This is a genomic window from Hallella multisaccharivorax DSM 17128, assembly GCF_000218235.1.
Taxonomy (GTDB): Bacteria; Bacteroidota; Bacteroidia; order Bacteroidales; family Bacteroidaceae; genus Prevotella; species Prevotella multisaccharivorax.
This window is the reverse complement of record NZ_GL945017.1, coordinates 1303598-1361268: the sequence shown is the minus strand read 5'-3', so window position 1 is coordinate 1361268 and position 57671 is coordinate 1303598. Positions and strand designations below refer to the sequence as shown.

At 45.4% G+C, this 57671-nt stretch carries 38 protein-coding genes, 2 tRNA genes and 2 pseudogenes (1 of these 42 cut by a window edge); 25 read left to right on the top strand and 17 right to left on the bottom strand.

All coding sequences use genetic code 11. The features are described from left to right. Together PREMU_RS14950 and PREMU_RS14945 are read left to right on the top strand one after the other, a co-directional pair. Positions 1 to 41: the 3' end of a DUF4230 domain-containing protein gene (locus tag PREMU_RS14950; RefSeq protein ID WP_007573859.1), read on the top strand. 634 nt of this gene lie to the left of the window's left edge; 41 of the gene's 675 nt are visible here — the last part of the coding sequence; its start codon lies off the left edge, out of view; its stop codon occupies positions 39 to 41. 6 nt (positions 42 to 47) lie between these two features. After that, positions 48 to 629, top strand: coding sequence for a DUF4230 domain-containing protein (locus PREMU_RS14945; protein WP_007573857.1), 582 nt, complete (start codon positions 48 to 50; stop codon positions 627 to 629). A gap of 338 nt (positions 630 to 967) precedes the next feature. Here PREMU_RS14945 and PREMU_RS05855 read toward each other — a convergent pair whose 3' ends face one another. The 3 genes from PREMU_RS05855 to uvrA all read right to left on the bottom strand — a co-directional run bounded on the left by PREMU_RS05855 (position 968) and on the right by uvrA (position 5861). Next, positions 968 to 2050, bottom strand: a complete 1083-nt coding sequence (locus PREMU_RS05855) for a lactonase family protein (protein ID WP_007573856.1) — start codon at positions 2048 to 2050, stop codon at positions 968 to 970. A 62-nt stretch (positions 2051 to 2112) separates the two neighbouring features. Continuing rightward, positions 2113 to 2925, bottom strand: coding sequence for an MBL fold metallo-hydrolase (locus tag PREMU_RS05850; protein ID WP_007573855.1), 813 nt, complete (start codon positions 2923 to 2925; stop codon positions 2113 to 2115). An 86-nt stretch (positions 2926 to 3011) separates the two neighbouring features. Then, positions 3012 to 5861, bottom strand: coding sequence for an excinuclease ABC subunit UvrA (uvrA, locus tag PREMU_RS05845; protein WP_007573854.1), 2850 nt, complete (start codon positions 5859 to 5861; stop codon positions 3012 to 3014). Positions 5862 to 5994: 133 nt separating this feature from the next. On the opposite strand from uvrA, the gene PREMU_RS05840 reads away from it, so the two are divergent. From PREMU_RS05840 to PREMU_RS05830, 3 genes are all read left to right on the top strand, one after another. Next, complete coding sequence (locus PREMU_RS05840; protein ID WP_007573853.1) at positions 5995 to 6687, top strand: glycoside hydrolase family 25 protein; 693 nt, start codon at positions 5995 to 5997, stop codon at positions 6685 to 6687. A gap of 86 nt (positions 6688 to 6773) precedes the next feature. Continuing rightward, complete coding sequence (locus tag PREMU_RS05835) at positions 6774 to 8015, top strand: zinc ribbon domain-containing protein (RefSeq protein ID WP_007573852.1); 1242 nt, start codon at positions 6774 to 6776, stop codon at positions 8013 to 8015. Between the two features lie 46 nt (positions 8016 to 8061). Next, entirely contained in the window at positions 8062 to 8511 is a 450-nt protein-coding gene (locus PREMU_RS05830) for an RpiB/LacA/LacB family sugar-phosphate isomerase (protein ID WP_007573851.1), read from the top strand. 3 nt (positions 8512 to 8514) lie between these two features. Here the strand turns inward: PREMU_RS05830 and PREMU_RS05825 are convergent, their stop codons facing one another. Next, entirely contained in the window at positions 8515 to 9156 is a 642-nt protein-coding gene (locus PREMU_RS05825) for an HAD family hydrolase (RefSeq protein WP_007573849.1), read from the bottom strand. Between the two features lie 139 nt (positions 9157 to 9295). Here PREMU_RS05825 and mltG point away from each other — a divergent pair, with 139 nt between their 5' ends. From mltG to PREMU_RS05800, 5 genes are all read left to right on the top strand, one after another. Beyond that, positions 9296 to 10342, top strand: coding sequence for an endolytic transglycosylase MltG (gene mltG, locus PREMU_RS05820; protein WP_007573847.1), 1047 nt, complete (start codon positions 9296 to 9298; stop codon positions 10340 to 10342). A gap of 502 nt (positions 10343 to 10844) precedes the next feature. Next, the gene (locus PREMU_RS05815; RefSeq protein ID WP_007573845.1) at positions 10845 to 12569 is read left to right on the top strand and encodes a glutamine--tRNA ligase/YqeY domain fusion protein; all 1725 of its coding nucleotides are present in this window, start codon (positions 10845 to 10847) and stop codon (positions 12567 to 12569) included. A gap of 6 nt (positions 12570 to 12575) precedes the next feature. Then, entirely contained in the window at positions 12576 to 14030 is a 1455-nt protein-coding gene (locus tag PREMU_RS05810; RefSeq protein ID WP_007573844.1) for a tetratricopeptide repeat protein, read from the top strand. 35 nt (positions 14031 to 14065) lie between these two features. Then, positions 14066 to 14707 (top strand): DedA family protein, encoded by a 642-nt coding sequence (locus PREMU_RS05805; protein ID WP_007573843.1) that lies wholly within the window; start codon positions 14066 to 14068, stop codon positions 14705 to 14707. Between the two features lie 172 nt (positions 14708 to 14879). Then, complete coding sequence (locus tag PREMU_RS05800) at positions 14880 to 16781, top strand: ComEA family DNA-binding protein (RefSeq protein WP_156803971.1); 1902 nt, start codon at positions 14880 to 14882, stop codon at positions 16779 to 16781. Here PREMU_RS05800 and PREMU_RS05795 read toward each other — a convergent pair. Beyond that, entirely contained in the window at positions 16778 to 17860 is a 1083-nt protein-coding gene (locus tag PREMU_RS05795; protein WP_007573841.1) for an ATP-grasp domain-containing protein, read from the bottom strand. The two genes, PREMU_RS05800 and PREMU_RS05795, sit on opposite strands and share 4 nt — an antisense overlap. Positions 17861 to 18088: 228 nt before the next feature. On the opposite strand from PREMU_RS05795, the gene PREMU_RS05790 reads away from it, so the two are divergent. From PREMU_RS05790 to PREMU_RS05775, 4 genes are all read left to right on the top strand, one after another. Beyond that, complete coding sequence (locus tag PREMU_RS05790) at positions 18089 to 19276, top strand: AAA family ATPase (protein ID WP_040558680.1); 1188 nt, start codon at positions 18089 to 18091, stop codon at positions 19274 to 19276. A 68-nt stretch (positions 19277 to 19344) separates the two neighbouring features. Then, positions 19345 to 22932: a pyruvate:ferredoxin (flavodoxin) oxidoreductase gene (gene nifJ, locus PREMU_RS05785; protein ID WP_007573839.1), complete on the top strand. Its 3588-nt coding sequence runs from the start codon at positions 19345 to 19347 to the stop codon at positions 22930 to 22932. A gap of 125 nt (positions 22933 to 23057) precedes the next feature. Then, positions 23058 to 23128, top strand: a tRNA-Cys gene (locus tag PREMU_RS14940). A gap of 773 nt (positions 23129 to 23901) precedes the next feature. After that, positions 23902 to 24903 carry a 2-hydroxyacid dehydrogenase gene (locus tag PREMU_RS05775; protein WP_007573836.1) on the top strand — a complete coding sequence of 334 codons (1002 nt, stop codon included), beginning with the start codon at positions 23902 to 23904 and terminating at the stop codon, positions 24901 to 24903. A 138-nt stretch (positions 24904 to 25041) separates the two neighbouring features. Here PREMU_RS05775 and PREMU_RS05770 read toward each other — a convergent pair. Then, positions 25042 to 25683, bottom strand: a pseudogene (locus PREMU_RS05770) (IS1595 family transposase); the annotation flags it as partial. 60 nt (positions 25684 to 25743) lie between these two features. Here PREMU_RS05770 and PREMU_RS16060 point away from each other — a divergent pair. Then, a complete protein-coding gene (locus PREMU_RS16060) occupies positions 25744 to 26238 on the top strand; it encodes a hypothetical protein (RefSeq protein ID WP_040558051.1) in 495 nt (164 codons plus the stop codon). A 315-nt stretch (positions 26239 to 26553) separates the two neighbouring features. Here PREMU_RS16060 and PREMU_RS05760 read toward each other — a convergent pair whose 3' ends face one another. The 3 genes from PREMU_RS05760 to mazG are packed head-to-tail and all read right to left on the bottom strand — an operon-like array spanning position 26554 to position 28951. Further along, positions 26554 to 27471: a ribonuclease Z gene (locus PREMU_RS05760; RefSeq protein ID WP_007573834.1), complete on the bottom strand. Its 918-nt coding sequence runs from the start codon at positions 27469 to 27471 to the stop codon at positions 26554 to 26556. Positions 27472 to 27483: 12 nt separating this feature from the next. Beyond that, positions 27484 to 28059, bottom strand: a complete 576-nt coding sequence (locus PREMU_RS05755) for a lipocalin-like domain-containing protein (RefSeq protein WP_007573832.1) — start codon at positions 28057 to 28059, stop codon at positions 27484 to 27486. Between the two features lie 13 nt (positions 28060 to 28072). Next, a complete protein-coding gene (gene mazG / locus PREMU_RS05750; RefSeq protein ID WP_007573828.1) occupies positions 28073 to 28951 on the bottom strand; it encodes a nucleoside triphosphate pyrophosphohydrolase in 879 nt (292 codons plus the stop codon). Positions 28952 to 29051: 100 nt separating this feature from the next. On the opposite strand from mazG, the gene PREMU_RS05745 reads away from it, so the two are divergent. From PREMU_RS05745 to PREMU_RS05735, 4 genes are all read left to right on the top strand, one after another. Further along, entirely contained in the window at positions 29052 to 31760 is a 2709-nt protein-coding gene (locus PREMU_RS05745) for a valine--tRNA ligase (RefSeq protein WP_007573826.1), read from the top strand. Between the two features lie 32 nt (positions 31761 to 31792). Continuing rightward, the gene (locus PREMU_RS05740; protein WP_007573824.1) at positions 31793 to 33025 is read left to right on the top strand and encodes a clostripain-related cysteine peptidase; all 1233 of its coding nucleotides are present in this window, start codon (positions 31793 to 31795) and stop codon (positions 33023 to 33025) included. 435 nt (positions 33026 to 33460) lie between these two features. Further along, positions 33461 to 33549, top strand: a tRNA-Ser gene (locus PREMU_RS14930). Positions 33550 to 33945: 396 nt separating this feature from the next. Next, positions 33946 to 38292 carry an acyl-CoA dehydratase activase-related protein gene (locus PREMU_RS05735; RefSeq protein WP_007573822.1) on the top strand — a complete coding sequence of 1449 codons (4347 nt, stop codon included), beginning with the start codon at positions 33946 to 33948 and terminating at the stop codon, positions 38290 to 38292. A gap of 62 nt (positions 38293 to 38354) precedes the next feature. Here the strand turns inward: PREMU_RS05735 and ltrA are convergent, their stop codons facing one another. The 4 genes from ltrA to dnaE all read right to left on the bottom strand — a co-directional run bounded on the left by ltrA (position 38355) and on the right by dnaE (position 44876). Further along, entirely contained in the window at positions 38355 to 39800 is a 1446-nt protein-coding gene (ltrA, locus tag PREMU_RS05730; protein WP_007573820.1) for a group II intron reverse transcriptase/maturase, read from the bottom strand. Positions 39801 to 40295: 495 nt separating this feature from the next. Beyond that, positions 40296 to 40616 carry a thioredoxin gene (gene trxA / locus PREMU_RS05725; protein ID WP_007573819.1) on the bottom strand — a complete coding sequence of 107 codons (321 nt, stop codon included), beginning with the start codon at positions 40614 to 40616 and terminating at the stop codon, positions 40296 to 40298. Between the two features lie 97 nt (positions 40617 to 40713). Continuing rightward, positions 40714 to 41124: a tRNA (adenosine(37)-N6)-threonylcarbamoyltransferase complex ATPase subunit type 1 TsaE gene (tsaE, locus tag PREMU_RS05720; RefSeq protein WP_007573818.1), complete on the bottom strand. Its 411-nt coding sequence runs from the start codon at positions 41122 to 41124 to the stop codon at positions 40714 to 40716. A 32-nt stretch (positions 41125 to 41156) separates the two neighbouring features. Then, positions 41157 to 44876, bottom strand: a complete 3720-nt coding sequence (gene dnaE, locus PREMU_RS05715; protein WP_007573817.1) for a DNA polymerase III subunit alpha — start codon at positions 44874 to 44876, stop codon at positions 41157 to 41159. Positions 44877 to 45030: 154 nt separating this feature from the next. On the opposite strand from dnaE, the gene PREMU_RS05710 reads away from it, so the two are divergent. Both PREMU_RS05710 and PREMU_RS05705 read left to right on the top strand, forming a co-directional pair. Beyond that, positions 45031 to 45726 (top strand): phosphatidylserine decarboxylase family protein, encoded by a 696-nt coding sequence (locus tag PREMU_RS05710; protein ID WP_007573816.1) that lies wholly within the window; start codon positions 45031 to 45033, stop codon positions 45724 to 45726. Next, entirely contained in the window at positions 45723 to 46475 is a 753-nt protein-coding gene (locus PREMU_RS05705) for a CDP-alcohol phosphatidyltransferase family protein (RefSeq protein ID WP_007573815.1), read from the top strand. The genes PREMU_RS05710 and PREMU_RS05705 overlap by 4 nt, the downstream gene beginning before the upstream one ends. On the opposite strand, the gene PREMU_RS05700 is transcribed toward PREMU_RS05705, so the two are convergent. From PREMU_RS05700 to PREMU_RS05690, 3 genes are read right to left on the bottom strand one after another with little or no spacing between them, the layout of a single operon-like run. After that, on the bottom strand, positions 46462 to 47625 hold the full coding sequence (locus PREMU_RS05700) for a DUF6057 family protein (RefSeq protein WP_223918564.1): 1164 nt from the start codon (positions 47623 to 47625) through the stop codon (positions 46462 to 46464). The genes PREMU_RS05705 and PREMU_RS05700 overlap by 14 nt on opposite strands. Positions 47626 to 47632: 7 nt before the next feature. Then, positions 47633 to 49651 (bottom strand): alpha amylase C-terminal domain-containing protein, encoded by a 2019-nt coding sequence (locus tag PREMU_RS05695; protein ID WP_007573813.1) that lies wholly within the window; start codon positions 49649 to 49651, stop codon positions 47633 to 47635. A 46-nt stretch (positions 49652 to 49697) separates the two neighbouring features. Beyond that, positions 49698 to 50822 (bottom strand): MORN repeat-containing protein, encoded by a 1125-nt coding sequence (locus PREMU_RS05690; protein WP_040558046.1) that lies wholly within the window; start codon positions 50820 to 50822, stop codon positions 49698 to 49700. Positions 50823 to 50988: 166 nt separating this feature from the next. On the opposite strand from PREMU_RS05690, the gene kdsB reads away from it, so the two are divergent. The 4 genes and pseudogenes from kdsB to PREMU_RS14480 form a co-directional block, all read left to right on the top strand. After that, positions 50989 to 51738, top strand: coding sequence for a 3-deoxy-manno-octulosonate cytidylyltransferase (kdsB, locus tag PREMU_RS05685; RefSeq protein ID WP_007573809.1), 750 nt, complete (start codon positions 50989 to 50991; stop codon positions 51736 to 51738). Between the two features lie 930 nt (positions 51739 to 52668). Further along, positions 52669 to 53955, top strand: a complete 1287-nt coding sequence (locus PREMU_RS05680) for a radical SAM/SPASM domain-containing protein (protein ID WP_007573807.1) — start codon at positions 52669 to 52671, stop codon at positions 53953 to 53955. 5 nt (positions 53956 to 53960) lie between these two features. After that, positions 53961 to 56303 carry an outer membrane beta-barrel family protein gene (locus tag PREMU_RS05675; protein WP_040558043.1) on the top strand — a complete coding sequence of 781 codons (2343 nt, stop codon included), beginning with the start codon at positions 53961 to 53963 and terminating at the stop codon, positions 56301 to 56303. A 46-nt stretch (positions 56304 to 56349) separates the two neighbouring features. Then, positions 56350 to 56769 (top strand): annotated as a pseudogene (locus PREMU_RS14480) (cysteine peptidase family C39 domain-containing protein); the annotation flags it as partial. A gap of 24 nt (positions 56770 to 56793) precedes the next feature. Here PREMU_RS14480 and PREMU_RS05670 read toward each other — a convergent pair. Further along, positions 56794 to 57671 (bottom strand): IS1595 family transposase (locus PREMU_RS05670; protein WP_040558041.1); only part of this gene is annotated, 878 nt, incomplete at its 5' end.

Genomic DNA, 57671 nt, shown 5'->3' with positions numbered 1-57671 from the left:
CCCAACAAGACTACAACTCGCTTATCCGACAACTCAATTAATAAAGCATGAGGAAAAAAAGTATCGTGGCGACAACCGCCATCGTTTCTGCCGTCTTAGTCCTCGTGTTGATCCTTGCGTTCTTTCTTCACAGGAAACCATTGATCAGCATAGGCAACAGCGGGCAGATCAGTCCTACTCCCGTTGAGATTGTACACATCAAAGATATTGGTCAATGGGAGTTCTTGACCATCAGTGACGAGGAGATTGTCGATACTGTCCGCCATGGACTGTTCGGAGACTATGAACTCTCACGCATCTATTACGGCACTCTCCGACTCGGCGCTGACCTAAGCAGAGCCAAGAAGGACTTCATCACGACAGACCACGACACCATCATCGTCAAGCTTCCACCCATTCAGCTCCTTGATGAGCGTTTTATCGACGAAGCGCGCACACGATCCTTTATTGAGGACGGCTCATGGACAGAGGCCGACAGAGCCGCACTCACAAGAAAGGCTATCAGACGCATGAGACAACGCTGTCTAACAACAGACAATATCAGGAAGGCAGAGACAAACGCGCAGCAACAGGTGTCAACACTTCTTCATACGATGGGCTATCAGCACGTGAAGGTCATCGTCAAATAAGGTTGTAGTGTATTCACCCGGAGAGTAAAGTGTAACCGCATTGCCTTTACAGTGTAATCGCATTGCCTTTACGGTGTAATCGCATTGCCTTTATGGTGTAATCGCATTGCCTTTATGGTGTAGACGCATTGAATGAAAGGAGAAATGAGAATAACTTCCTATTACCAACTACTAACTCAGAAAGCTGAGTGCAAAAGCCAGTATAGCAAGTACTCCCTGTATGAAGAGAATGGACAGATTGCTGGTAAAGACTCCATCAAGAGCTGCGAGGATCACGGAGCCCGACTGTGTGCGTATCCATAAGACATCCTGACAGGCAACACAGCCTGACTTCAGTCTCAAATAAACTTCACACAGACAGGCTTGCCCAAGTGTATATCTTTATGCATATCCGTAAGTAAGCCCGTGTTGGAGTCTATTGCGAACACTTGAATGAGATTACTGTCACGGCACGCCACGAGCAAGAACCGCCCGTTTGGAGTGATATTAAAGTTTCGGGGATGGATACCTGTTGGCTGATAACCTGTCCGTGTCAATGTCCCGTCCTTAGAATTCACCTTAAAGATTGTGATACCATCAGCCTTTAATCGGTTACTGGAATAGAGGTAACGGCCATCAGGTGACAGGTGGATATCGGCAGCTCCACGCGCGCCCACTGTATCAGAAGCTATCACCTGCCGCTTCGTCAGCTTTCCCTTCCGACAATGGAAAACAGTGACATTGCCAGACAGCTCGCTGATGAGATAAACAAAGCGTCCATCATGAGAGAACTCTAAATGACGTGAACCCGAATCACGGTCGGCTTTACCAATCACGCCCAAAGGGATGAGCTTAGTCCCAATACGTTTGAAACCCAATATTTGATCAGCGCTGAAGTCTGTTACGAAAACATTGTCTTTGCCAAAGAATCTGATACAATGGACATGAGCCGTTGCCTGTCTGTTTTTGTCAGGGCCGCCTACATGACCACGGAAAAGCTGTGTGCGGGCTCCAAGTCGCCCATTGGCAAGAATCGGGAACACACTCATGCTCCCACCTGAATAGTTAGCTGTCAATGCCAATTGTCCATTGACATCTACATAGCAAGGATCCTCGCCGCCGGTGAGTTGTGAATTGAGCAGAGTCATTCCACCAGTAGCCTTATCGAACTGAATAGCACTCAGTGCCGCCGTATTGTCATTATTTTCAGAGACAACATAAATGAACCGGCCATCTCTGGAAGGTGTGAGATATGAAGGATTGGTAAGTGCCAAGGAATCGAGCGGTACGGCGTCTCCGGTGGATTGGTTAAAAGAATAGGAATAGATACCCTTGCTCCCACTGCCTGTATAAGTGCCGACAACGAGACGAATCTCATCAGAAGCAGACGCGTGGATTCCAATGAGCATCATAAAAAAGAGAAACAATAGGTGTTTGTCCATGTTATAAAGATGATTTGATAATATGTGGGATCAGTTATATATTAGTAACAGGAGCGCAGTGATTACAATATATAGACTTCGCTGGGCGTCTTTCGTTTCAACACGTCAAGAGCGAAATCGGCCCCCGAATCATCACCGGCGACAATGCCATGCCCCCGCAAGATTTGCTTTACCGATTTCTCGGCAAGGTCCGGATGGTTGTTCTCATCGCTCAGATGACACAACCACACATGCCTCAATGAAGGAGTCGCGCACTCCACCAACGCCTCAGCACATTCTGTATTGCTCTGATGGCCGTAAGGACCGGCAATCCTTTCTTTCAGATGTTGAGGATAAGGACCCGCCTCAAGCATTTGCTGCTCGTAGTCAGCCTCAATAACAAGGTAGTTGGCGTGCGAGATATATTTCTTCATCTCATCAGTTAGATGCCCAATATCAGTCATCATCACAAACGAGATGTCATTATAATGGATTTCATACCCTACACAGTCAGTACTGTCATGGGGCACCCCGAACGCAGTAATAAGGAAGCCACCCATCCGAAAAGGCTGGTCTTTCATGATAACGCGCTTTAAATCGGGAGAGATCTTCTTCCTTACACTCCAGTTTCTACCTATACCTTCATGTACCCTCAATGTGGCAAAAACAGGTAAATTAAAATCCTGACTCAGGCAACCCACCGACCTCACATGATCGGCATGATCATGGGTAATGATGATGCCAACTGCACTAAACAAAGAGAGGCCATAACTCTTGAGATACTTTTTAAGCGTCCTTACCCCTACTCCAGCATCTATCACCACTGCTTCTGTATCAGTGAATAGCATACTGCAATTACCGCTGCTTCCACTGCCAAAAGATACGAAATGTAGCATTACTTGTTATTATTTTACTACAAAGTTAGCCAAAACATCTCGAAACTTTTCATATTGATAGTACAAAAAAAATTAAGAACGCAGCCTCAAAGCTTATCTTTCAAGTATCGGCCAGTGATGCTTTCCCCTTTCTTTACGATGTCTTCCGGGGTACCTTCTGCCACGATCCTGCCACCGGCGTTACCTCCATCGGGGCCTAAATCAATGACCCAGTCAGCATTCTTGATCACTTCAAGATTGTGTTCTATCACCAAGACCGTGTGTCCACGTTCGATAAGCTGATTGAAAGCATTAAGGAGCTTCTCAATATCATGGAAATGCAGGCCTGTTGTCGGCTCATCAAAAATAAATAAGGTAGGTTCCTGCTTCTCCTGACCGATGAAATAGGCAAGCTTAACACGCTGGTTCTCACCCCCGGAGAGTGTTGAGGAGCTCTGTCCAAGTTGAATATAACCTATTCCCACCCGCTGCAAAGGAAGCAAACGACTTACAACCGTTTTCTCTTTGTATTTTGAAAAGAATTCAATAGCCTCGTCTACGGTCATGTTCAACACATCATCAATATTCTTTCCATGATACAACACGTCAAGTATTTCTTTCTTGAACCGCTTGCCATGACATGCCTCACAGGTTAACGTGAGGTCGGCCATGAACTGCATCTCAACCGTTATGACACCGGCACCTTTACACTCTTCGCATCTCCCACCTTCCGCATTAAATGAGAAATACTGTGGAGTGAATCCCATCTGCTTGGCAAGTGGCTGATCTGCAAAGACCTGACGGATAGCGTCATAAGCCTTTAAATAAGTTGCCGGATTAGACCTTGTGCTCTTGCCTATAGGGTTTTGGTCTACAAACTCCACATGCCTCACGGCATTCCAATCGCCTTCCATTGTAGAATACTCGCCTGGCTGATCAGCCACTTCATTAAGCCTACGTTTCAAAGCTGGATAGAGAATACCCTTCACCAAACTTGACTTTCCTGAGCCCGATACACCAGTGACAGCTGTGAGCACATTGAGCGGGAAGCTGGCATCCACTCCTTTAAGGTTGTTCATACGACAGCCTTTTAACAGAATGCTTTGATTCCAACGCCGACGAGATGAGGGAACAGCAATTTGCTCTTCCCCTGCAAGATACTTTACTGTATAGCTTTTGGGAAATTCCCGTACAGCATTATCCCAGAAGCTCTTTTCCGAAGAAGCTGATTCGGCTTGCGGATGTGGAATCATACTACATACGATTTCACCGCCATTTCTGCCCGCATCAGGTCCAATGTCAATGAGCCAGTCGGCCGAACGCATCACTTCCTCGTCATGTTCTACTACAATCACGGTGTTTCCTTCTTGCTGTAACTCCCGAAGTACATGAATCAATCTGTCAGTATCTCGGCTGTGGAGGCCGATGCTTGGCTCATCTAAAATATAAAGGGAACCCACAAGTGGAGAGCCAAGCGATGTAGTTAGACGTGCTCTCTGGCTTTCACCACCCGAAAGGGTACTCGCTCTACGCCCAAGAGTAAGATAGCCCAACCCCACTTCGACGAGGAATGTCAATCGCGACCGTATCTCTGCCATCAGGCGTTTTGATACTTGCTGTTCGTGCTCTGTAAGAGTAAGCTGATCAAACCACTCCTTCAGCCTATTGATTGGCATTTCTACGAGATCGGTAATGGCCTTTCCATTGATTTTCACCCACGTAGCCTCCTTTCTCAATCGTGTACCATGACAAACAGGGCACACGGTTTTTCCACGATAGCGGCTCATCAGCACACGATACTGAATCTTATATTGATTTTCTTTCACCATTTGAAAGAAAGCATCGATGCACACGGCACTTGCCTTCAGACTGCCGTTAGCATTCACATCTCCTGGCAGGCCATGCCACAGCATGTCTTTTTGCTTTCGAGAGAGCTCATAGTATGGTGTAAATATGGGGAAATCAACTGCTTTTGCCCGCCGACAGAACTCTTCTTGCCATTCTTTCATCTTTTCTCCATGCCAGCATTGCACGCAACCATCGTATACAGAGAGGGATGAATTAGGGATAACAAGTCGTTCATCAATACCAATGACACTGCCAAATCCCTCACACATAGAACAAGCGCCTGCCGGTGAATTGAATGAGAACATATTGTCGTTTGGTACCTCAAATGTGATGCCGTCCGCCTCAAATCTCGAAGAAAAATCATAACTGATATTCGACGGAACTATCACTATACGGCATGCTCCATGACCTTCATACATCGCCGTCTCCACAGAGTCCGTAAGACGTGAAACGACATCTTTAGCCGAAGAAACACCCAAACGGTCTATCACCAGATAAACATCCTCATCGGATACCGTCGACATATCATCCAGCAAATACTCGATTCGCTGAACCTCACCCTTTTCCAGGACCCGCGTATAGCCTTCCCTCTGATAGGTCTGTAACTGTTGTGTGAGCGAACGATCTGGCGTAGGTGAGATAGGAGCAACAACCATGATCTTTGTACCCTCCGACATTGTCAGCACCTTGTCAACAACATCCTGGGCCGTATCTTTCTTTACCTCTTGCCCACTAACAGGAGAGATAGTGCGTCCTATACGTGCATAAAGCAAGCGAAGGTATTCATAAATCTCCGTCGAAGTCCCCAAAGTAGATCTCGGATTGCGTGCAGCGACCTTCTGCTCAATGGCAATAGCAGGTGGCAATCCCTTGATGTAATCGCATTCCGGCTTCTTCATCCGGCCCAGAAATTGACGGGCATAAGAAGATAGACTTTCAACATACCGCCGTTGTCCCTCAGCGTAAAGTGTATCAAAGGCTAAACTTGACTTGCCAGAGCCTGACACTCCCGTCATGACGACCAACTTGTTCCGTGGAATACGCAAGCTAATGTTCTTCAGGTTATTAACCCTGGCTCCCTTTATTTCGATAAAATCTTCTTTGATCATTTCATCCATCCTTTTATTTTTCCATGCAAAGGTAATAAAAGATTCGAGAAACAAGCTGGAACTCCACTCTTATATTCAAAAAAACAGAGAAAGATATTCGCTCTATTCGAAATAGTTTTCGTATCTTTGCAATATGAAACGCATCATTCTGACAGTTATATGCATGGCTCTCTATACGGTCACCTTCGCACAAGACGCACGTGTAGAGTGTGAGGACACTTGCAGACATATACACGGCATTGACCTGAGCCATTATCAGGGCAATGTGTTTTGGGAAACGATTGGCAAGAGTAAGATGGCCTATGTCTATCTCAAAGCTACAGAAGGGGGGACGAAAATAGACGGAAAATACAAACAAAATATTGATCTCGCACACAGCTATGGCCTGAAAGTAGGCTCTTACCACTTCTATCGCCCAAATAATTCACAGGAAGAACAGTTACGCAACTTTATGGCACAGTGCCGGCCAGGTGACCAGGATCTTTTGCCCATGATAGACGTAGAGGCTCGCAGCGGGCTTTCAAGGGAAGCCTTTCGTGATTCGTTGTCCCGTTTTCTCACGCTTGTTGAAAAGGCTTACCGACAGCGTCCGCTTGTTTATACAGGCACCAATTTTTACAATGCCAACTTGCAAGGCTTGCTTGATGACTACAAACTGATGATAGCTCAATACTCCTCACAACCGCCAATATTAACAGATGGGAAAGACTATCTGCTATGGCAATATACTGGAAAAGGACATCTCGACGGAATCAACGGATATGTTGACAAGAGCCGTTTCATGGGAAAACACAAGCTAAGAGAGATTCGCTTCAGGCACCGATGAGACCTTCTTGTCATCATTGACTGTCTTAACCCCAGGCAGCAGAAAAATCAAGAATAAATAAATTCATACAAGCATTTCATAACGTTATGGCAATAATCAAATGCCCCGAATGTGGGCGGCAGATAAGCGACAAGGCTCCTTTTTGTCCGAATTGTGGTGTAGCAATAGCCGGAAAAATCATCAGATGTCCCCAATGTGGTGAATTCTACTTTAAAGATCAAGAGATGTGTCCCAATTGCCATCACCTCACAAGGCTTTCTGAACGTACAGACAACACATTAGCAGCTCAGGGTACTTCCACCATCCCGACCTCAGATGTCTTCTCAGAACAAACAGCACAACAGGCTCAACCGGATTCTCCCCAAATAGGGCAGAATCCGCCTCATAGACAGAATCCACCCTCTGGAAACGGTTCTCATAACAACTCCCAAACGCCGCCCCCCATTCCAACGAAGAAGAAGAACAATCATGGTGCGCTTATCGCTGCCTGCATTCTCGTCGTGATTCTGTGCGCAGTCTGCTTCTATTTTTACAACAATGCTAAGACCTCGAAAGAAGAGGATGCTTACGAATATGCCATGAAGAGTGATGATCCACTCGTCTTGCAGACCTATCTCGACAACTATAAGGACGCCCCCGAGGAGCATATCGATTCCATTCAGGCACATCTGCAGGCTTTAAAACAGAATGATACAGACTGGACCAATGCTGTGGTGAACGGATCCAAGCAGGCCCTGCTTGACTACTTGAACAGGCATCCTGATTCAGAGCATAAAGCTGAGGCACAGCATAAGATTGACTCTATCGACTGGGCTTTCGCTTCCAAGAGCAATACGCTTGACGAGCTGCAAGCCTATCTTGACGAGCACGCCAACGGTGAACACGTGGACGATGCCAATGCAGCTATCCGGAAACTTAAGGCAAGCACTGTTCAACCTGATGAGAAAGTGATGGTCACGGCTGCACTGAGGCACTTCTTCCAGGCAGTAAACGCCAACGACGATGCCTCGCTGCAGGCCTCTGTCGCCCCTGTCATGTCCAACTTCCTTGGCAAAGCCGATGCCACAAAGGCTGATGCCACCGTCTTCCTACAAAAAATATACAAAGACGACATCACCGGGATGACCTGGCGCTTGGGCAACGATATGAAAGTTGACAAGCGAGAGGTTGGGCAGGAGGAATACGAATACACTGTTTCCATCTCAGTCACACAGGACATTCAGCGCACGGACCCCACAAAAGAGAAACACGCCACCTACAAAATCAAGGCTACCGTCAACCCCGACGGCCTCATCTCATCCCTGGCTATGACGAAAATTATACAATGATAGTAGGCAAAACATACATATAACTATTATTAAACCTCTGATTGAAATGGAAATAAAGACCATTGGGCTCGCTTCCGACCACGCCGGTTTCAAGCTCAAGCAATTTGTCAAGCAATATCTTGACGCGAGACACATCGCTTACAAAGACTATGGTACCTATAGCGAGCAGAGCTGCAACTACGCTGACTATGGCCACGCCTTGGCTCGAGGCATTGAGCAGGGCGAGGTCTACCCTGGCATTGGCATCTGCGGCTCAGGAGAAGGCATGGCCATGACCCTCAACAAGCACCAGACTATCCGCGCCGGACTTGCCTGGATTCCAGAGATCGCGCATCTTATCCGGCAACATAACGATGCCAATGTTCTTGTCATGCCTGGAAGATTTATTGATAACGGTATGGCAACGAAGATCCTGGACGAATTTCTCTCCACCGACTTTGAAGGCGGCCGCCATCTCGACCGTATACGGAAGATGCCCCTTGCAGAAAAGGAGTAAAAACTAAATATCCAATATTTGGGCTGGGGTCTCTACAAGGGTCGTAGCTCCATGGGCCAACAGAAAGTCACGGTCGCGGAAGCCCCAGAGCACACTGATACACGGCATGCCACTGTTGCGTGCCGTTTCTACATCTACATCGCTATCGCCAATATAGACAGCAGAAGAGCGGGGCATGTCCATTTGGCGCAGGGCCTCGTTCACTGTATCTGGAGCCGGTTTCTTGTGAATATCAGGGCGTTCCCCTATGGCCACCTTTATTTCCTCCCCAAAGAAATGACGCACCAGGACCTGCGTGGCCTCATAAAACTTATTACTTACAACCGCAATCCGCTTGCCTTGGGCGTTAAGTGCTGCTATCATCTCCATGATACCCGGATAAGGTGCGGTAGTATCGAGATTGTGATGAAGATAATGCTGCCGGAAACACGCATAGCATTCCTCAAACCTGGAATAGCTTTCACCGCCGGGGATAGCGCGCGTCATCAGAAGGCGCACACCATTGCCCACGAAGCGCCGCACATCATCAATGCTGTGCTCAGGCAACCCGAAAGTGCGTAAGGCATAGTTGCAGCTTCCAGCAAGGTCATCAAGCGTATTGAGAAGGGTGCCATCCAAATCGAAAATATAACTGTCGTATCTCATTTCTACTAAGATTTTGCACTGCAAAGTTACACATTATATTATAGTTCCTCATGCAAGAAAAGAAAAAACACAATTATTTTGCCATATCCTTGATTTGAAGTAACTTTGCACATGAAAAAGATTCAACAAGCAAAAGACAATGACACATCAGTTAGGCAAGAGGCATCTTATCCTTGCAACAGTGTGTGTACTGGCCCTGATCGGCCTGACATACTTTTATTTTTTCACTTCATTTACCGGCAAGAGCGCTACAGAATATGTCTATGTGGACAAAGACGACAACTTTGATTCACTGTCCGCAAAGCTCAAGCCCATTTCTGAAACGCATTGCTTTCAGGCATTCAACATTCTCGCACGCCATAGCAACCTCATTCACCATGTGCGAACCGGCCGCTATGCGCTGAAACCGTCAATGGGTGCCTTCGTGGTTTTCCGCCACCTTAAAAATGGTATGCAGGACCCTCTCAACCTCGTTGTACCAAGCGTGCGCACTATGCAGGATATGGCAGGGGCACTGGGCAAAAAGCTCATGATCGACAGCATCCAGATCGAAAAGGCGCTGACCGATGAGGCTGAATGCCAGAAATACGGCTACGACACAGCGACCATCGCGGCAATGTTCGTACCCAATACCTATGACATCTATTGGGATACTACCACCGACGGGCTGCTTCAACGCATCAAAAAAGAATGCGACAAATTCTGGGATGAGGAAAGGCTGAAGAAAGCAAAGAGCCTGAATCTCAATCCCTTGCAGGTCTGCACGCTGGCAAGTATCGTCGACGAAGAGACCGCCAATGACGCGGAGAAGCCCATGATTGCCGGCATGTACTATAACCGCCTCATGTTGCGTGATAAGAAATATCCACAAGGCATGCCCCTGCAAGCAGACCCAACCATCAAATTCGCACTGAAAGATTTTGCCTTAAAGCGCATCTATCAGAATATGCTTTTCATCAAGAGTCCCTACAACACTTACACCAATCCGGGCCTGCCTCCAGGGCCTATCCGAGTGGCATCAATCGCGGGAATAGATGCCGTCCTCAACATGGTACACCATCATTATCTTTATATGTGCGCAAAGCCAGACTTTAGTGGCACCCACGATTTTGCAGTAACCTATGAAGAGCACATGGCAAACGCGAAAAGGTATGCAGTAGCCCTTAATCAAAGAGGCATAAAATAAAATACGAGAAAAACACGATCAATGCCGCGGTCAACCAATGTCCGCGGCATTTCTTATTAGTGCTGTCTTGCGTCTACACCGTAAAGGCAACGCGATTACACTGTAAAGGCAACGCGATTACACTGTAAAGGCAATGCGATTACACCGTAAAGGCAATGCGTATACGCCGTAGACGCAGTACCATTCCATCGTGGGGGAATGGCAATGTGATACAGGAAATCAGAAAATTCATTTTGAGGGAAAATTCATCAGGCATCGGAGGAGACTTCAAGATGCCAGAAAAATGAAATGGCGGCTGCTTCACAGCAGGCGCCATTTCCTTCAATAGGTATTAGTCTTCTTAAGGTAAAAAGATTGTATTCAGGATAACATTGGCAAAGTTAACATATTCTTCCGAAATGTGCAATAGTTTAAGCCAATATTTTTTAAGATTTCTTCTACATCGATTAATAATGTAGGGGAAAATGACTAACTTTGCAGCATAGATAAAGTAAACAAGACAATGGTGATAATAAAAGAAGAGAACGAGAAAGAAGAGAAGCGCAGCATGAGTTTCGTTGAAGAGCTTATCAACAAAGATCTTCAGGAAGGCAAGAACCACGGACACATACAGACACGTTTCCCACCCGAGCCCAACGGTTATCTTCATATCGGTCACGCCAAGGCCATCTGTATGGACTTTGGGGCTGCAGAGGAGTTCGGCGGAGTATGCAACTTGCGATTTGACGATACCAATCCTTCCAAGGAGAATACCGAATATGTTGAAAACATCCTCAACGACATACAGTGGTTAGGATTCAAGTGGGGACACATCTATTATGCTTCCGACTATTTCCAGAAACTTTGGGACTTTGCCATTTGGATGATCCAGCAAGGCCATGCCTACGTTGACGAGCAGACCTCAGAACAGATTGCCGCGCAGAAGGGCACACCCACCACTCCCGGCACACCCAGTCCTTACAGGGACCGTCCCGTAGAGGAAAGCCTCCGGCTTTTCAATCACATGAACACTGCCAAAGCCGTGGAAGGCTCCATGGTGCTCCGCGCTAAGCTCGACATGGCCAATCCCAACATGCACCTCCGCGACCCCGTGATCTACCGCATTATCCAGACACCTCATCACCGCACAGGAACCCAGTGGCACTGCTACCCCATGTATGACTTTGCGCACGGACAGAGCGACTACTTCGAAGGCGTGACCCACTCCATCTGCACGCTGGAATTTGTGCCGCACCGCCCGCTTTACAATAAGTTCATTGACTACCTGAAAGAGTATGACGGCACGGCCGCAGAGGCTCTTGACGACAACCGTCCAAGACAGATCGAGTTCAATCGTCTTAACCTTACCTACACGGTAATGTCGAAACGAAAGCTGCACACGCTTGTCGACGAGCATCTTGTCAACGGCTGGGACGATCCCCGCATGCCTACCCTTTGCGGTATGCGCCGCCGGGGCTATTCGCCAGAATCCATCAAGGCCTTCATCCAGTCCATTGGCTATACCAAGTTTGACGCACTCAACGATATGGCTCTCTTAGAGGCCGCCGTGCGTGAGGATCTCAATAAGAGAGCTACGCGTGTCTCAGCTGTCATCGATCCCATCAAACTCATTTTGACCAACTATCCCGAAGGGCGGACCGAAGAGATGGTGGCCATCAATAACCCCGAAGATGAGACTGCGGGAAGCCATACCATTTCTTTCTCACGCAACCTATGGATTGAGCGAGCTGACTTCATGGAAGATGCACCGAAGAAGTTCTTCCGCATGACACCCGGAAAGGAAGTACGCCTGAAAAATGCCTATATCGTGAGATGTGCAGGCTGTACGAAAGCTGCTGATGGCAACATCATTGAGATCCAGGCCGAGTATGATCCTGACAGCAAGAGTGGCATGCCGGGAGCCAACCGGAAGGTCAAAGGCACGCTGCACTGGGTGAATGCCGATGACTGCGTCAAGGCAGAGGTGAGAGAATACGACAGGCTCTTCAACGTGGAAAACCCGTCAGCCGACGACCGTGACTTCCGCGAATTGCTCAATCCCAACTCGCTGCATGTATATAAAGACTGCTATGTGGAGCGCTTTGCAGCTACCATGAAACCAGGACAGTATCTTCAGTTCCAACGGACTGGTTATTTCATGGCAGACCCAGACACCACAGATGACGCACCGGTGTTCAACAAGACCGTGGGCTTAAAAGACATCTGGGCAAAACAAATCAAAAAATAATATAGTTTGAGCGACAACATCTTTTTCACAAAAGAGTTTAAAGACAATCTCCGCAAATACGAGGAGGCACGTGAAGCACACACTTCCGTGTATCTTGAGCCAGAGGATTTCACCGACATAGCAGAGTATTACCATCTGCACGGCGACCTCCCCGGGGCTTTGGAAGCCATTAAAGCAGCCCTCTGCATCTTTCCGGGGGCCACGGAGCCGCTTGCCTTTAAAGCCAGAGTATCGATACTCATCTATCACGATGTCAACGAGGCGATGCGCTATGCCGAGATGATTGACGATAAAAATGACCTCGAATACTTCTACATCATTGCCGAGATAATGATCGCTGACAATCGTTTAGACGATGCGGAGGCTTATCTCACGGCAAGAGAAAAGATCCTTGATGAGGATGACACCGAGGACTACTGTCTTGATGTTGCTACGCTCTTTGCCGATTACGAGGCATATGACCTCGCCGCAGAGTGGCTTAGGAAATGCGAGGATACCGATTGCAACGACTACATTGAGCTCAAAGGCAGAATCTCTATGAACAATGGCAAGCTGCAGGAAAGCCTGCGGATCTTCAATGAGCTCATCGACAGAGTGCCTTTCAACAATGGCTATTGGAACCTTCTTGCCTCAGCCCAATATCTCTCCAATGACCTTAGTGGCAGCCTCGAGAGCAGCGACTATGCCCTTGCCATCGATCCTGACGACGCTGATGCTATCCTCAACAAAGCCAACTGCCTGATGATGTTAGGCAACAGCAAAGACGCTGAGAAATGTTATGAGCACTATCAACGCCTGCAACCGCAAAGTGAGATAGCTGACATGGGCATTGCTGCCGTCAATATGAACGAAAATCAGCTGGAAGTAGCACTCTCACATTGGAAGAGGGCTGCTCGCCTGTGCTCGACCCAATCGGCCAACAAACTGGAAATATACAGAAACATGTGCCTCGTATTCGCATCACTCTCACAGTATAAAAAATCGTTTCAGATAGTCGATGAACTGGAGAAAATCACCGGCGGGGCAACAGTAGACTCACTCATCCTCAAAGGATATATATACCTTCTTACCCAAGATACGCAAACAGCAAGTTCTTGTTTTGAGAAAGCTCTTGAGATGACCAGCAACAGCGAAAAGGACAATACGCTCTATTACATCGCATATTGCTTCTTCGATTGCAATGACATGCAAACAGCACACGACATTCTGCGAAAGCTCGCCGCCTCATCCAAAAGCAGGGATTTTACAGACTTCTGGGCATATCTTGTCCGCACCGACTATGAACTCGGCTTGCAGGAAGAGTTCCTTGCTGATCTCAAGAAGGCTACAGAGCGCAATCCCATAGGCATTCAGCGGGAACTATCAGATGTATTCCCAAACGGCATGCCCGTGAGAGAGTTTTATAATTATGCGGTCCATCATCCGTTTGGTAAGCGGGGGCGACTATCAGACAACAATTAAATCATCAGGACCAATCATTAGTTTAAAGATTACGTATGGATATTATATCGACATTACTTAGCAACCTGAATTATGGCACCGTTTTCATCCTCATGTTGCTGGAGAGTACCGTGATACCCGTACCGTCGGAGCTGGTGGTGGCGCCGGCAGCCTATCATGCCGCTGGCGGCAACCTTGACATCTTTCTCGTCATTCTCTTTGCGACGCTGGGTGCCGACGTCGGCGCTACGATCAACTACCTTGCCGGTTATTTCCTTGGCAGGCCCGTTATCTATCGGTTTGCCAACAGTCGTTTCGGACACCTATGTATGCTCAATCAAAAAAAAGTGGAAAACAGCGAGGCCTATTTCAACAAACACGGTATGGTGGCAACCATTACGGGGCGCCTCGTCCCCGGCATCAGGCATCTCATTTCCATTCCTGCCGGTCTTTCCAAGATGACCTATTGGAAGTTTCTGCTCTATACAACCATTGGCGCGGGATGCTGGAACCTTGTCCTCGCCACATTGGGATGGTATCTCCACTCCATTGTGCCTCAAGAACAACTCAATGACAAAATTCTTGAATATGGCGAATACATCAAGGCGGTCATCATGACATTATGTGCAATCGCACTGATCTATTTTCTTGCCAAGAGACTCACCAATAGGAAGAAAAACATAGATTCCTATCAATAAAAGCCAGATTTTGTTTGGAGGTATTGATATTTTTTTTAATTTTGCGGTATCAATAACCTCTAACAAAACAGCTAAATTGTTTAAACACCTATTCCTTACTGCCGTAGCAATACTTCTCCCTTCACTACTGCCGGCTCAGAGTCACTCGACATGGGAAAACTATCTCGAAAGAATGGCTGAGACCGAAAACATCGATGACGGGAGCCTTGAACAGATTTATGAAGAGCTCTCTGACCTGTCCGAGAACAAGCTTGACATTAACAATTGTACACGAGAGCAACTCGAACAACTCCCTTTCCTTTCCGCCCAACAGGCCATGGACCTATTAGAATACCGTGACAAGGTCAGAAGAATTGAGAGCACCATGGAACTCAATCTGATAGAATCGCTCGACCGGCAGACCATCACACTTTTGAAGCAATTCATCATTATCAATCCGTCAGCTCCTGCCGACTCCATCCCCAGCCTGAATAGAATTCTAAAATATGGCAAAAGCACTCTCTTGGCAGACTTAGCCATACCTTTCTATACCCGCAAAGGCTTTGGGGAGGGCTACCTTGGCTCCAAATACAAGCATTGGCTGAGATATACTTTCAACTATGGGTCTCACTTTAAACTTGGGCTGACCGCTTCACAAGATGCAGGTGAACCTTTCTTCAAGGGGAACAACAAATATGGCTACGATTTTTACAGCTATTATCTGCTGTTAAGAGACATCCGACGGCTAAAGGCGCTCGCTGTAGGCAGATACCGTCTTCGCTTCGGCATGGGACTCATTCTCAACAATGGCTACGGATTCGGGAAACTTGCCACCATGTCCACTCTAATGAGCTCTACAAGCCATATCTTCGCTCACAGCAGTCGAACTGAGAGTAACTACTTACAAGGAGCTGCCGCAACTTTTAAAATAGCCAAAGGACTTGATCTAACCGCTTTTGCCTCATACCGCAAAATAGACGCGACTCTAAATAAGGACTCATCATCGGTAGTGACTATTTTGAAATCGGGGTATCATCGCACAGTCAGTGAGATGAATCGGAGAAAAAATACCGCAGAAACACTCATTGGAGGTAATATCAACTGGATGGTCAATGGTTTTCACGCAGGCATCACAGGTCTGTACGCTTCATTCAATCGAAAGCTGCAGATGTGTAATGGCCAGAAATACAGACAATGGTTTCCTGAGGGCTATGACTTCTATAATGTGAGCATTGATTATGGCTATCTAAGCAATAGACTGATAATCAGTGGAGAGACAGCTATAGACAAAAACTCGCAAATAGCTACGGTCAACCTGTTAAGCTATGAATTATCTCCACGCCTGACTCTATCCACACTCCAGCGCTATTATCCTTACAAATATCAGGCACTGCACGCCAACAGTGTCAATGAAGGGGGCATCGTCAATGATGAGAGCGGCATCTTTCTTGGCGGGAAATGGCTTCCCTGGAATGGGGCCGAGTTATCTTTCTACACCGATGTTGCCTACTTTGCATGGCCAAAGTATCAAACAGCTGGTTCAACCCACAGATGGGACAACTTCTTACAGTTGGACGCCTCAAAAGGATGTTGGGAATTCCTGCTTAGATATCGGATGAAAATGAAAGAGTTGCAAAGTAAGGACGATAAATATCTGACGAGGAAGTTTGATAACCGAGCAAGAGTAAGCGTCATTTATTCTCATCGGGGACTAACGCTGAACACTCAAGTCGATATGTCCATATGCCACCAAGGCAACAAGAGCCAGGGCATGATGGCATCTGAAAGCATCAAATGGCAGCTTAAATGGCTAAGGATCACGGGAATGGCAGGCTATTTTAACACTGACGACTACAATTCGCGGATTTACATACATGAACCTGGTCTATTGTACACGCTTTCATTCCCGTCCTTCTATGGAAGAGGTCTAAGGCTTGCGCTCAATCTGAGAGCGGACATCTGCCAAGATCTGACTCTCATCTGCAAATGCAGTAGTACACACTACTTCAATCGGGCTGTCATCTCCTCTGGCTTACAAGAGATTGACAGATCTACTATGACTGATGCAGAAATACAGGTAAAATGGAAGTTTTAATACAATTCTAACTTATATTTACCGCCACTATATATCATCCGCATCAATTTCCGTTGTCTCTGCTCCACCTGAGAGAGATGCAATGCCACGTGGCCCATGGTCATCCGAAGATTGAGCTCTACACAAGGATGTAACACAATGGTGCCATCTTTGTTTACCAACATCATGTCTATGCCAAACGGACCTTCGTATTTTTGACCGAGCTCAACCGATAGCAGCTTGATGATGTCTTGCCGAACTGCTTCCAGAACAGACAAGGATATGTATTTCCTCAGTTCTTGTTCTTTAGCCGGTTCATCCTCAATCATATTGCCCGCATAGAAACCGTTGATCGTCTTAAAGACCGACAGACCACAGTATCTGACATGACCATGACCATCGCTGAAAAATTCCATACCAAAGTCAGACACCTTATTATAATATGGCTCCATCATAATACAGCCTTGCTGAGCGAGAACATTGTTAACCCATCCTTCCATCTGCTTTGTCAAGCCAAAAGAAGACACGAAGCCATTATCAAAACCATCTGACACATATCTTATCCCCCTTCCACTGCAACTCCATGGCGCTTTAAGTACCATCTGATGATGGACAGCCAGGAATCGCCTTACCTCCGCCATGGAATGTGCTGTTTCGGATAAACCAACTGAATTGACCATTTGTCTAAGAGGTCTGAGCAGATGCTCCGCAGCCCATGCCCGATGACTTGTCTGCCGTATCATATTCAGATGCGTATCGTCAGGCAGCAAAGAGGATTGCACTCCCGCTTGAATTAGATTTTTTCTTATTGCTGAATCCCAACCCCAAGGTTCAAAAACAATTAAAGAATTAGACGAAGAAATAGTATTCAACTCACTTGTAACTATAAAATTACAATTCTTTATTATACCTGTTTTTCTAAATCCATTCCAAGCTGCGTCCACATCATCTACGAGTACATAATCGTTTTCACCCGCCCACAGGGCAGGCAAAAACGACAGGTCACGACGCAGATTGCGAGCGGCATGTGGCGGTGTGAAATGGTCCAAATTGGAAGCCAAAGCAATGTCATGCTCCGGATTAAAAACAAGAATCCTCATCAATACTTTTTTCTGACAACTATAGAAGGCTGAGAAAAAAGCCTGAGGCCTTACCAGCTTTCATTTGGCAAAATTAGCAATAAACTTTTAAACCATGTAGAAAGCTTGAAATAATCGAAGAAAAAGCTTCATTAAAAAAGACTAAAAAAGGAAACTTTTGTAATGTGGACTTTGCAAACCTAAAATTACTTTGTATCTTTGCAAACACAAATCACGCATATGGAGTTGATGGAATCATTCTTTAAAACCCACGCCTACCTCGTTGAACATACTAACGCGGCGGTACGTCGTGGACTTATGGACGAGATTGACTGGAGCCATCGGCTTATCGGTATCAAAGGTACGAGAGGCGTTGGAAAGACCACTTTCCTTCTTGAATATGCCAAAGAGAAGTTTGGAAAAGATGACCGCCACTGTCTGTACGTAAACATGAACAACTTCTACTTTCAGGGAAATGGCATTGCCGATTTTGCAGGAAGATTCGTTCAGCAAGGTGGAAAGGTGTTGCTCCTTGACCAAATTTTCAAGCAACCAAATTGGAGTCAGGAGTTGCGTAAATGTTACGATCTCTATCCAGAATTAAGGATTGTGTTCACAGGCTCCAGCGTAATGCGTCTAAAAACGGATTATCCTTCCATTAAAGATATTCTGAAATTTTATTATCTCAGAGGACTCTCCTTTCGTGAATTTCTTAATCTTACAGCCGGCACGCACTTTCTCCCTTACTCTCTTGATGAAATACTTGGCAATCACGAGCGTATCGCAAAGAAAATACTTCCTGTGGTCAGTCCATTAAAATATTTCGCTGACTATTTACACCATGGGTTCTATCCGTTCTTCCTTGAGCATCGTAACTTTGGTGAGAACCTGCTCAAGACCATGAATATGATGACGGAGGTAGACATTCTGCTTATCAAGCAGATAGAGCTTAAATATCTTGCTAAAATCAAAAAGCTCTTTTATCTTCTCGCCTTGGAAGGACCCGTCACGCCTAATGTCAGCCAACTCGCTCAGCAGATCACCACAAGCCGCGCCACCGTGATGAATTATATCAAGTATCTCACTGATGCCCGATTGCTTAACATGATCTACTATCCAAATATGGACTTCCCCAAAAAGCCCGCAAAAGTGATGATGCATAATCCTAATCTTCTTTATGCCATTTACCCTATCACGGTTGTCCAGCAAGAACTGATGGAGACATTTTTTGTCAACACTATGTGGAAAGACCACATTGTCAACCAAAGCGCCAAACCACAATGCTATCTCATTGACGGGAAGAAGAAATTTAAGATATGTGATGCAAAATCAACGCTCAAGACTCGTTTCAATAAAGATACTTACTACGCACGATACAATACAGAGATTGGACACGACAATCAAGTTCCACTGTGGTTGTTCGGTTTCCTCTATTAAATACAATAAAGCTGTTAAGCGAAAACAAAAGTAATAATACAACAACATTAATTTCTATTTTAAGTAAAATGGCAAAAGAAAAGAAATTTGTGACGGTCGACGGTAATACCGCCGCCGCCCATGTGAGCTACATGTTCACTGAGGTTGCAGCCATTTACCCCATCACTCCGTCATCTCCTATGGCAGAGCATGTGGATGAGTGGGCTGCAAAGGGGCGCAAAAACCTCTTTGGCCAGACAGTTTCTGTGCAGGAGATGGAATCGGAAGGCGGTGCTGCCGGTGCCGTCCACGGTTCTCTGCAAGCCGGTGCGCTGACTTCTACCTATACTGCTTCTCAGGGTCTCCTTTTGATGATCCCGAATATGTACAAGATCGCCGGTGAGCTCCTGCCGTGTGTATTCAATGTCTCTGCACGTACACTAGCTTCGCACGCTCTCTGTATCTTCGGTGACCACCAGGATGTGATGGCATGCCGCCAGACCGGCTTCGCTATGTTCTGCTCCGGTTCAGTACAGGAGGTGATGGACCTCTCTGCAGTGCCTTATCTCTCTACACTTGAGAGTTCGGTTCCTTTCATCAATTTCTTCGACGGCTTCCGTACTTCTCACGAGTATCACAAGGTAGAGGAGATGGATATGGAGGATATCCGCCCGCTGGTGAACCCTGAGTGGATCCAGCGCTTCCGTGACCGTGCCATGAGCCCCGAACGCCCTGACACACGCGGTACCGCTGAGAACCCTGAGACATTCTTCACACACCGTGAGGCTTGCAACGCTTATTACGACAAGGTGCCTGAGATTGTGGAGAAGCACCTCGCTGAGGTCAGCAAGATTACCGGTCGCGAATATCACCTGTTCAACTACTATGGCGCTAAGGATGCTGAGAATGTCATTGTTTTGATGGGCTCGGCTACTGAAGCTGCACGTGAGGCTATCGACTACCTGACAAAGCAGGGCAAGAAAGTCGGTATGGTGGCTGTACACCTCTATCGACCATTCTCTGTCGGGGCTATCCGCAAGGCACTGCCTGAGACAGTGAAACGCATCGCTGTGCTTGACCGTACCAAGGAGCCGGGAGCTGAGGGCGAGCCTTTGTATCTCGACGTCAAGAGCGCTCTCTATGAGGATCCGCGCAAGCCGCTCATCGTGGGTGGACGTTATGGTCTCGGTTCTTCTGATACCACTCCGGCTAAGATCATCTCTGTGTTCAATAACCTCGAGCTCAACGTGCCAAAGAACCACTTCACCGTGGGTATCATCGACGACGTGACATTCACTTCCTTGCCTGAGGTTCCAGAGATTCCCATGGGCGGCGAAGGCCTCTTCGAGGCTAAGTTCTACGGCTTGGGATCTGACGGTACCGTGGGTGCCAACAAGAACTCTGTGCAGATCATTGGTAACAACACGAACAAATACTGCCAGGCTTACTTCTCTTACGATTCTAAGAAGTCGGGGGGCTTCACCTGCTCCCACCTCCGTTTCGGCGACGAGCCTATCCACTCTACTTATTCAGTAAATACTCCTAACTTTGTAGCTTGCCACGTACAGGCTTACCTACACATGTACGACATGACCCGTGGTCTGCGCGACAATGGTACTTTTCTGCTCAACACTATCTTTGATGGAGAGGAGCTCGTCAACTTCATCCCTAACAAGGTGAAGAAGTACTTTGCTAAGCACAACATTAAGGTTTACTATATCAACGCTACGAAGATCGGCCAGGAGATTGGCTTGGGTAATCGCACCAATACCATCCTGCAGTCTGCCTTCTTCCGCATCACAGAAGTCATTCCTATCGATCTCGCCGTGGAGCAGATGAAAGCCTTCATCGTGAAGTCTTATGGCAAGAAAGGTCAGGATGTCGTCGATAAGAACTATGCTGCCGTAGACCGCGGCGGTGAGTACAAGGAGCTGACTGTTGATCCCGCATGGGCTAACCTGCCGGACGACACAGCTGCCAAAGACGACGCGCCTGCATTTGTCAACGAGCTCGTACGCCCGATGAACGCACAGGCCGGTGACTTATTGAAAGTCTCTGACTTCGTGAAGAACGATACCACAGACGGTCGCTGGGAGGTAGGTACTGCTGCTTATGACAAGCGCGGCGTCGAGGCTTTCGTGCCTGACTGGAATCCAGACAACTGTATCCAATGTAACAAGTGTTCATTCGTTTGTCCTCACGCTTGTATCCGTCCGTTCGTCATGGACGACAAGGAGGCTGCTGGCTTCGACGGAAAGACCATTGACGTCCTCGCTCCGAAGCAGCTCAAGGGTATGCAATTCCGTATTGAGATTTCTGTCCTCGACTGCCTCGGCTGCGGCAACTGTGCCGATGTCTGCCCAGGTAAGAAGGGTGAAAAAGCCTTGAAGATGGTGCCATTCGATCCAGATTCAGCAGAGATGAAGAAGGAAGCTGCTAACTGGCAGTACCTCGTTAAGAGCGTGAAATCTAAGCAGGATCTCGTAGACGTCAGGCAGAATCCCAAGAACTCTCAGTTTGCTACTCCGCTCTTCGAGTTCTCCGGTGCTTGTGCAGGCTGCGGTGAGACCCCATATGTGAAGCTCATCTCTCAGCTTTTCGGTGACCGTGAGATGATCGCCAACGCTACCGGTTGCTCGTCTATCTACTCTGCTTCTGTTCCTTCTATGCCTTACTGCAAGAACGAAAAGGGGCAGGGACCGGCCTTCAACAATTCACTGTTCGAGGACTTCTGCGAGTTCGGTCTCGGTATGGCGCTTGCCAACAAGAAGATGCGCACCCGTATCGAGCTGCTGCTGAACCATAAAATTGAGAGTGAGAAGACCTCCGAGGAATTCAAGGCTGCTGCCAAGCAGTGGATTGAGAACAAGGACGACGCTGACGGCTCTAAGGCTGCTGCTGCCGTTTTGAAGCCGCTCATTGAGAAGGATGCCGAGGCCGGCTGCGAGTGCGCTAAGGAGCTGAAGACGCTCGACCACTACCTCGTAAAGCGTTCTCAATGGATCATCGGTGGTGACGGTGCTTCCTATGATATCGGCTACGGCGGTCTCGACCATGTATTGGCCCAAGGTCAGGATGTCAATATCCTTGTGCTCGATACTGAGGTCTACTCTAACACGGGTGGTCAGAGCTCTAAGGCTACACCTCTGGGTGCCATCGCTCAGTTTGCCGCCAGCGGTAAGCGCGTGAGCAAGAAGGATCTCGGTCTGATGGAGACAACCTACGGCTACGTTTACGTTGCACAGGTAGCTATGGGTGCCGACAATGCACAGACGCTGAAGGCTATCCGTGAAGCTGAGGCTTATCCAGGCCCATCACTCGTCATCGCTTATGCTCCATGTATCAACCACGGTATCAAGGGTTCTAAGGAAGATAGACGCAGCATGGGACGTTCACAGCATGAGGAAGCTCTCGCTGTTGAGTGTGGTTACTGGCATCTGTGGCGTTTCAACCCTGAACTCGCCAAGGAAGGCAAGAACCCGTTCCAGCTCGATTCCAAGGCACCAGATTGGGATAAGTTCCACGATTACCTCATGGGGGAGGTTCGCTTCTCTTCTCTGAAGAAGGTATTCATGACCCAGGCTGAGGAACTCTTCGATGAGACAAAGAAGAGCGCACAGCGCCGCTACCAGTCATACATTCGTAAGGCTGCAGAGGATTGGAGTGAAGTCATCTAAATGTCGAAACTCAACATTCTATAGAAAGAGGTTGCTCTATGGCAGCCTCTTTTTTATTAAAAATATTCGAAAACTTTTGGCGGTTGATTAAAATATCCTTACCTTTGCACTCGGAAATCAGAAACGGTGCGTTGTCCGAACGGTTAGGTACTGGTCTGCAAAACCACTCAAGGCGGTTCGACTCCGCCACGCACCTCTTAAGCGAGTAAAAATTATTAGTATTCCTCCTCCTCACCTTTTTATTGGTAGTGTCCCCAAAAGTGTGTAAGCCCATCTGTGTCTTATTCGTTTTTGTTCCATTTCTTAATCTCATCTGTGCGAACACTCCCAAATCTTCAGGCATAGGTCGTGCTTGTCTTCTCGAAGGCTACCCGATCCTAAGACAACGATTGTGACTTTGGATGAGGGCATCGAGGCCCTCATCTTCAGCATCCGCTTGTAACATCGGTTCAGACGATCTATCCAGTTCGTCGTGTAGATCATCCTGCAGTACTATGTGGGACGGAATAAATAGGTGAAGTAGGCTGTGTTACGCTCATGCCCAGAAGCTTGAGACCCGAATAGCGACTTCCCCCAAAAACGCTCGGCAGAGATAGTCAATTTCTCGTAACCCTACGCACTTGTGAAGGAAGAATTTTTCCCAAGACATTTTGCATCATTATGCTGGTATCCATGTTCTCGGAATTTGGTCACTACAAAGATACATAATACCAAATACCAACTCCTTTAATATATATCAACAAACTATCTACGCATTTAACGGAAGAACAAAAAAAACTTGCAGAAATTATCTGCCATACAAGAAATTTTGGTAACTTTGTCCCAGTGATCATAGCAACTTTTGTTTGTAATCTTTTGTAATCCAGTACTGTAAAGTTACAACAAATTTCGCTAATCACCAAATTTATAGATACTTATAATTCATCGGACTCACATTAGTCTATAACAACAGCAAAACAACAGAGGCTTATGAAGATTGCATTTTTCGATACCCATTCTTATGATCAAAAGTCGTTCAATGAATGGAATAAAGATTTTGGTTTTGACATCCATTATTATAAGGAGCGTCTGACACTGGATACTGTAGAGCTTGCCAAGGATAAGGAAGCTGTGTGCGTATTCGTCAACGATGAATTGACAGCTCCTGTCATTGAGCAGCTAGCGGCTATCGGAGTGAAAGTTATCGCTCTTCGCTGCGCCGGTTTCAATAATGTTGATCTGAATGCAGTTGTTAACAATAAGATAAAGGTTGTCAGAGTGCCGGCTTATTCTCCTCATGCAGTGGCAGAATATGCAGTAACGCTCATGCTGGCATTGAATCGGAAGGTGTATCGTTCTACACAGCGTACACGTGAGGGCAACTTTCGATTGTCGGGACTTCTTGGATTCGATATGTATGGCAAGACGGCCGGTATCATCGGCCTTGGGAGAATAGCCAAAGAACTGGTGAAGATACTTCATGGTTTCGGCATGAATGTACTGGCCTACGATAAGTACCCTGATAAGGAATTCGCCAAGAAATATGATGTGAAGCTGGTGGAACTGCAGGAACTCTACGAAAACAGTGATATCATATCACTGCATTGCCCGCTCACTCTGGAAACAAAGCACATGATCGACCGGGATTCCATCGAGATGATGAAGCCAGACGTGATGATTATCAATACAGGACGAGGAAAACTCATTCGCACAGAGGACCTTGTTGAAGGACTTCGCTCACGGAAGGTAGGTGCAGCCGGGCTGGATGTCTATGAAGAAGAAGCAAAATTCTTCTATGAGGATCACAGTGATCGCATGATTAATGACGACCAACTAGCCTTATTGCTGATGATGCCCAACGTGATCATTACTTCGCATCAAGCTTTCTTTACCAAAGAAGCTCTACATAATATTGCTGTCACTACTTTACAGAATATCAAAGATTTCTTTGAAGGCAAGGAACTTGTTAATGAGGTAAAACAGAATAAGTAGAATAACAAAAGTGACCGATGTAATGTTGTGGCGCCGAGTTCGATAATACTTGTTACCCCCATTCAAACGTAGAGAGGTAACAAATGTGAATGTGGCATGGGCTAGAATGGTTTTAATGAATATCCGCAATCATCCAAATCAGTAGATTCTATACTTGAAACTCGTTCTATAAGTGCATGCGCAAAGCTCAAGCCTGTCGAACAGGTGAAATCCGAAATATCTTCGGTTGAACTTATAGCTGAACTCGTTGAGGTAGAGCTGCAGGAAATCTGCTTTGACATCGTGATACGTGTCAAGGATACTCCTCTTTGCACATTGCTTATGGATATATGTACCCATGGAAGCACCTTGCCGACCATCATCTTATCCCTCATCTTATTATATGCTTTATGCTTAGCGACAATTTTGTTCGCTGTAAGTGCCGCGTAAGACTTCGTGGCATCTGTGGTGGCATCAGCTCCGGCATCTATAGAGAATTCTTCATTTCGTTTTTCTTTATTTTGTTTTCCTCTGTAGCCGTCTTCAAGTCCGGTATGACTTCCATCTTGATATGACCGCCCGTTTCCCAGTGCTGTACTTCTTCATTGGTGTGTTTGTAGGAACAGAACTTTCCGCCATGACAAGCACGGCCGTCTTCCGTTGGCTCCCATGTCCACGCTTGAGAGAATGCCATTTTTCACTGTCAGGCGTCTCCGTGGAGAAGAATCCTTCATCAAGTTCCACTTGGTCAAACAGCCTGTAGAGACTGCCACGCTTACCCATCACGTCACGCAGCTTATGCCTACAATTTTATACTTTATACCAAGGATTGTCCAGGCCGTATAAACTTTACTAATTTGGATGATTACGGATATTCATTTATTTTTTTATTACCTTTGTAGATGTAATGAGGACAATCTCAGATGGAGACAGGAATACACTCCACCGATACCCGGGGGAATAAGGGAGAAACTTGACCGATTTCTCTCACTCCCCCAGGAAAAGCTTCCACCCAAAGACGACCTTTATAAAGCCATTATCTGGATAGCGAATGGAAGGCTATGGAAGGCATTTTCACTCGTGGAGACACTGCCCTGGACAATAATCTCTGTGAGCAGCAGAACAGGTATGTCTCAAAGTCAAGGCGCAACTCCCTGTTTCTTTATTACTAACGAGAGTGCAGAGCGGGGAGCCATGTTCTACTCGCTAACTTTGTCATGTCTGCTAAACGGCATTGACACCTCCGAGTATTTTGCTGACGTTATTGACAGAATAGCCCAGATGAAACCGAAAACACCAATAGAACAATACAGAGAGACCTGTCGTCTGACAAATGGAAGAAGAAAAGTTAAATAGTAAGCCCATGATTAATAGTCACGGGCTTTAGTTTTTACAGCCTTACGCACACGCGGAGACGCTTACACTTATCAATGTTACGGTTAAGAGAACATACCGTATCATGCTACGAATCGATGGTTTTCTGCATGTCTGCCATGTCCATAACTATCTGTTTCACAGATACAAAGGCACGAAAAATATCTGATATAAGCAAGCCTTCTAGACGTGATATCTATCCGAAAAGGGAATGGACGGGTATTCGCTAAATAGTTACCTTTGGCCTACTTCGCTTATCGATTTCTCGATTAAAAGTTCACCCTGGAAAGATAGCTGCTATTCCACACCCACCACTTTGCCTTCCGACGCAAGGACCGAATTAGAAAAGACTGCTCTCGCCTCTTTTAGGATCGTTTCCTCATTGTCGTACCTGGCACTAAAATGCCCGAGAAGAAGCTTCCCCACATGTGCGTCTTGTGCCACCTTGGCCGCCTGTTGGGATGTAGAATGATAATATATCTTTGCCCTGTCGGCACAAGAACTATCATAAGTAGAATCATGATAAAGCAGGTTAACTCCCTCTACAAGCTGATAAAGATCCGGCATATAGCGCGTGTCGCAGCAGTAAGCATACGACCGTGGCGCATCTGCGGGCAGAGTGAGACGACTATTTGGAATCACGGTCCCGTCGGCTGTTGTCCAGTCAGCACCCATCTTAATATTGTTGATTTGCGAGACTGGAATATTAAAACAATCGATCATATCGCGACGGATGTGCGGCAACGTTGGGCGTTCACGAAAAAGATAACCAGCACACGGTACACGATGTGCGAGAGGAAGAGTCTCGACCGTGAGACTTCCGTCTTCATAGACGGCTTTATGCTTTGACGTGTCAACAGCATGGAAAACAACGTCATAGCTAAGCCTATTGCAGAAAAGCTTCAACTGATCATCAAGCAATGGCTTAAGTGCGGCAGGTGCATAAACGTGCAACGGCGCGATACGTCCTAACATGCCGAATGTAGAGATGAGACCTATCAGTCCAAAGCAGTGATCGCCATGAAGATGGGATATAAAAACAGCCTGTATCTTCATAAAGCCCACGTGGGAGCGGCGCAACTGTGTCTGTGTGCCCTCACCACAATCAATCATGAAGAACTTGCCGCGTATCTCAACGACTTGTGACGAGGCCGCATGCTTCAGAGTAGGAAGTGCACTACCACAGCCTAATATATGAATATTGAACGGCTCCACGCAATCATCAATCTATTTGGCTCTCTTATAGACAAAGATACCTGCATGGTTTTCTAAATAGAGGGAGTCGCTTCCGAGCTCATCAATGTTAAACGTATCGCGGTTGAGCAACAGTTTGCCATTGAATATCTTCCATGAAGTCCAAGGATTCTTTTCGGCCTCGATATTCGACTTTACCTCACCACCTTCAAGAATCTCGAAGTTTTTATCAAGACTTATCCATTTCCCCTGTAATGTGGTGAGATTAATGACTTTTCTCGCCGTTCTTTCTCCATCGAGAGGTCGTCCTCCCACGACGGCAAGGCGGTCACCTGCCAGCAGTCCACCAACGACAGGCTGCGAGCCATCCTCTGTGTCGGGAAGGGCATAGGTCATGGTATCGCCTGCATCAGTGATCAGCTGAAGCGTATGCATCATGGTCCCATCGCCACAAACCCCATAGACGGTTGAATCGGGTGTAGTGGTCTGCTCCTGGCGGCTTTCCATTTTAATCGGCTTCTGCTGCGGTTTGTTGCGACAGCTTACCATTAACAGTGCCAACGCAAACATCATTGACAACGATGCCGAATATACTGTACGTCTTTTCATAGCGTGAAGATGATTACTGTTCGTTTAGTTTTACCTCATTCCAATATTTATCCATTTCATTGAGACTAAGGTCTTTGATGTCTTTTCCTTGTTCCTTGGCTTTGCGCTCAATATATGTGAAACGTGAGATAAACTTACGGTTGGCATGCTCTAGAGCATTGTCCGGATTGAGACGGTATAGTCGTGCTGCATTGATGATGCTGAAGATAAAATCGCCCAATTCCTCTGTCGAATGGTCTTTATCGCCCCTGTTGAGTTCCACCTCAAGCTCACCCAACTCCTCGCGCACCTTCTCCCATACGTTCTGTGGCCTTTTCCAATCGAAGCCCACATTTCTTGCCTTATCCTGAATACGGTAGGCCTTGATAATAGATGGAAGCGCATCAGGCACACCACTGAGCACAGTCTTGTTGCCGTCACGCTCTAATTGCTTGCGCTGCTCCCATGATGTTTCCACCTGAAAAGTAGACTTTGGTGAGTCTTCTGAAGACGTGTCGGCATGCGTACTGGTGATTTTGTAATCGACATGACCATAGGTATCAACCGTCATATTCGGATTACTGACATACCATCCTCTCCAATCAATGAAGTCGTGACGAAACATCAGTTTATCGGCCTGATGATTACAGACATCGGCAATGTCAAAGTCACCGGTCTCTGAACCCATAACAGAATACAGAATGACATGCTCCATCACGTCGCCTAACTCTTTGCAGACCTCAGGACGGTCATCCTTCATCAAGGCATCGCACAACTCGAAAGTCTCCTCGATGGTGTTTGGGCGAAGGCTTTCGAAAGTCTGTGCCCTGTCCCATGGACATTCCTTGCGCAGTCGCTCCTGAACGTCTAACAAGCGTTCAAAGGCCTTGAGCTTTTCTTCTTTGGTATGCATCACTCTTTACTTTATTTTTGTGCAAAGTTAGTGGTTTTATATTGAAAATTAGTAATTTTGCACTGATATTATTAAGATAACGCAAAGAAATAACAGATACATGGAATTAGCAAGTAAATACGACCCTCATCACGTAGAGTCGAAATGGTATCAGTACTGGCTTGACAACAAGCTTTTCTCTTCTCATCCTGATGGACGCGAGCCCTACACGGTGGTTATTCCCCCGCCCAATGTAACTGGTGTGCTCCACATGGGCCATATGCTCAACAACACCATTCAAGATATCCTCGTGCGCCGTGCCCGTATGGAAGGAAAAAATGCTTGCTGGGTACCAGGTACTGACCACGCATCTATTGCTACTGAAGCAAAGGTCGTCGGCAAACTTGCTGAACAAGGTATCAAGAAAACCGATCTCACACGTGAGCAGTTTCTGGAGCATGCCTGGGACTGGACACATGAACATGGCGGAATTATCCTTAAACAGTTACGCAAGCTTGGCTGCTCATGCGACTGGGACCGTACCTCTTTTACAATGGACGAGACGCGCTCAAAAAGTGTGATCCATGTCTTCGTGGATCTCTACCGTAAGGGGCTTATCTACCGCGGCGTACGCATGGTGAACTGGGATCCTAAAGCCAAAACGGCACTTTCCGATGAGGAGGTTATTTACAAAGACGAGCACTCCAAGCTCTATTATCTGAAATACTATGTAGCTCCTGGCGAACAGACCAAGGTGGCACGAAAGGCTGAAAGCAACGTGATGCACCAAGATGCCAAAGGCTATTATGCCGTCGTGGCCACCACGCGCCCCGAGACTATCATGGGCGACTCAGCCATGTGCATCAACCCCGAGGACAAGAAAAACACATGGCTCAAAGGCCTCCATGTCATTGTGCCGTTGGTGAACCGCGAGATTCCGGTCATTGAGGACTCATATGTCGATATCCAGTTTGGTACCGGCTGTTTAAAAGTGACGCCTGCACACGATGTCAATGACCATATGCTTGGACTAAAACACCACTTGGAAACCATCGACATCTTCAACAATGACGGTACCATTTCCGAGGCCGCCGGGCTGTATGTAGGCCAGGATCGCATGGATGTGCGAAAACAGATTGCCATTGATCTGGAAAAGGCGGGACTCATGGAAAAAGTAGAGGACTATGACAATAAGGTCGGTTTCTCTGAGCGCACCAATGTGCCCATCGAGCCGAAGCTCTCTACACAGTGGTTCCTTAAGATGCAGCACTTTGCTGACCTTGCACTGCCTCCGGTGATGAATGATGAGATTGAGTTCTTCCCAAAGAAGTATAAGAACACCTATAAATATTGGCTAGAGAATATCAAGGACTGGTGCATCAGCCGTCAGCTATGGTGGGGGCACCGCATTCCAGCCTATTATTTTACCACGGAGGACGGAAAGCGTGACTTCATAGTAGCAGAATCGGCTGAGGAAGCCCTAAGGCTCGCCCAAGAGAAGAATCCGTCACTCACTGCCGCCGACCTGGAACAGGAAAGTGACTGCCTCGACACTTGGTTCTCAAGCTGGTTATGGCCTATCTCACTTTTCAACGGCATACTTGATCCTGAAAATAAAGAAATCAACTATTATTATCCCACGAGCGACCTTGTGACTGGGCCCGACATTATCTTCTTTTGGGTAGCACGCATGATTATGGCAGGCTATGAGTACAAGGGGAAGATGCCATTCCGCCACGTCTATTTCACCGGTATCGTGCGCGACAAATTTGGCCGCAAGATGTCGAAAAGCCTTGGCAACTCGCCTGACCCCATTGCGCTCATGGACAAGTACGGTGCAGACGGCGTGCGCATGGGCATGATGCTCTCGGCTCCTGCAGGCAACGATATTCTTTTCGATGAGACTCTTTGCGAGCAGGGACGCAACTTCAACAATAAGATTTGGAATGCCTTCCGCCTCGTCAAGGGCTGGGAGACAGCAGATATCACTCAGCCGGAGAACTGCCGTCTCTCGGTGGAATGGTTTGACGCAAAACTCAAAGAGGTCAATGCGGTGATGGACGAGCAGTTCAAGACCTACCGCATCTCCGAGGCTCTGATGAGCGTTTACCGCTTGTTCTGGGACGAGTTCTCTGCCTGGTATCTGGAACTTGTCAAGCCTGCCTATGTCGATGGCAAGCAACAGCCGATAGATAAGACCACGATGGCGGCGACGTTGCGCTTTTTCGAGACGTTGATGCAGATGCTACATCCTTTCATGCCTTTTATCACGGAAGAACTGTGGCAGCACGCCAGTGACCGCAAGGACGGCGATAGCATTATGGTATCTCGCCTGAACGTCGCCCCTCTCAATGATGAGGATCGCAAGATGTGTGCCGACATGGAGCTCGTGAAGCAAATCGTTGCCGGTGTGCGAGCCATCCGCAACGAGAAAAATATTGCTCCAAAAAAGGAATTGGTGCTTCAGGCCATAGGAAAGAATAACTACGCTGCTTTCGTTAGCATCATTACCAAGATGGCCAATCTCAAGAGCATAGTAGTTGTGAACGACAAGAACGCAGACGCCTCTGCCTTTATGGTAGGCACTGATGAATTTGCCGTACCTGTAGGCGATCTCATTGACGTAGGCGCCGAGATAGAGAAGCAAGAGAAAGAGCTTCAGCACTTGCAAGGCTTCTTGGCCGGCGTCAAGAAAAAACTTGCCAACGAGAACTTCGTAGTCCACGCTCCTGAGGCTGTCGTCGAAAAAGAGCGTAAGAAACAGAGCGACACTGAAGAGAAAATCGCAAGTATTGAGGAAAGCCTCAAAGCCCTCAAAGCAAAGAAGTAATTCTCATTCATAGCTTTTAAATGTAAACAATCATGAAGCGTGTTCTGTATTTGCTCGTTCTGGTGATTGCTACCGTATCGTTCTCCGCTTGCAACAGCGAGTCGGAAGCCCCTGACAACTACAACAAACAGACAACAATTGTATTCATGCCATGGTCGGGATCCGCCAACGGCTATCAAGGTCTTTACTCTTATTTCATGCAAAACCTCGATAGCATTGAGGGAGCCATCCTTAAAGCTGGGCGGATGAATGGTCGAGTGCTTGTTTTCTTCAGTACTTCTGCAGAGTCTTCGTCATTGTATGAGATAACCTTAGAAAACAAACAGATACACCATAAGACTATCAAGAGCTACACGGGTAACCTCTATACTACGGCAAACGGTATTGCAGAGATCCTCAGCGATGTGAAAAGCAATGCCTTCGCGCTCAATTATGCCATGGTCATCGGGTGCCACGGTATGGGATGGACCTTTAAAAATGACTGGACCGACTATCCATACGCTGCCAAGCAAAGAAGGGATGCCTCTTCCATTACGAAAAAGGGAAGCACCAATCTTTGGCACCCCACCCGATTCTATGGCAGCGTGGACGATCTGAATAGCTATGCAACTGATATAGAAACTCTAGATGCAGGCATCCGTGAAGCAGGATTAAAGATGCAGTATATCCTCTTTGATGACTGTTATATGGCCAATGTGGAAACAGCCTATCAACTCAAAGATGTGACCAACTTCCTTGTTGGCTCCACATCAGAAATTATGGCGGAGGGTATGCCCTATCAGTCTATGTGGACATCGCTTGCCTCTCCCACTCCTGCCTATGAGACTATCACGGCGGCTTTTCATCAGTTCTACTCCAAATTCAATCCTCCTTGCGGCACGCTGTCAGTAATTGATTGTCGTAAGTTGGATCGCTTAGCAGCACAGATGAAGCTGATTAATGAGAAGTATCAGTTTGACAGCAATGATCTGGACAGTCTTCAAACCCTTGACGGTTTTGATCAAAGCATTTTCTTTGACATGAAAGATTACGTGGAACACCTCTGCAAAGACAACGATATGCTGAACGACTTCAACGCTCTCCTTACGCAAACCGTGAAATCGACAGTGCATACTGATTCCATCTACTCTGCTATTTATCCTTTTAGAGGTGGACTGTTCATCAAAATCAACCGTTTTTCGGGAATTACAATTTCTGATCCAAGCATAAACAGAGTTGCATTGAAAGGAAAAGAAAAAACATCTTGGTGGAAAGCCTCACACTAATTTCAAAAACTGAACCGTGAGCTTAAAGAACAGACAAGTACATCACAGAGCAATCTCCTCTACGCAACAGACTGAGGTACGCGCTCAATGAAAAGGCTTTCAACAACGAATAAAACTTTTTTGGGGGGCATTATTATAGATGCAAGCTCAAGATAAGATTACCATGCAAAGAGCTCTGATTGTCTTGACTTCTCCACATGCACAAGCAGTGCCTCCAGCTTGTTGTCAAAGAAAGCAGTACGTTGTATCCCAAACTCGCATACTTCTCTATTGAACTTACACACTTCTGCCTCCTATCCCATCATAATGGCTGGACAGCATTTTCATGTGACAGGATGAGTGCTAAAGGGAAGGAAGAATGGATTAAATATTGTTAATCCATCAAGGGACATAAGTATTCCGGCATTTTTTGTGTAATTTTGTACCGCAGTTTTAGGAAGGTTGGCAGAGTGACCGAATGCGCTAGACTCGAAATCTGGTATACCCATTACGTGGTATCGGGGGTTTGAATCCCTCACCTTCCGCTTTTTGTACGCAATAGGAATCGAATAGATTCCCATTTTTTTAATTAAGAGTCAATGTATTACCACAGCTAATCATTACAAGCAGCAAAATTTGATTAGGTGAGGTGAAAGGAAAAAACAAGGCTGAGCCCCCATGTCATCATCTTCTCACTGCACCACCATTTTTCTTGCTTTAGAGAAGAATGCCATCATGTGACAATTGTCGAACGATCGTGCGGCAATTGTTTGACGATCGTGCGGCAACTGTTTGACGATCGTGCGGCAACTGTCACACGACGGCATACATGTCCGAAGGCTCAAAGTAAGGGTATTAAATAATATAAAAACAAAACACAATACATACTTTTTTTTGTAACTTTGCAAGTAATTTTATTGACTAATAGAGCTTTACCACATATGAAAAAGGCATACAGAGCGGGTCTTGATGTCGGTTCCACCACCGCCAAAATAGTTCTAATCGACCCTAAAGGCGAAATAGTCTTCTCAAGATATGAGCGTCACAACGCCAAGGTTAAAGAGCTTGTCGGCACTTATCTTAATGAAATAAGACAACGTTTCCCTGACATCGAACTGTGCCTCTGTGTCACTGGGTCGGTAGGCATGTCTACCGCCGAGAGTCTCAATGCCGAATTCGTACAAGAGGTTGTCGCAGCTACTGTGTTTGCACACAATCGTTACCCACAGGCCAAAGCTCTGATAGATATTGGTGGCGAGGACGCCAAGGTCGTCTTTTTCAATGGCAACAGCACAGAACTACGCATGAACGGCAACTGTGCGGGCGGCACTGGCGCATTCATCGACCAAATGTCGGTACTGATGGGATGCGATAACCAGCGCATGAACGACCTGGCTCTGCAATCAACCCATCTCTATCCTATGGCAGCGCGCTGTGGCGTCTTCGCCAAGACCGACATACAAAACCTCATGGCGCGTAACCTTCCCGAGACAGACATCGCGGCAAGTATCTTCCACAGCATCGCCGTGCAGACTGTTACCACGCTCAGTCACGGCTGCGACTTCTCTGCACCCATTCTCTTATGCGGAGGCCCCCTGACCTTTCTGCCGGCTCTTCGCAAAGCCTTTGCCGACTATCTGCACCTGTCCCTGTCTGACTTTATCGTTCTTAAGGAAGGCAACCTGATACCCGCCTTGGGTTGTGCGCTACGGGCTGGGAACGTCACTCCTGTCAGTATAGAAACGCTTTTGGCACATCTCAACACTCGGGCAGATGCCAATGTATTCACCAGGACCAATCAGCCAAAAGTCGACGTAGAAGAGAAACTCAACCCATTATTTCCCTCTACTGAAGCACACAACACCTGGCTGAAAAGCAAAGAAAAGTACAGCACCAGAATCTATCCCATGCGCGAAGGCGACGAACAGGTCGTCATTGGCATCGATTCCGGTTCAACGACTACTAAGATCATTGCCGTGAGGGCTCAAGGCAAGGAAGCCGGAGAGATCGTCTTCTCTGATTACTCGATGAACCTTGGTAACCCCATTAAAGCCGTCAAAGACGGCCTGACGAGGCTCCAAGACAAAGCTACAGAAAGTAAAACCCATCTACATATCGTCGGTTCCTGCTCTACAGGCTATGGGGAAGAACTGATCAAAGCAGCTTTCAACCTTGACACCAGTATCATCGAGACCATGGCACATTACCGTGCAGCAGAACACTTAATGCCTGACGTGAGCTTCATCCTTGACATTGGCGGACAAGATATGAAAGCCATCTTTGTGGACAACGGTGCCGTGACACGCATGGAGCTCAACGAAGCCTGCTCATCGGGATGCGGCACCTTCATTCAGACATTTGCCAAAGGCCTTGGCTATCAGGTGGAAGACTTCGCCGACGCAGCATGCCGCGCGTCTGATCCCTGTGACCTGGGTACGCGCTGCACGGTGTTTATGAACTCAAAAGTAAAACAAGTGATGCGCGAAGGAGCCAGCGTGGAGGACATTGCCGCCGGACTGAGCTATTCCGTGGTGCGCAACTGCTTGTTTAAAGTGCTCAAATTGCGGGGTAACGATCCTTTGGGCGACCACATCGTCGTACAGGGCGGCACCATGAAGAACGACTCTGTGGTCAGAGCATTCGAACTTCTTACCGGCAGGGAAGTGGCAAGGAGCAACATGCCGGAAATGATGGGTGCTTACGGGTGCTCCCTGCACGCCATCGCACAATTGGCTGACAAGAATGCCGAAGAAGGTCGTGAAGTAGACGATTTACTCAACATGTCGTCCTACAGTACAAAGCTTCTCAACTGCAAAGGTTGCGAAAACCATTGTTTTGTCACTATGTATCAGTTTGCCGGTGGCCGAAAATTCTATTCAGGTAACAAGTGTGAGCGGGTGTTCAACAACAAAGGGAAGCATGAAATCAAAGGCGAGAATATCTATACCTACAAATATCACCTGCTTTTCGACCGATGCTCTTCCGGCTCCAATGGCCAACGGCAGAAGGGTAAATCTGTCGTGGCAATACCTCGGATACTGAACATGTACGAGGACTTTCCTTTCTGGTATGCACTTTTCACCACGGCCGGGTTTGAGGTCATACTGAGTTCAGAGAGTAATTTCCAACGCTACGAAAGTGCACTCAGCACCGTGATGAGTGACAACATTTGTTTCCCTGCCAAGCTCGTACATTCACATGTCAAGGAGCTTGACGAACAACTTGCGCGGATGCCGCAGGAGCAACAGAAGTTCATCTTCATGCCTTATGTGATATTTGAGCAGCAGGACGACAGCCGCAACATCAACAGCTACAACTGCCCTATTGTCTCGGCCTACTCTGATGTCATCCGCTCTGCAATGAACCTGCACAACGAGGTGGTGTCACCCGTGATCAACTTCCGTGATGAGAAGCTTCTCAGCAAGCAGATAGACGATTTCTTGAAAGGCTACGGTATCGCCCCAAAGATTCGGAAAAACGCACTCAACGCCGCTACCAAAGCCCAATGCGACTATGTTCAGGCAATCCACAGCAAAGCTGAAGAGATACTGACTGAGAGCAGACACAGCCACCGGCTTACCATCCTGCTCGTAGGACGTCCTTACCACACCGACCCACTCATCCAACACAAGCTGTCAGAAATGATTGCCTCACTTGGAGTGAATGTCATCTCTGAAGATATTGTGCGCGGTAACATGCAGGCAGGTACAGGAGAGACCTATCTTGTGAGGCAATGGGCGTATATGAACCGCATCATCAAGGCGGGGCAATGGTGTGCAGAGCAAGCTGACGACGTGCATTTCATCCAGATGACATCCTTTGGATGTGGGCCCGACTCATTCATCCAAGATGAAATACGCGACATCCTGAAGCGTCATGGCAAACCTTTTACACTGCTAAAGATAGACGACGTGAGCAATGTGGGCTCACTGAAACTAAGAGTAAGGTCACTGATAGAAAGCCTGAACGGGAAATCAGATCGTAACGTCACGGCCTCCCGCGACAATGACAACAACACTCGGGAGGCTGTCACAAGATCGAGAGGTGCCAGACCACAACAGAAGAAAATCCTTGCACCGTACTTTACGGAATATCTGACTCCGCTCCTCCCGCCACTTTGCAAGCTCTTAGGCTGGGATGTGGAAATACTTCCGCCCAGCGACATCACCAGCGCAGAGCAAGGGCTCAAGTATGCCAATAATGAGGTTTGCTATCCTGCAACACTCATCGTAGGCGATTTTGTCAAGGCATTGAAATCAGGGAAGTATAATCCACAGGAAGTTTCTGCCGTCATGACCCAGACAGGAGGACAGTGCCGTGCCACCAACTACGCTGCTCTTATACGCCGCGCCATGAATGCTAATGGATTTACAGACGTGCCACTCATCACCTTGGGCGTGTCCACCAGCGCCTCTGATGACAAAGAGCAAGACGGCGAACTCAATGTGCCATGGATGAGCATGGCACCCATTATCGTCACCACCTTTCTCTATAGCGACACCATCTCGAAACTCTATCACGGCTCTGTGAGCAGATTAAAAAAAGACGCTTACATCGTCGACGGACAATTCAGTAACCAGGCAGAGCAACTAAGGCACAAATATCTCAGTGCAGCTGCCAAGCCCATTTTGGACAATGATCCCAAAACGCTGATGGAGCTGATCTCAGAGGCAGCCGAAGATTTTGATGATATTACAGAGGACAAAGAGGTGCCGGCTGTTGGCATTGTCGGGGAGATCTTCCTGAAGTTCAATCCCTTTGCACATCAATTTCTTGAGCGTCGCATCATAGCGAAAGGTTGCGAGGTAGTACCGCCCCTGCTTTCTCCATTCTTCCTTCAGGAGTTTGTCAATGCCATTGTACAAAAACATATGGGCTTGAAATGCAGCCACGTACCCGACTTCCTCGTCAAGAGTGTTTACAGCCTTATCTGGAGAAGAGAGAAGAAGATCAATACGCTTGCGTCACGCTTCCGCTTCTTCCGTCCTTTCACCAACATTTTCGAAGATGCCAAAGATGTCAACGGAGTGGTGTCACTTGCCGCCCAGTTTGGAGAGGGTTGGCTGTTGCCGAGTGATATCGTTAGTCTGGTCAAACAAGGAGTCTACAATGTGGCAAGCCTGCAGCCCTTCGGCTGCATCGCCAACCATATCGTCTCCAAAGGTATTGAAAAGAAGCTGAAAGCAATGTATCCGCAACTGAATCTCGTATCGCTCGACTTCGACAGCGGGGTGTCTGCCGTCAATGTTACCAATAGACTGCTGCTGTTCCTCGACAACATTGCATAAGACCATCAATCGAGTAGGAGGAAAACGAAGTAGTTTTCTTCCTACTTTCGTTTTCCGACCTCTCACACCACCGTACATGCGGTCCCGCATACGGCGGTTCCTATTTTGGGGTGCCATTCGAGATACGTCCCCATTAAAGTAGCATACCCTGCTGCACGTAGATTGTTGTTACTTATTGCAGTTGCTAAAATAGGACTATTAGCTATATGCCAATAACCCTTACGAGTATTACCCCATTCGTATGCTTGGTATTTATTAATACCACATCTAATGAGGTTTGCCACTTTTGTCTTGACTTTCTTCCAAGCTTTCCATATACACATGCGTATTCTACGTCTTAACCATTCGTCTGTTTCAAGCAAGAGACGCTTCATATTGGCAAGATGATAATAGCCAACCCACCCTCTTATGTATTCTTTCAGCTTTTGCTTTCTCTTGGCATATCCCCATCCATTGCTGCGACTTGTCAGTTCTTTCAACCTTGACTTCATCTTGGCTTTGGATTTTGGGTGCACAGTGAGTTGGCATTTGCCTTTCATCACATAAAAGGAGTAGCCCAGATATTTCACTCCACGTACATACGACACTACGGTCTTTTCCTTGTTGACTCTGAGATATAGAACATTTTCTATAAATCGGGTTATAGACTCCTTCACTCGCATTGCAGCCCTTTTGGACTTACAGAATATCATCCAGTCATCGGCATAGCGTACAAAGGGAAGCCCTCTGCGTTCAAGTTCTTTGTCCAATTCGTTGAGTATGATGTTACTCAACAACGGACTTAGCGGTCCTCCTTGGGGAGTTCCCTCTTCGCTCGCTTCAAACAAGCCTTTGTTCATTACACCACCTCGGAGATATTTGTGTATAAGACTGACCACTCTGCCGTCTTTTATCGTACGGCTGAGAATTTCTATGAGTTTGCTATGGCTCACGGTATCGAAGAAGCGTTCAAGGTCAAGGTCTACTACATATATGTAGCCTTCATTAATTATACTTTGCGCTCCTCGTATTGCGTCATGGCATCCTCTTCTCGGACGGAAGCCGTAGCTCGTCTTGGAAAATTGGTTCTCATAGATGGGGGTCAATACTTGGTTTATGGCTTGTTGCACCAAACGGTCTACTACTGTAGGTATTCCCAACAGGCGCATCTTGCCATTGTCTTTGGGTATTTCTACCCTTTTCACTGGGTTTGGACGGTAAGAGCCGTCCATCAAGGAACGGATGAGCAAGTCCTTATTGGTCAATAGCCATGGGAGCAACTGCTCACACGACATCTTGTCGATACCACCACAGCCTTTGTTTCTCATAACTGCCTTGTAGGCTCGGTTGAGATTTGAAGGGCTAAGGATTTGCTCGAAAAGGTGTTCCTTGTCGAATGGTACTTCCACGATGTTGTCTTCACACATCCACATGTAGGTCTGCACTCCCCCATACCATTCGGTTTCCGACCTATCTCTTTGGGGGCAGCCATTAACTTGGGATAATGTTTTCTGCATTCTTTCCTTCATGAGGTATGTTTCAATTACTATCGCTTGATTGTTAGGTTCAGCCCTTCATGCAACGTTATCGAGTATTGCACTACTATGGCGTCTGCTGACTTCTCACGGCAAGCTTTACTCCACTTCTTTCGTAAAAAAAAACTATTTGAAGTGTCCGTGAGACCTCCTCGGATAAGGGCATTGTCTTTCCATCTTATACCCACTTCATTTACACCAACCGTTCCGAATAGCTATAGGGCTTTGATTTGTTTAGCAACCTTACCCACGGTCATATGCCTTGTATGAAGTTTCTGTTCGTTAGGTCAGATGTTTGCCGCCGGCTTCTTTCAGATTCCACCTCACGATGGACACCCTTGCCTTTGGCTATGTAATTCCCGCTATTAAGGCTTACTCGGGACTTGCACCCGTTAGACAATACTCATGCCGAGCATACTAAGAACGGGAGACTTAAAAGGACAAAACCTTTTAAGTCTCCCGTTTGCTTAGAAACTGTGCTGAAAAGCCTTATGCCTCAATAAGCTTATCAAACTTTTCCTGAAGCTTGCTCTTAGCTGCGGCGCCAACAAACTTATCAACGAGCTGGCCATTCTTAAAGAAGAGAATAGTAGGAATGTTACGAACGCCATACTGCATGGGGATGTCCTCATTCTCTTCGATATCACACTTGCCAACGACAACCTTACCCTCGTATTCGTTGGAGAGCTCTTCTATGATAGGTCCTACCATGCGGCACGGACCGCACCACGTCGCCCACAAATCTACGACCAAAGGGAGGTCGCCATTTTTCAGCTTCTCGAAATTATCAGCTGTTACTTCTACTGTCATGATTTGTTCCTTTCTTTAATGTCTGTAAAGTAATGTATTTGCAAAATTAAACAATTACACTCAACTGCACAAACTTTATGTCATAAAAAACGCAGATTTAGAACTCCACTTCCCTGCTGCCGTCTTCAAGCTGTGTGATTGTGACTTTAATGGAATCTCCAGGGAGAATCTCCTCTATGAGTTCCGGCCATTCTATAAAGCACAGACTGCCGCTGTAGAAATAATCCTCGTAACCCATATCGAAGACTTCTTCCAGCTTCTTGATTCGATAGAAATCAAAATGGTAGATGTGTTGGTCATCTTCTGCGGTATAGTCATTGACAATAGCGAATGTAGGAGATGTGATCACATCATCTACGCCCAACTCTTCACACAACGCCTTAATAAAAGTCGTCTTCCCCGCACCCATCTTGCCATAGAACGCAAACACATGGCTTTCCCCCATGTTATGGACAAACTCTCGGGCAGCTTCACGGATGTTGTCAAGGGATTTGATGATAATCTTCATTTACTTCTATTTTATTACTTCTTTATCTGATTTTAATTGACATGATAGCTCATCTCCGATCTTCCATCAATGTATTGGACGAGCTCTTTCCCCACCTCTATTTGCTGTTTTTGTGAACGTAAGAGCACATTAACATGGTTTTCCTCATCAATAATGTTGAAAAACAATTCCGTATGTCCAGGGCTGTCAGTAACTATGGACATCACGTCATTGACCGTAGTCTCATCAATGGCTTTACTGGGCACATTGATCGTGAACCGTTCGATACGCTCATCCTTCACCGTTTGAAGGTACTCAATATTCTGGATCGCCAACGAATAAGATTGACTGGTGGGAAAGAGCTTGACATACTTTGCCTTAATGAATACCGAACAACCCATGGCAAGTTTCCCATTCCATTTGCCCCATTCCTCACCAAACAAGGCTATCTCTCCAGAACCGCTGAAGTCTTCTATCGTCACCAGACCGAAGGGACTGCCACGCTTGGTGAATCTCTGAGATACTTTCGTGACGATTCCACCAAAGGTAATGTCCTCGCGCTGTGAAAGCTCTTCCTGCCTGCTACGGTCACCGACCTCGATGCATGTGGTATTACACATATTATTAAGTATGAGAGCGAAGTCGTCAAGTGGGTGCGCTGACAGGTAAATGCCCACCAAGTCTTTTTCTCTACTCAGTTTTTCAATACTACTCCATTCTTCGGCCTTGGGAGCTGGAGGCAATGCTACAGCCACCTCCGCACTCATGACACCGAAGAGAGAGTTAGCTGCGTCTTTCTTATCCTGCTGGTACTGCTGACCAAATCTTACGAGACTATCAAGAAAGGCCTCACCTTTTGCATTGGTAGCAAGATATTGCTCACGCATCAAACCAAAACAATCGAAGCCTCCACTCAATGCCAAGCTCTCAAAAGCCTTGCGATTGACATCTTTCAAGCTGACACGTTCAGCAAAGTCATAAATATCTTTGTAAGGTCCGTGCGCCTTGCGTTCACTTACTATAGCAGACGCGGCAGCAGAACCCATTCCCTTGATAGCTGACAAACCAAAACGTATCTCACCTTTATCGTTAACACCAAACTTTGAATAGCTCTCATTGACACTCGGCCCAAGGGTGGGTATCCCCATTACCTTACACTCTTCCATGAGCTTTGTAATCTCGCCAATGTCGAAGAAACGGCGGGTCATCAGTGCCGCCATATACTCGGCTGGATAGTGAGCCTTCAGATATGCTGTCTGATAAGCAACCCACGAATAGCAAGTGGCATGGGACTTATTGAAGGCATAGGATGCAAACTTCTCCCAATCGCCCCATATCTTCTCAAGAATCTTTGGGTCGTGGCCATTCTCCGCACCTTGTTTCAGAAACTTCGGCTTCATCGCATCAACGATAGCCTTCTTCTTCTTACCCATAGCCTTACGCAAGGCATCACTTTCACCGCGCGTGAAGTTGGCAAGTTGTCTTGACAGAAGCATCACCTGCTCCTGATAGACGGTGATACCATAAGTATCCTTTAGGTACTTCTCCATGCAGGGAATATCGTACTTGATACGCGAGGGGTCTTTCTTACGCGCGATAAACTCGGGAATATAGTCCATAGGCCCCGGCCGATAAAGCGCATTCATAGCTATCAGATCCTCAAAGACAGTAGGATGCAACTCTTTAAGATACTTCTGCATACCAGGGGATTCAAACTGAAAGGTTCCTATCGTCCGACCCTCCTGATAAAGCTTATAGGTCAATTCATCATCAATGGGTATAGTATCAAGGTCCACATCCTCTCCCGTAGTTTGCTTGACAACCTTTACAGCTTCCTTAAGTTCGGAGAGTGTCTTCAAACCAAGGAAGTCCATTTTGATGAGACCCGTTGATTCAATCACATGTCCGTCATACTGTGTTACATCACATTTACGATCGGGGAAATCAGGGTCGTCGGCAGTGGACACGGGCACCCAATCACTGATTGGATCACGACATATAATGAATCCACAGGCATGGATTCCGGTACCACGGATAGTACCCTCCAGCATTTTAGCGTATTTGATAGTGTTGCGCTCCCTCGGATCTACTGAGCTCTCGGCCTCACGCAACTCCGGGGTACACTTGATGGCATTGGCGAGATTCATCTTCAAACCATCTGGCAAGCGGTCCGGAATCGCTTTTTTCAAAGCGTTGGCACGCTCCAATGGCAATTTCTCCACACGCGCTACATCAGCAATCGAGTTCTTAGTAGCCATGCTCGAATAAGTAATGATATGCGCGCAATTTTCCTTCCCATACTTATCCATCACCCATTGCAGCACTTTCCCGCGGCCGTCATCATCGAAATCAGTATCAATATCCGGCAGATTGACACGGTCAGGATTGAGGAAACGCTCAAACAGAAGATCGTATTTCAAAGGATCTATCTTTGTAATTCCTAAACAATAAGCCACCACAGAACCAGCAGCCGACCCACGTCCAGGACCGACCCAAACGCCTAACTGATCGCGGGCTGCATTGATAAAGTCCTGCACAATAAGGAAATATCCTGGAAAACCCATGGTTTTCATTACATGAAGCTCAAACTTCACGTGCTCCTCAACCTCTTCTGGAATTGGGTCACCATACCGTTTTTTAGCACCGTCGTAAGCGAGTTTAGCCAAATAGTCTGCCTCAAACTTGATGCGGTAGACCTTATCATATCCGCCCAGGCGCTTTATCACCGCATCTGCCTTATCTTTAGGCAAGGAGTTCTCGCCATTCTCATCAGAGGTAAACTCTTTATAGAGCTGTTCTTCTGTAAACTTCTTATGCCATTCCTCCTCTGTACCGAAACTCTCAGGAATAGGAAAGAAAGGCATAATGGGACCATGGTCAATGCTGTAGGTCTCAACTTTATCGAGAATTTCTAATGTATTGCTCAAGGCCTCGGGAACATCAGAGAAAATAGCGTTCATCTCAGCACGCGTCTTAAACCATTCCTGCTTGGTATAGACCATACGTGTGGGATCGTCCAAATCCTTACTCGTTGACAAACAGAGCAAATGGTCATGAGCTTCTGCAGTCTCTTTGTCTTCGAAATGACAATCGTTGGTACAGATCAGCTTGATACCGTATTCCTTGGCAAATTGCATTAAAACACGGTTGACTTTCTGCTGCAAAGGATATGTCTCACGGTTGGCATGCAAGGAGGGATCCGTCACCTGATGACGCTGAAGCTCAAGATAGAAGTCATCGCCAAACACATGGTGATACCATTCCACAGCTTCTCTGGCTCCTTTTATGTCACCTGACATTATCTTTTGAGGAATCTCTCCTCCCAGACACGCTGAACTCACAATCAAGTCCTCGTGATATTTCTCAAGATCATAACGGTCAGTTCTTGGACGATAGTAATACCCATCAATCCATGAACGGCTCACCAATTTAATGAGATTCTTATAACCATGATAGTTCTTGGCTAACACGATTAAATGGTATCCCGAGCCATCGCCTGCCGCTTTATCCTTGTCTTCCTTATGATGGTGCGCCACATACATCTCACAGCCAAAGATAGGCTTGAAAAGCTCTTTCCCCTCAGCCTTACGTTTCTTATTGACTGAGGCACAATAATCTGAGAACTCTTTGATGCCATACATAACACCATGATCCGTGATGGCCATGCCCTTCATACCATCACCGATAGCCTTATCAACAAGGTGTGTGACTTTAGACTGCCCGTCAAGAATGCTATAATGAGTATGTACGTGTAAATGAATAAAATCTTCCATGAAAATGACTTTACGAGTGTAAAGTTACATTTAAAAAACGACATGTCCAAAAGAAGAACCTAAAATATTTGTGTGTTTAATATAAAATATTTACCTTTGCAGTGAAAAGGAAACACTTATTCGACCCTGCATTTTTACAGTCAGGTTACAAGTCATGGGCAAAAGAATTAAGAAGCTTAAGAAGATACGTATACATAGAGAGGGCATTGACCAATTGGTTGGTGGCTTCGTCTTTATTGCTATTATGGGTTTTATCCTCTGGCACTATGTAGCCGCAGCATGGCCTTTTTGGACTTTCATCATTGCTTTCGGTATTGTTTATGCCATTGCTGTCAATTTCTACCAGTGTCCTATACGCTATCTGAACTTAGAGGATACGAACGGCATAGTGGTAGCGCCAGCTGACGGAAAGATCGTCGTCATAGAAGAAGTGAATGAAAACATCTACTTCCACGACCGCCGCATCCAGATCTCCATCTTCATGGGCATTACCAATGTTCATGCAAACTGGTTTCCCGTTGACGGGTGCGTAAAGTTTGTGAAACACTTTAACGGCAACTATCATAAGGCTTGGCTCCCCAAGGCAAGCATGGAAAACGAGCACGCCGACACTATGATTACCACCGACGATGGCACAGACATTTTATGCCGTCAGATTGCCGGGGCTGTCGCACGTCGTATCATCACTTACGCCAAAGAGGGAGAGGAATGCTTCATTGACGAGCACCTGGGCTTTATCAAGTTGGGGTCACGCGTAGATATTTTCCTGCCTCTGAATTCAGAGATATGTGTCAAGATGAATCAGAAAACTGTAGGAGATCAGACAATTATAGCAAAATTAAAGAGATGAAACTCATTAATTTCCCAAATATTTTGACTTGTTGCAATCTCATCTCAGGTTGCATCGCCACGTGCTTTGCTTTTTTTGCCAGCCCTGATTTAGCACTGTTATGGATTATCATCGGTGCGATATTCGACTTTTTCGATGGCATGAGTGCAAGGGCATTCCATATATCTTCCCCCATTGGGAAAGAGCTTGATTCCCTTGCCGATGATGTTACATTTGGCGTAGCGCCCTCCACTATCATTTTTTCACAATTGGTTGTAATGCCGTTTCCTTCTGCATTAGGTAGAGCTGCCGACTATATTCCTTTCATTGCCTACATTATGGCGGCCTTTTCAGCACTCCGTCTTGCCAAGTTCAATCTTGACACACGACAGTCCATGGGCTTTATCGGACTGCCCACCCCTGCCAATGCCTTGTTTTGGGGGTCACTGATTCTCTCTCTTGGCAGTTGGTTCGAAACGCTGACAGCCGGTGCATGGATAATAATCGCCTTGATGCTCCTGAGCTCTTGGCTGCTCATTTCTGAAATACCCATGTTTGCCTTGAAGTTCAAGCATTGGAATTGGAAAGGCAATGAACTTCGCTATTCTTTCATTGCATCTACAGCTATTATTATCCTGGCGTCCACCATCTTTTACGGTATCAAAGGGCACGGCTTTCTTGCTGGCTTCCTGTGCTCATGGTGGATTGTAATCTTGATCTATATATTCACTTCTATTATCAATGACAAACTGACCCCTACACGCTCCTAACAGGATGTGTGGCAGCATGAGTCAAATAGTAGAACCAATAAGTAGTGCCGAAGTTGTCTTTTACATTTGATATTCTGGCAGTAGGATCAGAAGACAAATAATAAGCCTTCTTGAAGTCCTCATAGTCTGCGTCCATTGTCGATTCCCGATAGATGATTTTCGGCTTCTTTCTCAAATGGTTGTACAGTACCAGTGCTTCTCGAAAAGCTTTGGGCAAAGGTTGAGTGACTTGATAATAGCTCGGCAAAGTCTTGACGAATTGATCGAGATTACAATCAAGCAAATAAGCGCAAAGTAACCAATCCTTTGAGACCTTATTAGTGTACTTGCTTTTGTTGACAAATTGAAGATAGGTCAAAGGCCTCAGTTTCTCCTTAAACACCACACCAAAGTTAGCATAGATACTGTCTTCTGGCAGCATCATTACCTTCACGGAAGTGCCATTCGGAAACATAGCATCAGATCCACCAGTCAAAGGATACTCAAACAGCCGTTCGCAAAGGCTGTTTGTCTTGGTCAATGCCAATATACGGAGCATTGTCAAACTGCTGTCCGTCTCTTCCACATGCTTGCCAACCCGTGCGGCTGCCACATAATCTCCTTTCAGTAAATCACTCTCCATGCGCATACGACAATGAAATACCGTATCAGAACAGCCTATTCCACAAACAACAAGAGCCATGATCAACATCTGCAAAAGATTCACCCATGTCAAGCGCGAAAAGAGACCAAACGACAAAGAAACCGGTTCCATAGACTCCAGCTGCTTGAAGAACCACACCACACCCACATAGAGAACCATCAGCAAAGGGAACAGCCAAAGCCAGACACCCAAATAATTACCAATGGCCAAATGGGGAGAGACATCGGTCAAGACTGCCAATAACAACAACGACGGAATATAGGTCAAGGCATGCGCACGGTGGTTAAGCTTCGAAGCAGCATGAACAGCTATCTGTACCAACCACAAAGACAACGTGATGAGGATTGTTCCTATCACCTTATTATAATGTGTGGCACCATTTGACAGCACATGTTGGGTAACAGCCAGAATGTCTGACTGATACTTGTAAAGATAGAGAGAAGTGAAAACCAAGAAAAAGATGGCACAGATAATTCTCATGCTCATCGTGCCATCTTTGCGTTGCATTGACATCCTATTTCTTCTTTCTTAACACTACTGCCGTGCGGGCAGGGATATAAAGCTTCAGCCAGCCCTTGTCATCCTTCTCATAGAGAGGATCAAAGTTGGTAAAGTGAGCCACAGTGTCGTCGGCGAGTCCGTTTCCACCGAACACCTTCGCGTCGGTGTTGAGAACCACCTGGTATTCGCCATTCCTCACCAGGAAGCCATAATCTGCGAAGCTTCTCACTGGAGAAAAATTGAAGACAAACACCAGCTCTCCCCGCTCAAAAGCGAGAATCTGATCACCGTCATTGTGCCATATCTCCTGTACGGGGGTGAGATTAAAGTTCTTCTCACTTTTAATGACAGCAAGCATGGCTTTGTCGAAATCACCGAGATAATGGTAGTCAAGGTCAGGATTATCAACCAGGTTCCACTGACGCCGAGCGTACTTGTAACTCCAGCCATTACCTTCCCGCGGGAAGTCAATCCATTCGGGATGTCCAAACTCATTGCCCATGAAATTAAGGTATCCGCCATTCATGGCAGACGCTGTCACCAGCCTGATCATCTTATGCAAGGCAATGCCCCTGCGCACGAGATCGGTTTCATCGCCATGTTTAAAATGCCAGTACATATCAGCGTCTATCAGTCTGAAGATAATGGTCTTGTCTCCCACCAATGCCTGGTCGTGACTTTCACAGTAAGAGATCGTCTCCTCGTCAGCACGACGGTTCTTCACTTCCCAGAAGATGCTGCTGGGTTTCCAGTCCTCATCTTTCTGCTCCTTGATGGTCTTGATCCAATAGTCAGGTATATTCATGGCCAGACGGTAATCAAAACCATAGCCACCATCCTCATACTTAGCAGCAAGGCCCGGCATGCCACTCACCTCCTCGGCAATTGTGATGGCATTAGGATTCACTTCATGGATGAGCTTATTGGCCATCGTGAGATAACAAATGGCATTGTCGTCCTCATGTCCATTGAAATAGTCACCATAGTTGGTGAAAGCCTCGCCCAAGCCATGGCTGTAATAGAGCATTGAAGTCACGCCATCAAAGCGGAAACCATCAAAATGGTATTCATCCAACCAATACTTACAGTTAGACAACAAGAAATGAATGACGTCATCCTTACCATAGTCGAAACAGAGACTGTCCCAAGCAGGATGCTCATGCCGCTCGCCTGGATAGAAATACTGATTGGGATCACCCGCAAAGTTACCCAATCCCTCCACTTCATTCTTCACGGCATGCGAATGCACGATATCCATGATGACGGCGATACCCTGCTCATGGGCGGCATCAATCAGTGCCTTCAGCTCCTCGGGAGTACCAAAACGGCTCGACGGAGCAAAGAAGGAACTCACATGATAGCCGAAACTGCCATAATAGGGATGCTCCTGAATGGCCATGATCTGCATGGCGTTATATCCGTCCTTCACGATTCTTGGGAGGACGTTGTCTTTAAACTCTGTGTAGGAACCCACTTTCTCAGCATCCTGCGCCATTCCGATGTGGCACTCATAGATGAGCAATGGATTACGGGAAGGCTTGAACCTATTCTTCTTCCAATGGTATTTTCTGGGAGCCCAAACCTGTGCTGAGAAAATCTTTGTCTGATCATCCTGTACGACACGTGTTGCCCATGCGGGGATACGTTCGCCCGCTCCCCCGTTCCACTTGACATGCATCTTAAACAGGTCACCATGCTTTAAGGCCTTAGTGGGAAGCGTGAGCTCCCAGTTACCCGTACCCACTATCCTTCTACAACGATAGGCTTCCTGTTCGGTCCAATCATTAAAGTCGCCGACAAGATAAATATCAGTTGCATTAGGTGCCCACTCTCGGAAAACCCAGCCCCCGCGTACTTTATGCAAACCGTAATAATCGTAACCGTTAGCAAAATCAGACAGGGTCAGTTTGCCATTTTGAGTGAGCTGGCTGATTTTCCATACAGCATGATCATGACGCCCTTTTATGGCATCCTCAAAGGGCTCAAGATATGGATCGTGAGCCACAATACCGATATGTTTCTCTTTTACCATAGTATGAATTGGGTTTATGAAATTTATGAATTGATGAGTTTGCGCATTATTGATCGTTGAACCGTTTGCCGTTTTCATAATGACCGGTACAAGTGACTCTCCCATTGCCGTCTTTCTCCACGAACCGGCCGTCACGCACATCATTGACATAAGAGCCTTCAAAACGCTTGCCGTCTTTCGTTTCCTCTATGCATTTGCCGTTTCGCTTGCCGTTTTTGTAGGTTCCCTTAAATCGTGAGCCATTACCATAATGAATCACGACTTCTCCCTCAATCTTTCCGTTTTTGAAATATCCCTCAAAGACATCGCCATCTTTCTTGGTCAGTTTGCCATGCCCGCTAAGCTGGTCATTCTTCCACTGGCCTTCGTACTTGTCTCCGTTGGCCCAAACGAATGTGCCCACTCCATCACGGTCTCCCTCATTGAAATGTCCGGTATAGCGGTCACCATTGGCATATCGGAATATTCCCTCGCCAGTGCGCTCGCCCTGATCATAATCGCCTTCATACTGGTCACCATTCTGGAAAAGGTAGATTCCGCGTCCCTGCTGGATATCATCTTTCCACATGCCCTTATACACATCTCCGTCTGCATACTTGTTCACCCCGTAGCCAGAACGCTGGTTGTCAGCCCAGTTACCTCTGTATGTAGTGCCATCACCCCAGTCGAAGAAGCCTTTTCCCTCTTTCTTGTCATTCTTCCACTGTCCATCATAATAGGCGCCCGTGGAAAAAGTGTACTTACCCCTGCCCTGCCTCATGTCGCGGAACCAATCGCCATCGTAGACATCGCCATTGAAATAATACATCACGCCATGTCCCTGCTGATAGTCACGAAACCAAAGGCCCACATATTTATTGTTGTTGCTGAAATAATAGGTTCCTCTCCCATGCTGTTGGTTGAGGACCCATTGCCCGTCGTACCTCTCGCCGTCAGCAAAGGTGTACACACCATGCCCCTGGCGTTTACCTTTCACGAAATCGCCGTCATAGGTATTGCCGTTCTCAAAGACAACACTACCCTTCCCATCGGGCTTACCCGAAGACATTTCGCCTTTATAAGTGCCCTTAACGCCTAACTCGTCTATCTCGCAAGTCCCTATCGTAATCTTTTGAGCAGAGACGAAGAGTGGCAACATCAGAAAGTAGATAAATAATATATAATTTCTCACGCTTCAAGTTCTTATGTCAATATTGCTTCAAAGATAGGCATAAAATATGAAAGAAGACAAACGGAGCATTCTTATTTATGACATTATGGTAAGAATTTAACAATATTAATCATTTTTGCGCATTTGATTTTGTAATTTTGCAGCATATTAGTACTTTACATTCACCATGAATATCATAGCCATTATCCCCGCGCGCTTTGCCTCTACCCGCTTTCCAGGCAAGCCGCTTGCCATGCTCGCTGGCAAGCCCGTCATTGAACATGTGTATGAACAAGTAAGTCAGGTGCTTTCCGAAGTATGGGTTGCCACCGACAACAGCCGCATTTACGATGCCGTCATCGCCTTTGGCGGAAAGGCCGTCATGACCAGGGCCGACCACAAGAGCGGCACCGACAGAATAGAAGAGGCCGCCGAGAAAATAAATTCCAAGGCGGATGTCATTGTCAATGTGCAAGGTGACGAGCCCTTTATCCAGCCCTCACAGATTGAGACACTGTGCGGACTCTTCGACAACCCCACTACACAGATCGCCACTTTAGGCAAGCCTTTCGATTCGATGGATGCAGTAAGAAACTCGAATTCACCAAAAATAGTGACAGATAACAACGGCTTCGCACTCTATTTCTCACGGTCGGTCATTCCCTTTGTACGTGGAAAAGAGCCAGATACATGGCTCACACAGTTTCCGTTCCTCAAGCACTTAGGCATCTATGCCTACCGTAGAGAGGTCTTGCGTGAGGTGACAAGTCTGCCCATGTCGACCTTGGAGAAAGCTGAAAGCCTTGAGCAACTGCGATGGCTACAAAACGGTTACCGCATCCGCGTGGGTATCACCAACGTCGAGACCGTCGGCATTGACACGCCCGAAGACCTGAAACGGGCAGAAGAATTCTTGATTAACCAGGAGAAGCAATAACGGTGCTATCGCCTTTACACCGTAGACGCATCGCCTCTACGCCGTAAACGCATCGCCTCTACGCCGTAAACGCATCGCCTCTACGCCGTAAACGCATCGCCTCTACGCCGTTAACATAAAGCTCTAAAGTAACCAAAGGAGAATAAGAGAGGTTGGAACGTAAACAATTGGGAATGAGTAGATTTGCACAATGTTGCCGAATCGGCATAAAGCAAGCGAGTGAGGAATATTGAAGTAGTTCAGTTACCAAATCGTGAGCCATAGTTACCTATGCAGAACTGGTAACAATGCAGAAAGGCAACTTTGTGCATCAACGGATTTTATTGCGCAGATTCTCAATGTTTTGCATATCAAGGAACGCTTACAAAATGACAAAAAGTTTTATTTTCGTTTCATTATGCAAAGTATAACCACGTACAACTTAGTTTAATGTAGTTTAAATATTCTTCAAAAATTACTTTGTTTCAAAAAGTATTTATACCTTTACATTTGGAATACAAAATGAGACAAATAATTGCAGTTTGCCTTCGTTTTGGTGCAATTATTCCGATAACCTTTGCGCAAGGTTGATACAGCCCCGTCTGGGTAAAAAGGCGTATACTTTCCAAGAAACGTTAGATTCCAAGATTTAAAACATTCGTTGAATTTTTTTAGAAAGGAAACAGACAATGAAAAGAGATTTTAAGTTTGAAACCCTTAATGGAGAATCCTTGTCCAATGTAAAAGGAGGAAGCGAGGCAACAAAACACACTCACATGTCACAGTCTACGGATCATGCGTGTGGAAGTCATGGTTGCCAATTTTCGTCAGGGCTGCTCATCTATAGAGGCTAGTCTTAGAATAGTTGCGAATCAGATAGTATAACAACTTTCTAAAATGTATAATGGGTGTGCTACTAATGCTTTAGCACACCCTTAATATATAAACAAAATGACAAGTGTTTGCAAAAAACAAGATTTGAAAGAATTTGATTTAAATAATCAAATATACATATTAGATCCACTAGATTTGGAATTGTATCATATATTTTCTCCGTTAGACATAGAGAGTTTATATGAAAGAGTCATTATACCCAAAAGAAATAGTGTAAAAATATCTCCAAATTATAACTTTGACAAATCAAGTAGAAAGATAGATGTTGTTAGTTTGGACATTTCTCACGGATGCACTTTGAAATGTTCTTATTGTTATTTATCAGCAGGGTATCATAAAAAAGAGATGATGTCTAAAGGGCAATTTTTAGAGATACTAAAATTCCTTGCTAAAAATAATTCCAATAATGTTACCTTTTATTTTGCAGGAGAGGGAGAGCCAACTTTAAATTTCAATTTGTTAAAACAAATTCCAAAGTTATGCAAGGAATTTGGATTTGAAAATAGTCATTTTGAAATAACGACAAATGGCACATTATTGTCTTCTTCTGTTATTAAATTTTTAGAAGAGGAGAAATTTACTGTAGCTATTAGCCTTGATGGAGATAAGGAAAATGATAGCAAACGAGTATTTCTAAATAACACACCAAGTTTTCCCTTAGTCATCAGAAATATTCTTACCCTTAAGAAAACTAGAATAAAATTTGCGTGTAAAGCAACAATTATGCCAGAGAATAAGCATATTGTACAAATGTTCCATTTCTTTGAAGATAACGAAATCCCTTTCTATCATGGGTTCGCCACAAGAGCATTTAATGGCAGTTATTTACCTCAAATAGAAGATGTAAATAATAATCTTAAGCAACAATTTAGTTTTTTAGTTGATTATTATGTATCTAGGATAAAGAACAATAAGTATGTTTACGCTCGCAAACTTATAGAAGACGTAAGAAGAATCCAATGTAAGACAACGAGCTATACTGGATGTAGTGCTGGAATCAATTCCTTTTATTTCAATCTAAAAGGGGATGTTTATGTTTGTTCTAGCCATAATAGTTGTAAAGAATTATGTGTTGGCAATATTCATGATGGTATTGATTACGAAAAAATAGATAAACATAATTTTTACCCAAAAGAAGTTGACAGGTATGAAAAATGTAAAGGATGTTGGCTAAGACATCTTTGCTCTGGTTCATGTATTGCAGCAAAATGGCTTGAATCTAAGGATACGACTATACCATCAGCATATCATTGTGCATTAAACAAGATGTATTGGGAAGCAATTATTAGAATTTTCATACAGATACAACCATATATTAAGAATAATGTAAACTTCAGAGGTTAGCTATAATGAACAAAATATTATTTTTCATAATTACGATGCTTTTTGCAAATTTGTCAATAGATGCACAGTCTTACAAACTACATGGACATGTGTATTTTCATGACAAATTGCAACCTCTTTCGTACGCATCTGTCAAAAATTGTAATACACAACAAGTCGTATTGTCGGATTCCGTTGGATATTTTGAAATCCAAGTGAACAAAAATGACAGCCTTGTTTGCAGTTATATTGGATATGCAGATAAAGTTGCATTCATCTCGGGTGAAAAAACAATAGATTTTTGCCTAAATGACAATGCGCAAAATCTTAATGAAGTTAAAGTAATTGGTAGAAGAAAGGCTATCCAAATGTCACATGATGGTTTTATTATCAACATGGATGTGATTAACAAAAATGGGAAATTGTTTTCTGATATATTGCCACAAATACCCTTGATTAATATTAAAGGTAGTATCATATCTATGGTAGGTAAAAATGAAGTCCTTGTTTTCTTGAATAATCACCAACTTTATTTAAAAGGTGATGAATTAATGGCTTATTTGAATTCTTTAGGAACAGAAAATATACAAAAAATTCAAGTACTATCAACTCCACCAGCAAAATACGAAGCCAACGAAAATATTGGCATTTTAAAAATTGAAACACAGAAAAAAATAAACCCAGGATTACAAGCTAATTTACTGGGGAAAGGGAGTATTGCCCACTATTTATCTTATGGCACTTCTGCAAAAATTCTCTATTCAAGTAAAAAGTTTAGTGTAGAGACTGCGGTATTAGGTAGTTACGAAAAACTATTCACGCATAGTCAATATAGTAATATATTTAAAAATTATATAGTATCTACAAACAGTCCTAAAAAAAGCGAGGAAGATTTTGCTGGAATACTAACAAATTTAAATTTAATTTTAGGCCAACATGATAATATATCAACAATGTTACAGTTGCCGTTACTTAGTAAGATTAATAATCGAGACATTGCTAATGACACGAAATATTTTACTATAAACAATATACAGGAAGATTCCCTAATGTCATCTAAAGGATATGGGAAATCAGCAAATTATCAAACGAATTTAGAAATAAATTATGCTCATTCTTTCAATGACAAATCTAATCTTAATATAACACTTGGCTACATTAACAGCTATGAAAGAAACTATAGGAATTGGCTTTCACTTACAAGAACGGCATTAACAACATTAGATGAAAATTTTTATAGCGCAGGTCACCAAAAGAATGATATATATACCTTCAAAATGGATTTCGACAATTCGTTTAAGAATTGGAAAATTAGTGAAGGATATAAATTCTCTTATATCAACACAAAGTCGTATAATGAAGAGGATGAAAAATTGGTTTATTCTACTTCACACAACTTGTTTGGATATAGAGAAGCTAACAATGCTCTATATGTAAATGCAGAGAGTTCAATAAAGTCAATTCAACTTAGTTTGGGCTTGAGAGCAGAATTTACTTATACAAAAGGACTCTCTTATACTTTAAACACTATCAATAACAACCATTATTTAAGACTATTTCCTGTTGTAGGTATAGAATACTTAATAAATAATAGTAATACTATAAGCATTGATTATTCTGGAAGAATTAAGAGACCAAATTTTCAACTATTAGACCCTTTTAGATGGTATACAAGTAAATATGATTACTCTGAGGGAAATCCGTTCATGAAACCGTCTTATATACATAATGTAAGCTTGTCTTATATGTGCAACAATTCATTTTATACAAAAATGTATTTTACTAAGACCAACAAAGATTTTGGAAAAATGGTATTTTTGGATTCAGAAAATATTCAAAATCAAGTAGAGCGAGCAGGAAACTTCTTTGACATATCTGCTTTTGGAATTAATGTTGAATATAATTTTCAGTTAGGTTCTTGGTTAGAAACTAATTTGACAGGAGATATTACATATTCAAGCTATATTTCAAATCAGACATCCTTTAAGAATGTAAAAGGTTGGGGAAGTGATTTTTCGTTGAACAATACATTTTTTTTAGGTAAGAGGTTGTCTTGTTTTTTGTACGTTGAAGATGACATACCTGGATATTATAATTATAGAAAGACAAAAAATACCGTTCTTTTAAACTTAGGGCTGTCATATACAAACAAAAATAAGACTATGATTGTTAGCATTAAAGCAGAAGATTTATCCAAAACGTCGAATCCAAAATACTCTTATTATTCCAATGGGATTAAACAAGAGTTTAACAACTATTATGATAGTCAACATTTGGAAATAACTTTAATAAAAAAAATTGGAAATATTTTTAACAAAGCAAAACAAACTTTTCAGTCATCAAATTCTGAAGAAAGAAATCGTTTATAAATTCTATCAGAAAAATAGTGCGGTAATGTAGATTTCAAAATAACAAATGAAGAATCATTTTCCTATAGAATATCAGCATGATAGCATGCAATGTGGCATAGCTAGTTTGCAGATGGTATGCAAATATTTCGGCAGAGAATATTCTTCTTATTCTCTGTCGAAAATATGTTTTGCTACAACGGAAGGTGTTTCAATGTTAGGTATCAATGAGGCGGCTAATACTCTTGGATTACATACAGCATGTGCAAAAACTTCTATCGCCACGTTGAACGAAGCACCCTTGCCCTGTATTCTCCATTGGAATCAAAATCATTTTGTAGTTTTATACAAGGTGAAGAAAGGGAAGATATTCTATGTAGCAGACCCAGGAAAAGGATTGGGGACTTATAATCTTGATGAATTCAAGAAGCATTGGATTAGCACAAGGACCAATGATGAGGACAAGGGCATTGTTATGTTTTTGGAATATGAATATCCGCAATCATCCAAATCAGTAAATCCGATGCTTGAAACTCGTCCTATAAGTGCATGCGCAAAGCTCAAGCCTGTCGAACAGATGAAATCCGAAATATCTTCGGTTGAACTTATAGCAGAACTCGTTGAGGTAGAGCTGCAGAAAGTCCTCCTTGATGTCATGGTACGTGTCAAGAATACTCCTCTTTGCATTGCTGATGGATATGTGTACCCATGGAAGCACCTTGCCGACCATCATCTTGTCCCTTATCTTATATGCTTTATGCTTAGCGACAATTTTGTTCGCTGTAAGTACCGCGTAAGACTTCGTGGCATCTATGGTGGCATCAGCTCCGGCATCTATGGAATTCTTTATTTTGTCTTCCTCCGTAGCCGCCTTCAAGTCCGGTATGACTTCCATCTTGATATGATCGACCCGTTTCCCAGTGCTGTACTTTTTCATTGGTGTGTTTGTAGGAACAGAACTTTCCGCCATGACAAGCACGGCCGTCTTCCGTTGGCTTCCATGTCCACGCTTGAGAGAATGCCATTTTTCACTGTCAGGCGTCTCCGTGGAGAAGAATCCTTCATCAAGTTCCACTTGGTCAAACAGCCTGTAGAGGCTGTCACGCTTACCCATCACGTCACGCAGCTTATGTATCATTTCCCAGACGGGTTGGTAGCGTTTCCTTCCAAGCTGGCGCTGTACCTCCAAGGCGGATATGGCCCGCTTCGTACTTACTATCAGAAACATTGCCACGAACCAATCGAAAATCGGCAGATTACTGCCTTGCATCACTGTGCCGGAACGGAGGGTAACCTCATGACCGCAATCCATACATGTCCAAGACTTATGACTCGGATTCCAACTGAGGTGCAAACCGCCACATTCCGGACAATAAAGAGTATGGCATT

What these genes read in the sequence shown, in the direction of transcription:
- PREMU_RS05755 (WP_007573832.1), bottom strand. Translation starts at nt 28,059, where the DNA reads ATGAAAAGACGTACAGTATATTCGGCATCGTTGTCAATGATGTTTGCG.
- PREMU_RS05830 (WP_007573851.1), top strand. Translation starts at nt 8,062, where the DNA reads ATGGAAATAAAGACCATTGGGCTCGCTTCCGACCACGCCGGTTTCAAG.
- PREMU_RS05740 (WP_007573824.1), top strand. Translation starts at nt 31,793, where the DNA reads ATGAAGCGTGTTCTGTATTTGCTCGTTCTGGTGATTGCTACCGTATCG.
- PREMU_RS05710 (WP_007573816.1), top strand. Translation starts at nt 45,031, where the DNA reads ATGGGCAAAAGAATTAAGAAGCTTAAGAAGATACGTATACATAGAGAG.
- kdsB (WP_007573809.1), top strand. Translation starts at nt 50,989, where the DNA reads ATGAATATCATAGCCATTATCCCCGCGCGCTTTGCCTCTACCCGCTTT.
- PREMU_RS05735 (WP_007573822.1), top strand. Translation starts at nt 33,946, where the DNA reads ATGAAAAAGGCATACAGAGCGGGTCTTGATGTCGGTTCCACCACCGCC.
- PREMU_RS05855 (WP_007573856.1), bottom strand. Translation starts at nt 2,050, where the DNA reads ATGGACAAACACCTATTGTTTCTCTTTTTTATGATGCTCATTGGAATC.
- mazG (WP_007573828.1), bottom strand. Translation starts at nt 28,951, where the DNA reads ATGCATACCAAAGAAGAAAAGCTCAAGGCCTTTGAACGCTTGTTAGAC.
- PREMU_RS14945 (WP_007573857.1), top strand. Translation starts at nt 48, where the DNA reads ATGAGGAAAAAAAGTATCGTGGCGACAACCGCCATCGTTTCTGCCGTC.
- PREMU_RS05805 (WP_007573843.1), top strand. Translation starts at nt 14,066, where the DNA reads ATGGATATTATATCGACATTACTTAGCAACCTGAATTATGGCACCGTT.
- PREMU_RS05850 (WP_007573855.1), bottom strand. Translation starts at nt 2,925, where the DNA reads ATGCTACATTTCGTATCTTTTGGCAGTGGAAGCAGCGGTAATTGCAGT.
- trxA (WP_007573819.1), bottom strand. Translation starts at nt 40,616, where the DNA reads ATGACAGTAGAAGTAACAGCTGATAATTTCGAGAAGCTGAAAAATGGC.
- nifJ (WP_007573839.1), top strand. Translation starts at nt 19,345, where the DNA reads ATGGCAAAAGAAAAGAAATTTGTGACGGTCGACGGTAATACCGCCGCC.
- PREMU_RS05775 (WP_007573836.1), top strand. Translation starts at nt 23,902, where the DNA reads ATGAAGATTGCATTTTTCGATACCCATTCTTATGATCAAAAGTCGTTC.
- PREMU_RS05790 (WP_040558680.1), top strand. Translation starts at nt 18,089, where the DNA reads ATGGAATCATTCTTTAAAACCCACGCCTACCTCGTTGAACATACTAAC.
- PREMU_RS05695 (WP_007573813.1), bottom strand. Translation starts at nt 49,651, where the DNA reads ATGGTAAAAGAGAAACATATCGGTATTGTGGCTCACGATCCATATCTT.
- dnaE (WP_007573817.1), bottom strand. Translation starts at nt 44,876, where the DNA reads ATGGAAGATTTTATTCATTTACACGTACATACTCATTATAGCATTCTT.
- tsaE (WP_007573818.1), bottom strand. Translation starts at nt 41,124, where the DNA reads ATGAAGATTATCATCAAATCCCTTGACAACATCCGTGAAGCTGCCCGA.
- PREMU_RS05700 (WP_223918564.1), bottom strand. Translation starts at nt 47,625, where the DNA reads ATGCAACGCAAAGATGGCACGATGAGCATGAGAATTATCTGTGCCATC.
- PREMU_RS05795 (WP_007573841.1), bottom strand. Translation starts at nt 17,860, where the DNA reads ATGAGGATTCTTGTTTTTAATCCGGAGCATGACATTGCTTTGGCTTCC.
- ltrA (WP_007573820.1), bottom strand. Translation starts at nt 39,800, where the DNA reads ATGAAGGAAAGAATGCAGAAAACATTATCCCAAGTTAATGGCTGCCCC.
- PREMU_RS05835 (WP_007573852.1), top strand. Translation starts at nt 6,774, where the DNA reads ATGGCAATAATCAAATGCCCCGAATGTGGGCGGCAGATAAGCGACAAG.
- uvrA (WP_007573854.1), bottom strand. Translation starts at nt 5,861, where the DNA reads ATGATCAAAGAAGATTTTATCGAAATAAAGGGAGCCAGGGTTAATAAC.
- PREMU_RS05815 (WP_007573845.1), top strand. Translation starts at nt 10,845, where the DNA reads ATGGTGATAATAAAAGAAGAGAACGAGAAAGAAGAGAAGCGCAGCATG.
- PREMU_RS16060 (WP_040558051.1), top strand. Translation starts at nt 25,744, where the DNA reads ATGATTACGGATATTCATTTATTTTTTTATTACCTTTGTAGATGTAAT.
- PREMU_RS05680 (WP_007573807.1), top strand. Translation starts at nt 52,669, where the DNA reads ATGACAAGTGTTTGCAAAAAACAAGATTTGAAAGAATTTGATTTAAAT.
- PREMU_RS05825 (WP_007573849.1), bottom strand. Translation starts at nt 9,156, where the DNA reads ATGAGATACGACAGTTATATTTTCGATTTGGATGGCACCCTTCTCAAT.
- PREMU_RS05705 (WP_007573815.1), top strand. Translation starts at nt 45,723, where the DNA reads ATGAAACTCATTAATTTCCCAAATATTTTGACTTGTTGCAATCTCATC.
- PREMU_RS05800 (WP_156803971.1), top strand. Translation starts at nt 14,880, where the DNA reads ATGGCTGAGACCGAAAACATCGATGACGGGAGCCTTGAACAGATTTAT.
- PREMU_RS05745 (WP_007573826.1), top strand. Translation starts at nt 29,052, where the DNA reads ATGGAATTAGCAAGTAAATACGACCCTCATCACGTAGAGTCGAAATGG.
- mltG (WP_007573847.1), top strand. Translation starts at nt 9,296, where the DNA reads ATGACACATCAGTTAGGCAAGAGGCATCTTATCCTTGCAACAGTGTGT.
- PREMU_RS05675 (WP_040558043.1), top strand. Translation starts at nt 53,961, where the DNA reads ATGAACAAAATATTATTTTTCATAATTACGATGCTTTTTGCAAATTTG.
- PREMU_RS05840 (WP_007573853.1), top strand. Translation starts at nt 5,995, where the DNA reads ATGAAACGCATCATTCTGACAGTTATATGCATGGCTCTCTATACGGTC.